The organism is Bacillus sp. L75, assembly GCF_003676355.1.
GTDB lineage: Bacteria > Bacillota > Bacilli > Bacillales > Bacillaceae > Bacillus > Bacillus velezensis.
In genome coordinates, this window is record NZ_ML064901.1 from 171614 (window position 1) to 229284 (window position 57671).

Here is a 57671-nt window from a genome sequence, read left to right on the forward strand (position 1 = left end):
CTGTTAAACAAACGTTTGAACAAGGAAGGCATTCCGCTGACTGTTCTGCCCGGCCAGGAAATCAGAACAGACGGAGATCTGCTGGCAGGTCTTCAAAGCGGCTCGCTTGTCCCGCTCCATAATACAAAGTATGTGCTGGCGGAATTTCCGGCGGATCATGTCCCGGCCTACGCTGAAAGGCTGTTTTATGAACTGCAGCTGAACGGATATGTCCCCGTCATCGCCCATCCGGAGCGGAACAGGGAAATTCGCGAAAACCCTTCCGTCCTATACAGTCTTGTGAAGAAAGGGGCGGTCGCCCAAGTGACGGCCGGCTGCATTGCCGGAGCATTCGGGCGGAAAGCGAAATCCTTTTCGCTGCAGCTGATTGAAGCGAATTTGATCCACTTTCTCGCATCTGACGCCCATAATCTCGGACCGAGAAATTTTTATTATCAGGAGGCGCTCGGCGTTCTGAAAAAAGAAGCAGGGGCTGAGCTGATTTACATGCTCGCGGAAAATGCGGCGCTTCTCGCTGAAAACAAAGCCGTTTATAAGGAACCTCCGCTGCCTGTGGCCCGCCGTAAGCGCTGGGGTCTTTTTTAATCGTCGTCTCCATCCCGTTTAAATGAAGCGTAAGCGGCTGTTTTGCAAGATGATTCTTTTATGCTTATGCTATTATCTAGCGGCCGGCGCCGTTTTTTCCTATCATGACCTCAGGCTTCCGGCATTCAGCCGGCGCCGGAATCATATGATAATAACGGTAAGCTGCCCAGCAGCAATTTCTAAACGGTTGGGGGAACACGATGAAAATAACAGTGATCGGAACAGGCTACGTCGGTCTTGTGACAGGAGTGTCTCTTTCAGAAATCGGCCATGACGTAACATGCATAGATATTGATGAACGTAAGGTTGAGCAGATGAGAAAGGGATTGTCCCCTATCTTTGAACCGGGACTTGAAGATATGATGAAACGAAATATCGGCCGGCATCGGCTGGCATTTGAAACGAGCTACGAAAAAGGGCTTGCGGAAGCGGACGTTATTTTTATAGCGGTCGGGACACCGCAAAAAGAAGACGGGCACGCAAACCTTACTTATATTGAAAATGTCGCCGAACGGATTGCCGAACATATTTCTAAAGATGCGATCGTCGTGACAAAAAGCACGGTTCCCGTGGGAACGAATGACAGGATCAGCGAAGTTATTCATTCACGGCTGAAAGCGGACGTGAACATTTCAATCGCCTCGAATCCGGAATTTCTCCGTGAAGGTTCGGCAATTCACGATACCTTTCACGGCGACCGCATCGTGATCGGGGCTGAAGACCGGCAGACGCGGGAAACGCTTGACCGGGTTTTCGCGCCGCTTGCGATTCCGGTATATCATACGGACATCAGAAGCGCTGAGATGATCAAATATGCGTCAAACGCATTTTTAGCGGCGAAAATCAGTTTTATTAATGAAATTTCTCATATATGTGAAAAAGTCGGTGCGGATGTGGAATCAGTCGCACACGGAATGGGATTGGATAAACGGATCGGCAATCAATTCTTAAGAGCCGGCATCGGTTACGGCGGTTCCTGTTTTCCGAAGGATACAAACGCCCTCGTGCAGATCGCGGGACATGTGGAGCATGATTTTGAATTGCTGAAGTCCGTCATTAAAGTCAACAATAACCAGCAGTCCATGCTGGTTGATAAAGTGCTGAACAGGCTCGGCGGTGTGACGGGGAAGACCATCGCGTTATTAGGGCTGTCTTTTAAGCCGAATACAGATGATATGCGGGATGCGCCGTCCATTGTCATTGCAGATCGTCTGGCGGCTCTTGACGCCCGGATGACAGCGTACGATCCGATCGCTTCATTCCGGGCTTCCGGACTGCTTCCGGCTGCGGTTTCCTATCGGGAGTCCATAGAAGAAGCCGTCAGGGGAGCGGATGCCGTCCTGATTCTGACAGATTGGGAACAAATTAAACACTTCCCGCTTGAAGCGTACAAAGAGCTGATGGAAACCCCGGTTATTTTCGACGGGAGAAACTGCCACTCGCTTGAGGAAGCGGAACAGGCGGGCGTGGAATATATCTCAATCGGAAGAAGAGCCGTCGTGCCTCAGACTGATTCTGTCACTTGAAAGGCCGGCGGACCGCGCCGGCCTTTTATCATACAATCTTTAGAGACGAAGGAGATATTTATCGTGGAAAAAACATGGAAATTGCCGAAGCAAATGGAATCATCCCGCGGTCTGCTGGAAACGTCAGCACGGCCTTTTATCAAACTGCACGTCAAAAAAGCTGAAACGGGACGGTATGACAGTAAAATTGCAGGAGACCCCTATTTTCCGAAACATGAACCATATCCTAAAGATGAAAGCGGCAGGCCGATGAAGCTTCTCGCTCAAATCAATTTTGCGGATATGCCCAGACTTCCTGATTTTCCGGACACCGGCATTCTTCAGTTTTACATATCGGTCAGTGATGACGTATACGGTCTGAATTTTGACGACGGGTGCGCGCAAACTGGTTTCTGCGTCAAATATTTTGAACATGTGACAGCAGAAGAAGCGGAGCTCATGGATGATTTTTCTTTCGTTCAGGTTGAAGAGGAGTACGATTTACCGATTCAATCCGAAGCGCTGATCACCCCTGAGCTGTCTGCTGAATGGGTGCTCCCGTCTGATTTTCAATTCAGGCAGTATGCCGGGATGGATGCCTTTGACTATTTCGAGCAGTTTGACGATGAGGTGTATGACGAATATACGGCGAACGCATTCGGCCATAAAATCGGCGGCTATGCGTCCTTCACCCAGGAAGATCCGCGGTCTTATTCTCATCAAAACCATACGATTCTGCTTTTGCAAATTGATTCAGATGATGACATTGATTCGATGTGGGGAGATGTGGGAATCGCCAATTTCTTTATCAGACCGGAAGATTTGAAGAGAAAAGATTTCTCAAACGTTTTGTACAACTGGGACTGCAGTTAACGACAGTATGATGATCATGATACAAGGCAAAGGAGACGGTTAATCACTGTCTCCTTTTTTTTAGGGAATTTATCATGGATACATAGAGGAGATCGATGAATGGATATGCCGTTTATGTGAGTCTTTTGGCGTTAATGATGAGCATCTCGGCTGTTGAAAATAAGCCATTTAACCTATTTAAGCTGCTTTCTGTCTATTTTAAAATATAATATATGGAAATATAGTATGGAAAAGTCTGTGCTTTTTGTACGACTTTTTGCGTAAGACGAGGTGAAAACAGATGAGCCATTCAAGCACATTAAGCCATATTAACAGCACGATCAGCCATAAACTGGGCGAGGTTGAACACCAAATTGATAAATTAAAAGAAGCGAAAAGAGAGATAGAATCTCTGCAGGAAGAGGGCGTATCTGAAATCAGGGACATCCTCAGGCCGCACCTGGACCATCATTGGACCGGCACTTTTGCTGAAGAATTTGATGACCGGCGCGATCAGGCCCATACAGAAGCATACAGAATCGTCACAGACAAATACGACGGTTATATTTACCGAATCGGCTTAAAGATGACACAGCTTGAAATTGAAAAAGGAGGGCTCCTTGCCGCCAGAAGCATTGCGAGAGAGGCAGAGCACCTGCTGACGCTGGGAGAAGAAGCCCTTGACACGGTCGGAGAAAAAATACAATCAATCAAAAGAAGCTGGAGTTGGTTTTAATGGCAGAAATAAAACTCAAATACGGAACCGTCATGAAGCAGCTTGAATCCGTCAGCAGCGCTTTGGAGGCTGTTTCGATCGGGAACGCCGGTTCAAACGGAAAAAACAAGCTCGACTATACCTCCAAGTACCAATCCCGCGAGGCAAAGCTTGTATCGATGATCAGCGAATACAAGCAGGCCGTTCATAAGAATATCGCGGACGTTAAAGACAACGTAGATTCTTTGAAAGAACAGGACGAGGCGATCGCCGTAAAATAACGAAAGAAAGGACTTGCCGATGAGCAAAGTGTTTGAATCACAATCGTTAACGGACGAAGCAGATAAGAGAAAGAAACAATACGAAGCCCTTGAAGAGCAGCTGCGTGCGCTCAAACAAGCCTTTCAAGGCGTGGCCGATCTGGGTGATGCTTTGAAAGGGAAAGGCGCAGACAATATAAAAGATTTTTTTCAGGGACAAGCGGAAATCGCCGACAGCTGGCTGACGCTTGTCTCTGCTCAAATTGCGTTTTTAAATGGCATTTCAGGTGACATTAAAGATCAAGAACTCAGCGATACATATGTGGAGACTTCATTTTTGGAGCATGAGCTGCCCAACGCGGATTTGAAAGCTTCAGAGATTGTCTCCGCTCATAAAGCAGAAATCGATTCAATTTTGTCAGGCATCAGCGATATTATTCATCTCGACACATATACGCTGGATGATTACGCTGATAAAATGGGCGATGCCCAGAAAACCAGACGTGACACAATCACGGCAGTCGATACGCTTGATGAATCCCTGACTGCTGAATATCAAAACTTAGAATCTCTGGACAACGCAGTGCTCAGCAAATATTCTGTTCTCATGCAGGCCACCAGCAACGGGAAAAGCGCATCCCCTATGTACTATGACAAAAAAGCCTTCCACAGCAATGAAATCTACAAAAGCGTCACGGCGACAGAAAAACAGGGAACGGACTATATTGACGCAAAAGCCCAGCAGGCCGAAGCAAGACGGCTTCAGGAAAAGGCTGAAGAAGAAGCCAATAAACCATGGTACGAAAAAACATGGGACGGCATCTGCAACTTTACCGGCGAAGTCACCGGCTATTATGATTATAAAAGAGCAGCCGAAGGTGTTGATCCGGTGACCGGAGAAAAGCTCTCCACCGCAGAACGCGTCACAGCAGGAGCGATGGCCGCCGCCGGATTCATACCGGTCGTCGGCTGGGCGGGCCGCGCTTTCAAAGGCGGAAAAGCCATTTACAAAACCGGAAAAACCGTCATTGCCGCAGAACATGCTTTAGATGCCTATAAAACCGGAAAATCCTTAGACATTCTCAAAATGACTGAAATGGGCGCATACGGCCTTGTCGCCTCAAACGGATTCACAGAAGCCGTCACAGGCCGGGATATGTTCGGAAACAAAGTGTCCGAGGAGAAGCGGAAGCAAGGGGCACTGGAAGCTGCGCTGAGTTTGGTTGGAGCCGGTGCATTGGCGAAGCATGTAAACAAAGGCATACCGCTTGCAAAATCGCCACAAGCAACAAAAGTTGAAAAAGGGAAAAAGATTCTAGACCAAGTAAAAGAATTCAAAGTACCGACGAATGTAAAAATTCGTGTCCACAAGACTGTCACACCGGATGGCGCTACTTTCCCAATCATTCATGCTGATATGAAAACGACTGCTGTGAAAGATCTTGGGGTTGTGAAGATGGTGGGTAGTGGTAGCGGGAATAGTAAGAAACTTTTCGGTCAAAATGGAACTCAAATTGCAAGTAAGACAACATGGCAAAATGGGAAGACAGAAAGAATAGACATTGAAAACCCAAATCCAGGGCAAAGAGAAGGTCAAATTCACTATCACGAGCCAAATAATAAAAAATGGTATTTTGATGTAGAAACAAAAAAGTTTTATGACCAAAAAACAGGTGAAGATGCACCTAGCAAAATTCAAAAAGTACTTAAAGACAAGAGTGTTCAGAAAGCTATAAATAAGGGATTGAAATTTTTAGGTGAGGATCCTGTATTTTAGTATAGGAGTGAAGATTATATATGGAATATACAAATAAAAATATGAAAAGACTAAAAGAACGACTTGAAGATCGGAGTAATGCAAATAAAGTTGACCTATCTAAATTAAAGGATATTATTTCACCTAATATAGTTAAAGTAGACGATTGCTATATTCTAGATCTAGAGTATGAGTTAACTGATAATACAACGATAAATTGGAATAGAATTTTGAAAATGTACGGGGATAAAACGGGGTATGAAGCATCGTGTAATGAGCTCCGCATAAACGATTATTTAGACTGCAGTGATTTGTCTGATGAAGAGATTTCACTTTATGCGTTTCAGGTAGTAGACGGTTGGGAACAACATTTAAAAGAAAAATTTCCTGAGCATAAATTTGTTGTAATTATAAGTATTGATGAAGGTTTTGCGACACTTAGATTTCATAAATATAGAGAAGAGGAAAGCGGTTGGCTAAAGGCCGACATTGAAGAGTACGGAAACGAAGCTATCCTTGTAAAAGAAATTAACTTTAGTAATAAAATTTAACTAAAAAAGCAGGCAGTTATACTGTACCTGCTTTTTTAGTTTTTACCTTGTGAAAGCAAGAAACATTACAAATGATCAAGCTTTTAATGGTAAAACTAATTCAAAACTGTTGATTTATAGAGAAAAAAATTAAAGTTTAAGTTTTGTGAAAAGTGAAATAAAATAATTCAAAAATGTAAAGGAGAGAATGTAATGTCGCAAGAACAGAAGTTAATTATATTGAACGAAATGTTTAAAAAAGAAGGCGATCCACCCGGCAGTTATGGCATTGAACTGATAAAAAACGAAGATTGGGAAAATCCTTTAGAAGATATTATGTGTACTGAACTTAAAGAATTACTTAAACAATTGAACCTTATTTTTATGAAAGAAATGAAAAATGAATTTTAATAAAAGATATAATTTGTTGAAGGAGTCTTCGCTAGATCGACACACAGGACGATTGAGAGCAAAGACTATTTTAAGAGAGGAAAACCAATGAAATGAAAATACATCAAATTCACGATTTTGATCTAAATGATGAATCGGACTTTATTCAAACACAACAATCCCTAATACATAAAATCAACCTATCCCCCGTCATCCATCCAGACTCCGTCAACACATGCGCAGGCGTCGACCTCGCTTATTGGGAGCAGGACGGGGAACCGTATGGCGTATGCAGTATCATCGTGATTGACGCTGATACAAAAGAAGTGATTGAAAAAGTGCACAGCATGGGGAAAATCAGCGTGCCGTATGTTTCCGGTTTTCTTGCGTTTCGCGAGCTGCCGCTGATCATTGAAGCGGCCAAAAAGCTGGAGGCAGAGCCGGATGTATTTTTGTTTGATGGCAATGGGTATCTGCATTACAATCATATGGGCGTTGCCACCCATGCGGCTTTTTTTCTGGGTAAGCCTACAATTGGGATTGCGAAAACCTATCTCAAAATCAAAGGCTGCGATTTCGAGATGCCTGAAAATGAAGTCGGCGCCTACACCGATATTCTCATTGACGGCGAGGTATATGGCCGGGCGCTGCGAACACGGCGGGACGTGAAGCCTATCTTCTTGTCTTGCGGACATAACATTGATTTAGAAAGCAGCTATCAGATCACAATGAAAATGATCAATCGAGAAAGCAGGCTGCCGATCCCTGTCCGTCTGGCTGACCTTGAAACGCATGTTTTGCGAACGTTTTATCGGAAAAATCACGTGTAACACTTGCAGTCCGGGAGGCTGCAAATGTTTTTTATTGATCAGGCCATCTGGGAGGATGACAGGAACCACATGTAAGAAGCATAGACGAAGAAACAGTTATCTATATCGAACAACATATCGGGACTGAAACAAAAAGCACCTGTCCAGGTGCTTTTCTTTATAAATGAGGAACCACAAGCCCTCCATACAAAAACGCCGCGATAATCAGGAAGGCCGGATGCATCTTGAATTTTGTCAAGGCAAGGAGGGAAATCCCCGCAATCACTATCGCTTGAACCCAGCCGATCGCTTTGATGCCGTCTGCGCCGATTTGCCAGGTAAGAATGAGCATCATGACGGCGATGACAGGCTGGACGGACAGCGTCATACCTTTGATGACGGGAGATTGGCGGAAGCGCTGAATGATGCGCAAGAGGACGATCAATGCGAGCGCCGACGGTACGACGGTGGCAATCAGCGCAATCAGGAACCCGGGCCACCCGCCTGCGCTGTAGCCGACATACGCCGCGATTTTGGTGGCGATCGGGCCCGGCAATGCGTTCGCAAGTGCGAGCATATTTGAGAATTGATCGTTTGAGAGCCAGCTGTATCTGTTGACGACTTCTTCAAACATCAGAGGGATCGACGCCGGTCCGCCTCCATATCCGAGTACGTTTGCGACAAAAAACGCCATAAATACATAAATCATGATCATGAGGCCGACATTCCTTTATCTTTTGAACGTTTATTTGTGATTTTGTCCTTTAATTTAAAATGAAACGCGCCGTACGCTAAGAAAATGATAATGACAAAGCCGGGATTAATCTGTAACGTTTGCAGGCCGATAAAAGCGATGATAAAAAATAGGATGCCCGTGACCCAGCCGAAACCTTTAAGCGCTTTTTGGCCAAACTCGTACGCCATGATGCCGAGCATGACGGCGATCACCGGGGTGACGGCGCCAATCATGCCGGCAACAATTGCTGAGTGGCTTAAGACATTGACAGCGGCAAACAAGCCCGCCATAGCAAGGCATGTAGGCAGAATGTGGGCGAGGGTTGCCAAGATTGCGCCTAACGTGCCTTTCAGCTTGAAGCCCAGATACGCAGCCATTTTTGTGGCAATCGGTCCGGGAAGCGCATTAGCGATCGCTAATATTTCTCCGAATTCATCATCATCTATCCATTTGTATTTATTGACGGCTTCATGGCGGATGAGCGGGATCACCGACGGGCCGCCCCCGAATCCGAGAATGCCCGTTCGGACCATCGCCGCCGTAATGTCCCAATAGGGATGTTTCATGGCTATGTCCTCCTTACAGCTTCATGCCCGTTCTGCTTTTATACCGTTTAATCAGCATTTGGCAGTCGACGCTGACGACGCCTTTTTGCGTATAGAGCCGTTTTGTCAAAAACTCTTCCATCTCCTGATCATTTGCGAAAATGCCGTGCATATGCAGCTTGCTCGGTCCGGTCATATGATAAAGGCTTGTCACGGCCGGTTCCTTTTCAAGCTTTAATGCGGTTTCCTCCAAATACTGCGGCTCCACCTCCACATTAAAAAACACGGACACATGGCGGCCGATTTTCGCCGGGTTGATGACAGCGGTGAATTTTTCAATCACACCGGCATCCAGTAAATGCTGAATGCGGTGCTGAACCGCCACTCGCGACAGGTTAACCCGCTTTCCTACGTCTGTATAGGAAATCCTCCCTTCCTCGTGCAAAATCGAAAGAATCTGTTTATCCGTTTCATCAAGGACAAGATTCGGTATGCTGTATTCATGTTCCAATCCGCTTCACCTTCCTTCATTTGGTAGACATTATTGTATCATGAAACGTTACGGTATGAAGGGAGAAATTTTTTATTGTTTTCGATACGTAATAACTTAGAATTATTTCTTATCGAAAAGTAAATAGTGTGTGAGATTTTCTTTCAGGAATGTGGATGGCCGCGAAGCCGCTTTTTATACTTGAGAAAATTTGTAAAGGGGCTTGCCATGAATACTTCAACCATCGGAACGAAACAAATGGTCGTCAGTCCGCATTATCTCGCTTCTCAGGCGGGGGCCGGCATTCTGGAAAAGGGCGGAAACGCATTTGACGCGGCAGTGGCGGTCAGCGCCTGTCTGGCAGTCGTGTATCCGCATATGACGGGTCTTGGCGGGGATTCATTTTGGCTCACTTACCATAAAGAAACGGGACGAATCAAAGCTTATAACGGGAGCGGCCGTTCAGGGAAGCATGTGACGAGAGACTTGTATCGGGGCAGAGAAGCGATCCCTCTGCGCGGGACAGAAAGCGCCATTACCGTTCCGGGAATGGCGGACAGCTGGGATGCCGTGCTTTCGGCGTACGGGCGTCTTTCGCTCGCTGAGGTGCTGAAGCCAGCTCTTGATTATGCGGCAAACGGATTTCCAGTGTCCGCCGACCAGTGCGCCCACACAGAACGCAATCTCGCTCTTTTAGCCTCGATGCCTTACACCTCGGCCATTTTTACGAGAAACAAAAAAGCGCCCATGCCCGGTGAACGGTTTGTCCAAAAGGATCTGGCGGCCAGCTTGGAGCAGCTTGCCCAGAAAGGCAGAAGCGCTTTTTATGAAGGAGACCTCGCTCAACGCATCACATCCTTTCTGCAAAACAACGGCAGCCGTCTGACACTTGATGACTTTAAAGCCCACCGCGGCGAGTGGACGAACCCGGTATCCTCCGATTACCGCGGGTGCAAAATCTATCAGGCTCCGCCGAATTCACAGGGTTTTACAGGCTTAATGACGCTCAATATATTGGAAAACTATGATTTTTCTCAGATTGAACACGGTTCCTTTGACTATTATCATCTGCTGATCGAGGCGCTGAAGAAGAGTTTTCAGCACCGGAATGAAGTGCTGACTGATCCGGCATTTTCTCATATTCCGCTGGATCGGCTGCTTGATAAACGGTATGCAAAGCAGCTCGCGGAAGAAATCGGTAACGTGGCTGCGCCGGCGGTAAGCCGGCCGGTCGGAAGCGACACAGCTTATGCCGCCGTCGCCGATGCGGAAGGAAATGCCGTTTCCTTTATTCAGAGCCTCTATTTCGAGTTCGGATCTGCCGTTACAGCGGGGGAGACGGGCATTCTGCTGCAAAACCGCGGGTCATTTTTTTCGCTGGACGGATCCCATGTCAATACACTTGAACCCTGCAAGCGGACGTTCCACACCCTCATGCCGGCGATGACCTGTAAAGAAGGAAAGCCTCACATCCTGTACGGAACCCAGGGAGGAGAAGGCCAGCCGCAAACTCAGACAGCGATGATTACGCGCATCATTGATTACAAAATGGACCCCCAGCAGGCGATCAATGAGCCGCGCTGGGTCTGGGGACGGACATGGGGAGAGGAGTATGAAGGGCTGAGGGTTGAAAGCAGAATCAGCCCTGAAACGAGAGAAGCCCTAAGGCAGAGCGGCCACCGCGTCGAGACCGTTGGTGATTTTGACGGGCTTATGGGCCATGCGGCAGCGATCGTCATTGATGAAGAAGGCTTTCTCCAAGGCGGGGCCGACCCGCGCGGCGACGGAGCGGCCGCAGGAGTATAGAGCTACGCTAACTGATGAAAAAAATAAGCACGCCAAGCGCGGCAGAAAGACCCGCGTAAAACGAATCGTACACATATTGCTTTTCCTCCCGCCGGTGCCGCCATTCCATTATGCCGCTGCAGCAAAATAGTTTCATTGAAAAAAGTCACCGCTGCGATGCCCGTAATAAGCAGTGTGATTTCGATTAATCGATGTGTGCCGTTTATCGGCTTCTGCTTTTTAACAGGCTTTGGCAAATTGAGAACTTTGACGGCAAATACTTGAAACATAAGGCTGAGCAAAATAAATACGGCTGAAAAAATCAGTAACTGAATGAAATCCATCATCTGCCTCCTAAAAATGTGTCTCTCGTTTCATACGAGTGATGGCCTTGTAAGTTTCGGCATTCTATAAGACATTAGGCTGAGTTACATGGTAAAAGACTCAAAAAGACCCCTTACGAAAGGGGTCTTTTTGACTAGTTTCTTCTATTATAATGGTTCCTGCTTCAGGTCGGGCGGACAAGCGTATATGTCTTCCCGAGTCTGGCGTATTCATTCCCCGCGAGCCTTGCCGCAGGCTTCAGCTCATCTGTCCGTATGTAGCCTTTATCGGCGTCATATACTTGGTCATTCAAATGAAAACAAACGACTCTGCCGATGATGAGGTCTGTCGTCGTTTCTCCGCTGTCATTTTGGAACGGAAGATGGCGTTCGAGTATACATTCAAACCTCACTTTTGCTTCTTTTATACCGGGAACGCTGATGCAAGCGCTGTCTGTCACAGAAAGGTCTGTCATGCCAAGTTCACTGACATCAGGATCAAGCCTTGCCGCCGTTTTGTTAATGTCTTCAATAATGGACTCATCACTGACGTGCACTACGAATTCCCGATGAGCGAGTGCGTTTCTCGCGGTGTCTTTCTGGCGACCGTCCGCGCGGCTGACTGAGATGGCCAGAAGCGGCGGTTCTGCGGAGACAACGTTATAGAAACTGAAGGGCGCCGCGTTTACGGCGCCGTTGATGGATGACCGCGTAGTGACAAATGCGATCGGCCGGGGAACAACTGTGCCCGAAAGCAATTTGTAAGTGTCTTTTGCGTTCAGTTCGTCTGCTCGTAAGATATGCATGATTTCGGCCGCCTTTCTTTATCGTATGACCTGATTATACAGAAAGAAAATTCGGAAACACAACAAAAGAAAACCGGCTGCATATCTTATCACGTGGCATATATCTGATTGAGGAAAAAGGCTTCCGTTTAGCCGGCAGCCTATTTACGAATGGTGTTACTTGTAGTTTTTCTTTACAACCCAGATGTTCCCGTCTTTCCAGTACTCTGTTTTGCTGCAGTAATCGTCTTTTTTGCAAGGGTCTTTTTTCTGAGGACGATAAGGTTTTTTCTGCGTGCGTTTTTTCTTGCGGCGGCATGATTTCTTGTGGCTGCGAGATTTTTTGTGAGACCGGCATGATTTTTTACGGCTGCGAGATTTTTTGTGAGAGCGGGATTTTTTATGGCTGCGAGATTTTTTGTGAGAACGGGATTTTTTATGGCTGCGAGATTTTTTGTGAGAACGGGATTTTTTATGACTGCGAGATTTTTTGTGAGAACGGGATTTTTTATGGCTGCGAGATTTTTTGTGAGAACGGGATTTTTTATGGCTGCGAGATTTTTTGTGAGAACGGGATTTTTTATGGCTGCGAGATTTTTTGTGAGAACGGGATTTTTTATGGCTGCGAGATTTTTTGTGAGAACGGGATTTTTTATGGCTGCGAGATTTTTTGTGAGAACGGGATTTTTTATGGCTGCGAGATTTTTTGTGAGAACGGGATTTTTTATGGCTGCGAGATTTTTTGTGAGAACGGGATTTTTTATGGCTGCGAGATTTTTTGTGAGAACGGGATTTTTTATGGCTGCGAGATTTTTTGTGAGAACGGGATTTTTTATGGCTGCGAGATTTTTTGTGAGAACGGGATTTTTTATGGCTGCGAGATTTTTTGTGAGAACGGGATTTTTTATGGCTGCGAGATTTTTTGTGAGAACGGGATTTTTTATGGCTGCGAGATTTTTTGTGAGAACGGGATTTTTTATGGCTGCGAGATTTTTTGTGAGAACGGGATTTTTTATGGCTGCGAGATTTTTTGTGAGAACGGGATTTTTTATGCTTGCGAGATTTTCTCTTCTTACTGCTTTTTGGTTCTTGGTACAAATAATCTTCCAATCCCTCGGTGCTTGCGGACTTTACTGCTTCTTCGATATCAGAATGGGAATAGTGGCCCATTTTGAAACCTCCTCATGATATATGTTTTAAGGATGCGATCCTTACTACCACATAGTACGCATGAATGAAAAAAGTGTATGTGTGATTCGCTGAGTTTTATATAAAAAGCACAGCCTAAATTAATACAGGGAGGTTTACCGATGAAAGACCAATCAACATTGCCTCTATACCAGCTGTTTATTCACCCGAAAGACTTAATGGAGCTGAAAAAAGACATTTGGGATGATGATCCGGTGCCCGCGGTGCTGAGAGTGAATCAAAAACGGCTTGACATTGATCTGGCGTACCGCGGCTCTCATATAAGAGATTTTAAGAAAAAATCGTATCATATCGCTTTTTATTCGCCGAAAACATTTCGCAGGGCGAAAGAGATACATTTAAACGCTGAATACAAAGATCCGTCGATGATGCGGAATAAGCTGTCTCTCGATTTCTTCGCGGAGCTTGGGACGCTGTCACCAAAGGCGAATTTCGTAACCCTGCAAATCAATGGCAGACATGAGGGGGTGTATCTTGAGCTGGAGTCAGTGGATGAATATTTTCTGGCGAAACGGAATTTGGCGGACGGGGCTGTTTTTTACGCGGTTGATGACGACGCCAATTTCTCCCTTGTCAGTGATCTGGAGCGGGATACGAAAACATCGCTCGAACTTGGTTATGAAAAGAAAACGGGAACGAAAGAAGACGATTTATACTTGCAGGATATGATCTATAAAATTAATACCGTGCCGAAGTCAGAGTTCAAGGGGGAGATCGTCAAACACTTGGACGCCGATAAGTATTTGAGGTGGCTTGCGGGCATCGTGTTTACCTCAAACTACGATGGATTTGTCCATAATTACGCTTTGTACCGGAATCATGAAACGGGACTTTTTGAAGTCATTCCGTGGGATTACGATGCGACGTGGGGAAGAGACATTCATGGTGATCGGATGGAGGCCGATTATGTCAGAATACAAGGGTTTAATACCTTGACTGCAAGGCTTCTGGATGAACCGTATTTCCGCAAAGCGTACAAACGGCTTTTGGAAGAGACGCTTCAGACCCGGTTTACCATTGAACATATGAAGCCGAAGGTCATGTCACTGTATGAGCAGATCAGGCCGCATGTCGCGAAGGATCCATATAAGAAAGAAGAGATTGATTGCTTTGACCGGGAGCCTGAAGTGATTTGCGAATACATTAAGGAGCGGTCAGCCTTCATCAGCAGTGAGTTAGAGCGGTGGAATATCTGATTTGGAAATGAAGAAAGATTTTTTACAAATAGGCTGGTGAATCAGTTCCCGAAAATAATCGTGATACGTATATATGCATTATGCTTTTTACATTATGAGAAAAATGACTAGGAGGACAATAGATGAAACGCAATACGAAGCGGCAGCGGTCTGATGACAACTTTTTGCATGCAATGGAAGGAAAAGTGATTACTGTCTACCGGGGAGGCCCGGAGTCCAAGACAGGGAGATTAGCAGACATTCAATCGGATTATATCGCTCTTCAGGTTGATAATAAAATCGTTTATTATCAATGGAAACACGTGAAAAGTGTGACGGAAAATACGAGTGAAACCGTATCGCCGGCCGAAGCGGCAGAATGTGAAAAAGCTGATGATTTTCAAGACCTGATCAGCCGGATGACCAATCGCACGGTGCAATTGAATCAGGGAGGTCCGGAATCGAAAAGAGGAAAGCTTCACGAAACAGGGGATGATTTTCTCGTGCTGGAAACAGAAGATGACGGAATTGTATATTTTAACGCCGACCATGTCAAAAGCATCAGCGCGGAACAAGAAGAGTACGGCCAAGAGGAGGAGCGCCCGGAATTTGAAATGGCTGATGATTTTCACGGCATATTTAAACGCCTGATCCACAAATGGGTATCCATCAACCGCGGAGGTCCTGAAGCCGTTGAAGGTATACTTGTGGATAATTCCGACGGCCACTACACTCTTGTGAAGGATAAAGAAGTGCTGCGGATCTATCCTTTTCATATCAAGAGCATCAGCGAAGGGGCAAAAGGAGCAGCTAAAAAAGAGGAGAATAAAGACGACGAGAATAAAGGTGAGAAAGAGAGCGCCGAAGAAGAAAAGCCGCATGAAGAAGAATCACGCGAAGAGCAGCGTACTTCCTCTAAAAAGTCGAAAAGATCATCAAGATCCGTTCGATCCTCAAAACGGGAGGAAGAGAACTCTTATAGCTACGCCACTGTATTAAGGACAATAGATTATCGGTGGAAACACGGCCGTAAATGATTGGAAAGATTGTCCGTAAACGCGGGAGAGGGGGGAATGAAATGGCTGGATTAAGCAGATTTCTGGATAAACAAGTCGATATTGAGATATCGGGGAATACGACATTTTCAGGAACTCTTTTGGATATCGGTCAGGATATCATTGTGATTCATGACGGCCGGACGTTTCTTTATATTCCGCTGCTGCATCTTCAGAGGATGACATTGACGCTCCCGGACGAAGAGAATAAAGAACCGTACGCAAGAAAAAAAAGTCCGCATCCCGAAAAACAGGAACATTCCTTTTCTTACCGGAATACCCTCCAGCATATAAAAGGCAGATTCACAGAAATATTTGTTACGGGAGACCGTTCCATTCATGGGTATGTGACAAGTGTTTTAAATGATTATTTTGTTTTCTTCTCTCCGGTTTATAAGACTCTTTTCATCTCGATGCATCATTTGAAATGGCTGACACCCTATTCCGATGAGCAGACGCCGTATACATTAAACAGTTCAGAGCTGCCGGTTGTTCCCGCTAATGTGCCCCTTGTCCGGAATTTTGAGGAACAATTAAAAAGATATATCGGGAAGCTGATTATTCTGGATTTAGGAGATATACCGAATAAAGTGGGGCTGTTGCAGGATGTCTCAGATAATATTCTTGAATTGACCAATGCAGACGGCGATACTGTTTTTTGGAAATTGAATCATTTAAAAACCATGCACCTGCCATAAATGATAAAACTGCCTCTCTTATACAGCAGGCAGTTTTTTTTCATGGGAGCTAAAGGTAAATCCAACTGATCCAAACATATAAAACGGTAATGGTAAACACGACAGTGAGAGGGACAACGATAATGGTCGTTTTGATATATTCTGACCAAGAAACTTTTTCGCCGTGCTGTCTGATGATATGCATCCAGATCAGCGTGGCTAATGTCCCGATCGGCAGAAGCAATGATCCGATATCACTGCCGATAATATTAGCCAGATAAATGATTTTTACGGTTAATGGGTCGATGGACATTTCAGTTAAGGTCAAAGTGCTGATCATTAAGGCGGGATGGTTATTGAACAAATTAGAGAGGACGGATGTAGCAATGCCCATAATAGATGCAGCGTGGGCAATGCTTTGTGAGACATAAGGCTCAATAGACTGAACAAGCAGCGCCGTCAGTCCGATATTATGCAGTCCGTAGATGATAATGTACATCGTGAAGGCAAAAATAAAGATATGCCAAGGCGCTTTCCTTAATAAATCTGCCGGTCCGATTTTTAAATAAAACCATCTCCAGCCAAGCAGGATGACTGAACTGATGACAGCCACGAGCGAAACGGATATGCCGTTGTAAGAAGCTGCAAACAGACTGATCCGGACGAACAATACAAATGCCAAAACACAAAACATGATGTTCGTACGGCTGTTTTGGGTCGGGTCTGGCGGAGGCTGAAGCGGATGATATCGTTTGTGTTCCAGCGAGTCAAAATGAACCGGAATATCGGGGAGCTGTTTCGGCAAACGGCGGTAAAAAACGGCAAACAGCAGAAAGGCCATAAACACCAGTCCCAGCGTGCCGGGGATAAACATCATATTGGTGTACAAATAAAGGTCCATGCCTATCATTTTGAGAGAAATTAAATTGACGATATTACTGACGCCGATCGGGGTGCTTGCGGCTGTCGCAATTAATACGCCGCTTATTAAATACGGTGTTTTCTGATGTCTTTTAAGTCCGAGATATTGTAAGACCAATAGTAAAATAGGAGTGGTGATTAAGACGCTGCCGTCATTATTCAGAAAAAGCGTCATTGAAAAACAGAGCAGGTTGGTCAGCCAAAAAAGCCGAATGCCCGATCCCTTGGCGCGGTGAAGCAGTTTGGCCGCCGCCCAGTTAAAAAAACCGAAGCTTTCCAGCGCGATTGCCATAATCATTGTGGAGATAATGGTTATTGATGCTCCGGTGACTTTTGACCCTATATCCCCCAAATCATGAAAGGAAACGGTTCCGCATAACAAAACGAGAATGGCGCCCAGCGACGCCGGAACGGCTTCATTTAATCCCCCGGGTCTCCAAAATATAAAAATAATGGTCACAAAGAAAGAAATCAGGGTCAAAATGACGGTAATATGTGTAATGTGTTCTGCCTCCTTTTAGATGGGTCATTGCCGCCCCGTTATTTTTATCCCTCCTGATCAGTTGTACTGTATGTATACGGGTACAGGTCGTAAGGTGTACTGAGCGTTTCTACCAATTTAGTAAAAATCCATAAAAGCACAAAAAAAAGAGGCTGCTTTCGGCGGCCCTCTTTTTTATGCATTTTCCTTATCCGCCTGCAATAAAGCCTGGCGTTTATTCATAATATCCAGAAAGTGTTTCAGAATCGGATTTTGATTATCCTTGCGGTAGGCAATGACCCATTCGGCCGTGAGCTGCACCTGATTAATGCCGCGGTAGGCGACTTCGAGATTAAACAGCTTTTTAGCAGAAGAAGGCACGAAGGTTACACCGATGCCGGCACTAACCAATCCGATCACCATTTGATACTCCGTCGCTTCCTGAACGATTTTCGGTTTGAAGCCCGCCTGCTCGCAGTAGTTTACAAACTCTAGGTATAAAGTCGGCCATGTTTCTTTCGACAGTGTGATAATCGGTTCATTTTTTAAATCCTGAATGTCGATTGTCTGTTTAGCGGTAAGCGGGTGCTGCTTCGGCAAGGCCAGAATGCACGGACTGCTCTGCACCTTTTCCATATGTAACGCGGAATGCTGTAAAGGCGGATGAAGGATGCCGATATCAATGTTCCCCTTCAGAAGTTCTTCCTGCTGTCTGAAAGAAGAAATTTCACGCAGATCAAGCTTGACGGAGGGGAATTTTTCGCGGAATTCCCGAATGATCGGCGGCAGAAATTCATATGTGGCCGAGCCGACAAAACCGACGACAAGGCGGCCGAGCTCTCCCCGCGCCGTTCTCTGCGCCATTTCAATCGCTTTGTCTATTTCTTCGATCGCGTTTCTGCTGTGTTTTAAAAAACTTTCTCCGGCAGCTGAAAGCTCTACAACCCGTTTCGTGCGCTTTAATAAGGTCACGCCGACTTCCTTCTCAAGCTGTTTGATCTGCTGGCTGAGAGGCGGCTGTGTCATATTTAACCGAAGCGCAGCTTTGCCGAAATGAAGTTCTTCGGCAACGGCAATAAAGTATTGAAGATGGCGAAGCTCCATCCTTATCCATTCCTTTCTCTTTGTTAATTATTCGTGAAACATATTAATCATACGGCGAATTGATATTGGAGGTCAATTTCCAAAGAGTGTATAGTGAATAATATCACAAATTACTTAAAATTTTATATTTAATATGCATAATAAGGAGTGAGGGTGTTGGCAAAAGCAACAAATGAACTAAAAACCTCTGGAAAAAATCGGGGGGCGGAGCTTGTTGTTGATTGCTTAGTGGAGCAAGGTGTCACACATGTTTTTGGCATTCCGGGTGCAAAAATTGATGCAGTATTTGATGCGTTAAAAGATAAAGGACCTGAACTGGTTTTATGCCGTCACGAACAGAACGCTGCATTTATGGCTGCGGCTGTCGGAAGACTGACTGGAAAACCAGGCGTTTGTCTCGTTACTTCAGGCCCGGGGGCATCCAACTTGGCGACCGGCTTGTTAACGGCTAATACAGAAGGTGATCCGGTAGTGGCGCTGGCGGGTAACGTAATTCGCGCAGACCGGTTAAAACGGACACACCAATCATTGGACAATGCGGCGCTATTTCAGCCGATTACAAAATACAGTGTAGAAGTACAGGAAACAGGGAATATACCAGAAGCGGTAACAAACGCCTTCAGGGCAGCGTCAGCAGGTCAGGCAGGCGCGGCTTTCGTGAGCTTTCCGCAGGATGTTGTGAATGAAATCACAAATGTGAAAAACGTACGCAGCGTGCCGGCGCCGAAACAAGGCCCTGCACCGGAAGAAGCGGTCAGCGCGGCTATCGCGAAAATCCAGACGGCGAAACTTCCCGTTCTGTTAGTCGGCATGAAAGGCGGAAGACCGGAGGCGGTAAAACAAATCCGCAAACTGCTTGCCAAAACAAAACTGCCTTTCGTAGAAACGTACCAAGGGGCCGGCACATTGTCCAGAGAGCTGGAAGACCAATATTTCGGCCGGATCGGACTGTTCCGCAACCAGCCGGGCGATCTTCTGCTTGAACAGGCGGATGTCGTATTAACGATCGGTTATGATCCGATTGAATACGATCCGAAGTTCTGGAACGTAAACGGTGACCGTGCTATTATCCATCTTGACGAAATCCAGGCCGATATCGATCATGCCTATCAGCCGGAATTAGAATTATTAGGCGATATCGCCGCTACGGTTAAACAAATTGAACACGACGCTGTGACATTTGATATGGGCAGCCGTGAACAAGAAGTGCTGAGCGAATTAAAACAGATGCTCACAGACAGCGAGAAGGCGCCAAGCGACCATAAATCCGACAGAGTGCATCCTCTGCAAATCGTCCAAGAACTGCGCAATGCAATTGATGACGACGTAACCGTCACTTGCGATATCGGTTCTCACGCGATCTGGATGTCCCGCTACTTCCGCGCTTATGAGCCGCTGAAACTGTTGATCAGCAACGGCATGCAGACATTGGGCGTAGCGCTTCCTTGGGCGATTGCTGCCACATTGGTGAATCCGGGTGAAAAAGTCGTATCCGTTTCAGGAGACGGAGGATTCCTGTTCTCTGCAATGGAATTGGAAACGGCAGTCCGCTTAAAAGCGCCGATCGTTCACCTTGTATGGAATGACAGCACATATGATATGGTCGCATTCCAGCAAATGAAAAAATATAACCGTACATCATGCGTAGATTTCGGAAACATTGACATCGTAAAATATGCAGAAAGCTTCGGCGCCACCGGCTTGCGCGTTGAGTCACCGGAACAGCTGGCAGACGTGCTGCAAAAAGGCTTGAACACAGAAGGTCCTGTCATCATTGACATTCCTGTCGATTACAGTGACAATGTCCATTTATCAAGCGACATGCTTCCGAAGCAATTCAAAGAAAAAATGAAAGCAAAAGCTCTCTAGCACTCTGCGCACCATGACCTGTTTTCTAAAACAGCCCAATTTAAAAGGAGTGAAGGGAATATGAAAAACGCAAGCGACATCCATATGATGAGCCGCGGAGAAAAAGGCTCACCTGAGGATCAGATCTATCAAGTATCAACAATGACATCTCTGCTGGACGGAGTATATGACGGAGATTTTGATATGGCTGACATTCCGAAGTTCGGTGATTTCGGAATCGGCACGTTCAACAAATTGGACGGCGAATTAATCGGATTTGACGGAGAATTTTACCGTCTGCGCGGCGACGGAACGGCTACGCCTGTTAAAGGCGGAGACCTGTCACCATTCTGCTCATTCACATTTTTCACGCCTGATATGACGCATACGATCGACGGCGAAATGACCCGTGAAGAATTCGAGCAGGAAATCGCCAGCCTTCTGCCTAGTAAAAACTTATTTTATGCGATCCGTTTAGACGGCGTATTTAAAAAGGTGCAGACAAGAACGGTAGAACGCCAGGAGAAACCGTACGTTCCGATGATCGAAGCGGTGAAAACACAGCCTGTGTTCAACTTTGACGACATTCAGGGTACAATCGCCGGCTTCTGGACGCCGGGGTACGCAAACGGCATCGCTGTTTCCGGATATCACCTGCACTTCATTGATGAAGGACGCAATTCCGGCGGACACGTATTTGACTATGTCATTAAAGATTGTAAAGTGACCATTTCTCAAAAAATGAATATGAACCTCAAGCTTCCGAATACGGCGGACTTTTTCAACGCAAATTTAGATAATCCGAATTTTGCGAAGGATATCGAAACAACCGAAGGAAGCCCGGAATAAATTAAAAAAGAAAGCCCCATTTTTCTCGGGGGCTTTCTTTTTATTTGGCTGAACCGGCAAAGATTAGGTAAAATACAGTCAAAAGGGAAAGGTGTGGTAGCTGTGAAAGTATTGGTATTAGCGGTTCATCCTGACATGAACAACTCAGCGGTCAATAAGGCGTGGACAGAAGAATTAAAAAATCATGATGAAATCACGGTCCGTGAGCTTTATAAAGAATATCCGGACGGGAAAATAGATGCGGAAAAGGAACGGCAGCTGTGTGAACAGTATGACCGGATCGTATTTCAATTCCCGCTGTACTGGTACAGTGCGCCTCCGCTTTTAAAAACATGGATGGATCATGTGCTGGCGTATGGCTGGGCTTACGGCTCCAAAGGAAAGGCGCTGCACGGCAAAGAATTGCTGCTGGCTGTTTCCGTAGGTGCCGGAGAGGATGCATATCAGGCAGGCGGGTCTAACCATTTTTCACTGAGCGAGCTCTTAAGGCCGTTTCAGGCAATGGCTAATTTTACGGGTATGACCTATTTGCCGGCTTTCGCGATGTACGGGGTTAGCAGCGCCGATGCTGCGGCTATCCGTGACAATGCCAAACGCCTGGCGGATTACATAAAGAAGCCATTTTAGAGTCGTATGCATTCATCTTCATCCGACAATATTTCCTGAGAAATATTTCGAACCTTAGACGTTTCTGACTGCTCAAGAAAGAAAAAACGGATTTCGCGCTGAATTTGCGAAATCCGTTTTGATATTATGTCAGTTTTTGCAGATCTTTTGTGCTGATATATCCCGTTGCGCCCCCGTAATCGACAAGCGCCCAGCCGAAGTCAATGCCGCCGCCGGCTGTCTTTTTCCATCCGAGGAAAGAAACGCTCGTGTTTTTAGCAAGGGAAGCTTTGACCGCTTGTTTGTCTGTATATACTTTTGTTTTTGCCGTTGTTTTTACGGTTGTTGCTTCTTTAACAATATAATGAGTAGATACAAATCCTGTTTTTCCGTTTTTATAATGTACTTTTGCCCAGTCAGCGTTCTGGAATGAAACGATCTTTAAGCTGTCGCCTAAATGAAGGGTATCAGCTCTCGGACTGGCTGCTGATGCTTTTGTTCTGACGTTCAATGCTTCCGCGGAAACGAGATAAGAGTCAAGCGGGTAGCTGTACAGATCGTCAATTTTGACCGCTTCTTGCGCGTGTGTCTCGGGAAGAGGCGTTATTCCGGCAGCTGAAGCCGCTGTTATTCCCGCTGCAAGGGTCAGAATGGATGCCGCTTTGGCTGTTTTCTTCATCTGTATCTCTCCTTTTACTTCATCCTTTCACGTTTTACCGGAAGTCTAAACATCGGCCGGTTATTTTTGTGTTTGAAGTTTCAATGGAGCGGAAATGGTTTTTTTGACTTTTTCTCCTTTGAGCACCTGCTCCGCCGCTTCGGCCGCCAGTTTTCCGATCAGCTCCGGCTGCTGGGCGACCGTGGCTGTCAGCTTTCCGTTTTTAATGGAAGAAATCGCATCTTTATTTCCGTCGAAACCGACGACCAGAATGTGTTTGCCTGAGCTGTTAATCGCTTCGAGCGCGCCGAGTGCCATTTCATCATTATGGGCGAACACGGCTTTAATATCCGGATGTCCCTGCAGCAGGTTTTCCATGACGGTCAATCCTTTTGTACGGTCAAAATCCGCCGCTTGCTTTGTTACGACATCCAGCTTTTTGTCGGCAATATGATGAAAGCCCGTTCCGCGTTCCCGTGTCGCGGATGCGCCCGGCACCCCTTGCAATTCCGCCACTTTGGCGCCTTTTCCGAGCTGATCGGCGAGGTAGTCAGCCGCCATTTCTCCTCCTTTGACATTGTCAGAGGCGACAAGCGTTTCGACTTTGCCGTGTTCGGCTGAACGATCAAGCGCAATGACGGGAATGCCGAGGGAATTTGCCGATTCGACGGCTGTTGAAATCGCTGATGAATCGGTCGGGTTGATCAGCAGCGCATCGACTCCCTGCTGGATCAAATCTTCTACGTCATTTGACTGTTTAGATGAATCATTTTGAGCATCGACAATAATGACCTGCATGCCCCGTTTTTTGGCTTCCTTTACAACGCCTTCTTTTAATGAAACGAAGAACGGATTGTTCAATGTGGAGACGGAGAGCCCGATAGTGAATTCTTTTTTATGTTTTGTGTTTGACGGTTTTGCCCATTGTGGCGGTTCAAGTGAACAGGCGGACAGCAAAAACAGTGATAATGCCGCGATCGTGATGATGGCTTTCTTCATAATGGTCCTCCTACTATGCCGATTTTTTGCGGTCCAGCAGCACCGCGATTAAAATGACGATTCCTTTGACGACGAGCTGATAAAAAGATGATACGCCGAGAAGGTTCAAGCCGTTGTTCAGCGTACCGATAATCAAAACCCCGATCAGTGTACCGATGATGCGCCCTCGACCGCCGGACAGGCTCGTTCCGCCGAGAACGACCGCTGCGATGGCGTCCAGCTCGTATGATTCCCCGGCCGTCGGCTGTGCGGAATTTAAGCGTGATGTCAGAATCGCTCCCGCCAGCGCCGATAATAAACCTGTCAGAGAATAGATCATGATCTTGATGCGGGGCACTTTGATTCCCGATATCAGCGCCGCTTTCTCATTGCCGCCGATGGCGTATGTCCGGCGGCCGAACGGTGTTTTGTGCAGAAGAACCCACAGGGTTGCAAATGCAATCAGCATCGTAATGGCAGGTACGGGAATGCCGAGAAAATAACCGCGCCCGAATAATTGAAATGCGTAACTTGAACCGAGTCCCGTAATCGGATTTCCGTCCGTATAGACGAGGGTCAGTCCGCGAAAGACGGTCATTGTCGCCAAAGTGGCGATGAACGGCGCCATTTTTCCTTTTGTGATTAATAATCCGTTTATCATGCCGAGTACGGCGCCGATTACGCAGCCGATGATGACGGCTAAGATCGGGTCGATGCCTGAGACCATCATACCTGCGACCAATGCGCTCGATAAGGCGAGGATGGCTCCGACAGAGAGATCAATGCCTCCCGTTAAAATGACAAACGTCATTCCGAATGCAATCAGAGCGTTAATCGCAACCTGCCGAAGAAGGTTGAGAATATTGAGGGGTTCAAGAAAACTCGGGTTTAAAACGGAAACGATCAGCACAAGAATCAGTAAGCCGAGAAACGGACCGAGTTTTTGTGTGAAGGTGTGAATGGAAAATCGCTTTTGTTCAGTTGATGTCATTGGTTCAGTTTTCATACTGCTGCCCTCCCGTGGCAAGTGTCATGATGTGTTCTTGTGTTGCGCCGGCCGCATTGATTTCTCCGCTGATGCGCCCTTCGTGGACGACGATGATTCTGTCACTCATGCCGAGAACTTCCGGCAGCTCGGAAGACACCATGATGATGGCGACTCCGCGATCGGTCAGTTCATTCATTAATGAATAGATTTCCCTTTTCGCGCCTACGTCGACGCCTCTTGTCGGTTCATCAAGGATGAGAACTTTCGGGCCGATTCCGATCCATTTGGCGATGACGACTTTTTGCTGATTTCCTCCTGATAAATGCCGGGCGGCGGTTTCCGGAGATGCGGTCTTAATGGTCAGACGCTTGATGAGCAGCTCAACGAACTCCGCCTCGCGTTTTCGGTCAATGATGCCTTTCGGAGAGAAGCTGGTCAGGTTCGGCAATGAGATATTTTCACGAATGGACGTATCCAGCAGCAGCCCTTCATCTTTGCGGTTCTCCGTAATCAGGCCGAGTCCCTTACGGATGGCATCGTACGGACCCCGAATGCCTGTTTTTCGGCCGGAAATCCAGATCTCTCCGGAATCGAGCCTGTCAATTCCGAACAGCGCTCTCATGATTTCTGTCCGTCCGGCACCCATTAAGCCGGAAACGCCGAGGATTTCTCCGGCGCTCACATGGAAACTGATCTGTGAAAAGCTTCCTTTTTTTGAGGCGTTTTTCACTTCGAGCACCTTATCGCCGAGTGACGGCGTGCGAGTCGGATACCGATCGGTCAGCTCCCGCCCGACCATTTTTTTGACCACTTCATCAAAATTAGTGTCGATAATATGCGCCGTATCCACAGTGAGGCCGTCCCGCATAATGGTGATCCGGTCGCAAATCGAAAATATCTCTTCCATTCGGTGCGAAATATAGACGATTGATACGCCGTCCCGCTTTAACGCCGTCATCACGTCAAACAGTTTGCTGATTTCCCGTTCGGTCAGCGCCGCGGTCGGTTCGTCCATAATAATGACTTCGGCGTTTGTCATCAGCGCTTTGGCAATCTCAATCATCTGCTGCTGTCCGACGGAACATTGCCCGGCTTCCCGGTCAAGAGGAAGAGAGACTCCCAGTTTTTCAAGCTGTAATTTTGCTAACGCTTTCATTTTCTTCGTTTCCAAAACGCCGAACGCCGTCGTCAGCTCTTTGCCGATAAAAAGGTTTTCAAGCACCGTCATGTCCGGCCATATATTCAGTTCCTGATGGATAAAGGCGATTCCGTGCTTTTCGGCTTCCTTTGGATTGGAGAAGCTCATATTTGTCCCGTTTATTGTAATGTTTCCCTTGTCGAGCCGGTAGAGCCCGGTGAGCAGATTCATTAACGTCGATTTGCCCGCTCCGTTTTCTCCCATTAAAGCGTGGATTTCTCCCGGCAGAAGCTCAAATGAGACGCCGGAGAGCACTTGGTTTTTGCCGAATGCTTTATGAATGTCTGTCATGCCGATGTGCATGCTGGATCCCTTCTTTCTAGAAAATCACACCCGCCTGCAGGATGCAGTTGGCGTATGGTGTCATTTCACCCGTTCGGATGACGGCTTTTGCTTTCTGTGTGAGCCGTTTGAATTCCTCATGGGACATGTACTCGATCGTCTGCGCTGAGAAATGGCTTTCTATGAAACTTGCATTCTCAGGATTTGCGTCTTTGATCTCGGAAGCGGCGATCACCTTTTCGACTGCCATCTCCCCGGCTACCAGGCTGGTCACGTCCCGAAAGGTGGGAACGCCCGCCGTTAAGGACAAATCAATTTTAGGGACGCCGTCAGGGACGGGGAGACCCGCATCGGCGATTGCGATGAGGTCTGTATGCCCGAGATCGGCTAATACTTTGGCAATGTGGCTGTTTAACATTCCGTGTTTTTTCATGACAGCAGCTCCTCAACTTCTTTTCTGGCCGGCATGCCGCCTTGGGCGCCGAAGTGCTGCACGGACAGGGAGGCGGCGCGGTTGGCAAACAGGAGCGCTTGCTCAATGTCCCGTCCTTCCGCGAGTGCGACGGCAAGTGCCGCATTAAAGGTATCGCCGGCTCCCGTCGTGTCGACCGCTTCTGCAGGGAAGGCGGGAACAAGCCGTTCCGCGGTGCCGTCTGAGTAGCGCACGCCTTGTTTTCCTTCGGTAATGAACAGTTTGCCGGGATAGCCGGCGAGCGCTTCTTCTTTCGTCCGGTCAGGAAATAAAATGGACGCTTCATGTTCGTTCGGCGTAAGATATGCGGCATCCTCAATCGTCGATTGTTTCAGCGGCCGGGCCGGCGCGGGATTCAGGATAACCGGAATTTGCTGCGCGCGGCAGTAGCTGCACACTTCTTCAACGGTTTCTTCAGGAATCTCCTGCTGGATCAGCACGATATCAATGCCGGGAAGTTTTGCCAGCGCACTTTTGGCATAATCGGGGGAGATGTCATCGTTTGCGCCTTTTACGACGACGATGCTGTTGTCTCCTTCTGCGAGCACAATATGAGCCGTTCCGCTTTTTTTATGTGTAACCGTTTCCATGTAGTCCGTATTGACACCGTTTGCCTTCAGGTTTTCAATAATCGCTTTTCCGTAGCTGTCACTTCCAGCTTTTCCTACCATATATACGTTTGCGCCAAGGCGGGAAGCGGCTACGGCCTGATTTGCGCCTTTTCCTCCGGGCACGGTTTGAAAGTCTGTGCCCAGTACGGTTTCTCCGGCTTTCGGACGCCGTTCGGATGTGACGACCAGATCCATAGAACAGCTTCCGATAACACAAATTTCACTCATGGTGATCATCCTTTCTCGTCGTTTGTCTTCTTATGTAAGTCACGGGCATTTGAATGGCCGTCTCTTTCGGCGGCTCTTTCTTTATCAATTGCAGCAGCAGGTTTGCCGCTTGTTTTCCCATCTCATATGCAGGCTGGCGGATGGTTGAAAGCGGCGGAAACAAAAGCCTGCTCTGCGGAATATCGTCGTATCCGATGATCTGAATCTCCTCCGGAACTTTTTTGCCGAGCCGCAGCGCCTCATGGAGGACGGCAGCCGCCGCAATGTCGTTGCTGGCAATGACTCCGTCGGTTTCAGGGTATGCTGCAAACAATTCTTCTGCTAAAATGGCGGCATCCTTGATGGAAAATGAAGCGGCGGAGATGACATTGAACTGCGCGTTCGCTTTTTGCAGCACGTTAAGTGCGCCGTTAAAACGTTCCTGAGCGGTCGAAAGGTGGGCTGGGCCTTTGACAAGCGTGATGCTTGTGCTTTTGCCGCGAAGCATTTCCTCAGCCGCCCGTTTTCCGCCTGCCCGCCCGTCACTGAATACGGATGGGGCGCCTTCTTTTGTCCGGTCCAGAAATACGACCGGGTAAAGGCTGCCGCTGTATTCGGGAAGGTCGGGGTAATGGGTGGCCGCCAAAATACCGGCAACTTGATTTTGTTTAAATGTTTGCAGGTAGTCGAGTTCTTTTTCCAATTCTTCATCGCTGTTGCCGATGATCAGCCGGTATCCTTCCCGCTGCAACTCGTCTTCAGCGCCGCGGGCAAGCTGAGGGAAAAAGGGATTCGTAATATCCGGAAGCAAGAGCCCGACCAGTCTGGATTCTCTTTTATAAAGAGAGCGGGCAACTTCATTCGGATAATAATTCAGCTTCTCCATGGCAAGCATGACCTTCGTTCGTGTATCTTCATGCACGTAGCCGTTGTCATTGAGGACACGCGAGACCGTGGCAACAGAGACGCCGGCAGCGCCTGCGACATCTTTAATCGTTGCCAACAAACACTCCTCCTTCACTTATGTAACCGTTTACATAAAAAGAGTAACACGAATCATTTCGGTTGGCAACAAAAAAAGAGACCGGGGTCTCTTTTAGTTCACGATGCCGATTTGTGAGATATTCACTTTGATATCAGGGATGATCTCGATGGAAGGATAGACCTTACGCCAATTAAGCCGCTTGCCCCGCTCATAATAATGGGTTTGATATTTCCGGCCGATGCCGAGGATATCCGAGTTGTGCTCCTGAATATGGCTGATCACCGATCTGGCCTGGCTGTTCAAATTTGCTGAGGCTTGTTTGTTTATTTGGTCGATTGCCGTATAAGAATTCAGCTTGTCCTTTGGATATTCCAAGACGCGTGCATTCAGTTTTAAACGGATTTTCACTTTTATATGCTGCGGATCTGTATCTATAAATACAATCTTTCGCGTGGCATCCGTGATGCCGAGAGAAAGATAATTTTCAATATCCATTTTGTATTTGTCCCACAGCTTCAGATTAATATTAGCCGATTTATTAAATTGCCCGCTTAAAAGGGTCAGGAGGGTTGAATCCTGACCGAGCACCTCAGTCACTTTCCGCTGGCCGCTGAACAGGGCAGAACCCTCTATCTTTATCGTCTGTCCGTTAATCGATAAATAAGGTAGGGCGAAATCCTTATCAGCCGTCAGCATGCTTGAACGGATGGATTGCAAATTCTCCATGCTGATATTTGATTCCGCATTAGCGCTTGTTAATAAATTCGTTAAATACTTGCTGACGATCAATTTCTGCCGGACGATCAGCTTCAGCACTTCAATCGCCTCGCCGTCTTTTACAACCGCCGGATGAGCGAGAAGCGGGCTTTTCGGATCTCTGTAAAAGACATCGAGATAAGGAAAAAGCGGTTTTTCCGCCATTTTCTCACCGATTAATAAGACTCTTTGCTTGGACGTGTCAATGCGCTGGTCGACAAGCTTATCCAATTGAAACCGCGCTTCACGGATGGTGTGCCCGGAAGCGCTGAGCACCGTCGTAATGAATGAGCCGCCCGTTTCCTGTTCCGCCTGGGAGGACTGAACCTTCCGATAGGTGATGCCGATTTTATTTTTACCGTCATGATCAACATCAAGGCTTGCGGTCAGCACGAGAGAAATATCTTTCAGCAAATTTTGATCCCAGCAGCCCGCAAGTGTCAGGCTTGCGCACATGAGACTGATAAGAACCGCTTTTTTAATGCGCATGGCGGACACCCTTTTTGCGTACAAGGATAATCAATACCATAAACAAAGGAAACAAATACACAAACACAATATCGGAAATGCGGAAAAACTGATCCAGCTGCTGTATCGTTTTATCTGTGCTTGTGGCCCAAATAGACAGAAGGAAGACGAGCAGGGCCAGCGGATAAACAAACCGGCTGTGATCTTTTTGATTGAACAGCTTGGCAATGCCGGTGCTTGCCAAGTAAAACACGTTGGCCAGCGTTGAAAAGACGGTCACGAACCAAAACGTCAAAAAGAGCAGATCCGTCCGTTCGATAATTCTGAATGAAACGGTTTTTAACAGGTACAGCACAGGCTCCGGGATCATTTTTATTTCTTCGGGGCTGATTGTGACAAAGCAAGTAAGGGTGATATACAGGTAATAAAGGATAATCAAGATGTTTGAAATCGTCAGTATTTTGTAGCGCTGGCTGACGGTGCAGTTGATTAGGGGCCCGATCACGAGCGCCGCCTGAAAGCCGGTAATGCTGACAAGTGTTTGCTGCACCCCGGTAAGCATGTCTTTTGCGGTTCCGTGAAAAATCGGCATAATGTATGTGATATCGGCTTTTCCCAGCGTGTATAAAAGCGGCAGAGAGATCAGCAGCAAAAACGGCGTTAAAATAAAGCTGAACCTGGCGATCGCATTCAGCGGAGCCTGGGCGATATAGACAGAACCGAGGATCAGCATTAAGCTGATCACCCAATTCGGAGTCTGAGGGAGCACCCAGATATCCAATATCCGTGTAAATACAGAAAGAATGAGCGTGCAGAGAAACGCGAAATATAAAATATACAGCACCTGCACCCCTTTGCCGGCAAGTGTTCCGAACACCTCCTCCAGCATTTCGTACAGGTTCAGCTTCGGAAACCGGTGAAATAATATCATATACAGGCTGAATGTAAGCTGGACGAGCAATCCGGTAAGCAGAATGGAAATCCATCCGCTGCTTCCCGATTTCATCATCAGTAAATGGGGCAGCGCCAAAATGCCGATGCTGATCTGCGTCTGATTAATGAAAAACACGCCTTGAAGCCGGCTTATTTTTTTAGGCTTCATCTTTTCTCCACCCCCGAACATGTTTCATCTGCTTTGAGTCTTGCGGTCTCAAATAAAAAGGCCTTCTTTTAATAAACCAAGCCGGCAGCCGGATAAATGCATCCTTCAAGTCGCTGAAATGAAACGGCGTCAGAGATGATAAATAAGGGACGCCGAGTGATTCAAGCTTGCACAGGTTCATCAGAATAAGCCCGAAGCCGAGTGCAATGCCGATAAAACCGAACGAGGATGCCAGAAACATAAGCGGAAATCTGAGCGTTCGGATGGACGTGCTCATTTCATATGAAGGAAGCACAAAAGAAGAAACAGCCGTAACGGCTACGACGATAATCATCATATTAGAAATGAGTCCCGCCTGAACGACTGCGTCACCGATCACGAGACCGCCGACAATGCCGATCGTCTGACTGATCGGTCTCGGCAGCCTGATACCGGCTTCGCGGATCAGTTCAATCGTAATTTCCATAATCATGGCTTCTATCAGCGGGGGAAAGGGAATATCAACAATCGAATTTTTCATGGTGATAATCAGATCGTTGGGAATGACTTCAAAATGAAACGCAATCAGCGCGATATAAAAAGCGGGCAGCGTAATCGCGATCATAAAGGCGAAAAATCTCAGCACTCTTAAAAAACTGGCGGAAATCCATCTCGTGCTGTAGTCGTCCGGAGATTGAAAAAAGGAAAAGAATGTGATCGGCGCAATCAAAGCCGACGGACTCCCGTCCATCATGATCAGTACACAGCCTTCCATCACGCATGCTTTTGCTTTATCCGGCCGTTCCGTATGAATGATCTGCGGAAAAATGGAAAACGAATTATCTTCTATTGATTCCTCGATAATCCCGGGCGCAAGCACGCTGTCTATACGCAAGTATGACAGGCGCCGCTTCACTTCCTCCACAATCTCCGGATTGGCGATATTCTCAACAAAGATAACCGCAACTTTTGATTTGGCTCTTTCCCCGATATCCATATAATGAACGGAGAGATGGCGGTCCTGTATGTGAAACCGCAGCTGATGAATGTTCGTTTCCAAACTTTCCACAAACCCGTCATGGGCGCCGCGGACGATACTTTCAGATTCGGGTTCCATAATGGAACGCAGCGGATTCTGGCCGACGGAAAACAGCTTCGCTTTCCTCGATGCATCGCTGAGAAAAACAACCTGTCCTGCCAAAATCCCGTCAATGAGTTTTCTGATTTCATCCGTTTCCGCACTGCTGACGGCATTCATCGTTTCCTCAAGCGGGCCGTTCTGCAGGGTGTCGCTTAACAGAAACTCATTCAGCTTCTGTTCTTCTATCATCTGTTCAATATAAAAGAAAGCGGTATGACGGTCCTGCAGTTTGATCCTTCGTATTTTAAAATCACCGCAAACACACATCAGCTCCTGCATTTCCCGTACAGCCGATTCAAAATCGCCGGGAATCCGTTTGTTTTGTTTATCCGCAGACATCAGACCGCCTCCTTTCCTGGTTATCTGTAGTTTTCAGCGGGTATTCCTTTTTTATGCATTTTATAAAATAGAGGAGTTCCTCGATGTTTTACCAAGAACTTCACAATTATGGATGAATATTTCTTGAACGAATATAAAGATTTATTAAAATTATTTCAAAAGAGTGATAAACGTCCTGTAAATGGTTTAAAAGGAGAAAGGCTTTCCGCATATAAAATGTGTATTTCTTGTAAACACTCCGGACCCGTCTTTTTCTGTCATGTATCAGTCATTCCGCTAGTTATTTTGGAATGGGACTGAAAGCAGGATACGGGGGAAAAATGAATGACTTTAAGACCTTATCCTTAACAAAACAGGCAGTCTGCACACAGCGGACAGAGAGTCCCAAAACGTATGCGCAGTGCGAAAACCGCTGATACAAACGGGCTGGAAAAGATGGATTATCATTACATCTTTTTCTTCCGGAACGCGAATAGTTCCATTGGTCCAAATGAATTTCTGCGCGAAAATGTAAACGCATTCATTTTTCTTTTGAAAAATTGAAGTAAGGTTGAAGTCCTGCCTATTCCCAAAAAAAGCAATTCGATAATAGGAAGAATAGCGTCACTAATAGAGAAGTTTGGCTCAGTGAAAGCGGGAAGATTATGTTACATAATGCCGATTGAGAATTCATAGTGAAGCTATATACTGATGAATGAATTTATCAATACAGAAGGAGATGTCAAAAATCAATGTGGTTACTCATTATAGCCTGTGCTGCCGTACTAATCATCGGAATCATTGAAAAAAGGCGGCATCAGAAGAATATCGATGCTCTGCCAGTACGCGTCAATATTAATGGTATCCGCGGAAAGTCAACCGTAACGAGGCTGACGACCGGAATACTGATGGAGGCGGGCTACAAAACAGTCGGAAAAACGACGGGAACAGATGCAAGGATGATCTATTGGGATACACCTGAGGAGAAACCGATCAAACGGAAACCGCAGGGCCCGAATATCGGCGAGCAAAAAGAAGTAATGAAGGAAACCGTAGAACGGGGCGCCAATGCCATTGTCAGTGAATGTATGGCGGTAAACCCGGATTATCAGATTATCTTTCAGGAAGAACTCCTTCAAGCCAACATCGGCGTCATCGTGAATGTGCTTGAAGACCATATGGACGTCATGGGGCCGACGCTTGATGAAATCGCTGAAGCATTTACCGCGACGATACCGTATAACGGTCACCTTGTCATTACAGACAGTGAATACACAGACTTCTTTAAAGAAAAAGCCGCAGAGCGGAATACCGAGGTCATTATTGCGGATAACTCTAAAATTACAGATGAATACCTTCGAAAATTTGAATATATGGTCTTTCCTGATAACGCTTCCCTTGCGCTCGGCGTTGCCCAGGCTCTTGGGATAGATGAAGAAACGGCGTTTAAAGGAATGCTGAATGCGCCGCCTGATCCTGGCGCCATGAGAATCCTGCCGCTGCTCAGCACGAAGGAGCCCGGTCATTTCGTAAACGGCTTTGCCGCAAATGATGCATCTTCTACTTTAAATATATGGAAACGTGTAAAGGAAATCGGCTACCCGACAGATGAACCGATCGTTATCATGAACTGCCGCGCCGACCGTGTGGACAGAACGATTCAGTTCGCAAACGACGTGCTTCCGTACATTAAAACGAAGGAACTCATACTCATCGGCGAGACGACAGAACCGATCGTCAGAGCTTATGAAGAAGGCAAGATTCCTGCCGATACATTGCACGACCTGGAATATAAATCAACAGACGAAATCATGGACGTGCTGAAAACAAGAATGCAAAACCGTGTCATATATGGCGTCGGCAATATCCACGGTTCAGCGGAACCATTAATTGAAAAAATTCAAGAGTATAAGGTGAAACAGCTCGTTAGCTAGGAGGAAAAGGATAAATGTTCGGATCAGATTTATATATCTCACTTATTTTAGGCGTGTTAATCAGTTTAATTTTCGCGGAAAAAACAGGTATCGTACCTGCCGGTTTAGTCGTGCCGGGTTATTTAGGGCTCGTTTTTAACCAGCCGGTCTTTATTTTACTCGTATTGTTAGTGAGTCTTCTTACATACGTGATCGTCAAATACGGTTTATCCAGATTTATGATTTTGTACGGACGCAGAAAATTCGCAGCTATGCTGATAACGGGAATCTGCTTAAAAATCGCTCTTGATTTCCTTTACCCGATCGTACCGTTTGAGATATCAGAATTCCGAGGAATCGGTATCATCGTACCGGGTCTGATCGCCAATACCATTCAGAAACAGGGATTAACGATTACATTTGCCAGCACGCTGTTCTTAAGCGGCGCAACTTTTGCCATTATGTTTGCTTACTACTTAATCTAATGTAAGGTGTGTCAAACGATGAAAAAACAATTAAGCTTTCAAGAAAAACTGCTGAAGCTGACCAAACAGCAGAAAAAGAAGACCAATCTTCACGTTTTTATCGCGCTGCCGATCGTCTTTTGCCTGATGTTCGTCTGCATCCTGACAGGGAAGGCGGAAACGCCGAGTGTGAAAAGAAATGCCGATGACCTTGTATCAGCCTCATTCGTCGGAGATATTATGATGGGCCGGAATGTCGAGAAAGTGACAAAGCATAAAGGCACGGAGAGTGTCTTCCGTTACGCAAAGCCATTCTTCGAAGCATCCGACTATGTGTCGGGGAACTTTGAAAACCCGGTTACATATAAAAAGAACTACAAAGAAGCAGAAAAAAATATCCACCTTCAGTCAAACAAAGATGCCGTAAAAGTATTGAAGGACATGAATTTCACCGTTCTCACGGCAGCCAACAACCATGCGATGGATTACGGCCCTCAAGGAATGCGGGATACGGTTGAAGAGTTTTCAAAGCAAAATCTTGAACTTGTCGGCGCGGGCCTCACGCTGAAGGAAGCCGAGCAGAACATTTCTTATCAAGATGTAAACGGAATCAAAATCGCAACACTGGGTTTCACTGATGTTTCCGGAAAAGGCTTTGCAGCTAAACGAAATGCGCCGGGTGTGCTTCCGGCCGATCCAGAGCTGTTTATTCCGATGATTTCTAAAGCCAAAAAGAAAGCCGATCTTGTCATTGTTCAAACACACTGGGGACAGGAATACGATAATGATCCGAATGACAGACAGCGCCAATTGGCAAGAGCAATGTCAGATGCCGGAGCGGATATTATCGTCGGACACCATCCGCACGTGCTAGAACCGATCGAAATGTACCACGGCACTGTTATTTTCTACAGCCTGGGCAACTTCGTATTCGACCAGGGGTGGACAAGAACGAGAGACACGGCGCTTGTTCAATATCATCTGCAGAAAAACGGCACGGGACGCTTTGAAGTCACGCCGATGAATATTCATGAAGCAACACCTGCACCGGTTAAAAAAGGCAGCATCAATCATAAAACGATCGTACGTGAACTGACGAAAGAATCGAATTTCGATTGGAGCGTCAAGGATGGAAAATTAACGTTTGATGTGGATCACAGCGATATCTTAAAAAAGAAAGCGGAGTGAAAAACAAATGAAAATCATTAAAGCGGGATGGCCGTTTGCCGCGATCATTATGGTATTTATGTTTATGTCAGCGTTTAAATACAATGATCAGCTCACAGATCAGGAAAAACAAAAAATTGACACGGAAATGCAAAAGATTCAGCAAGAGGACACAGCGGGCGCAAAATAAGCGCATGATTCCGCTTGCCGGCATATTGTTTGTTCCGATTCCAGTAAAGAATGCCCATATCGGGCATTCTTTTTTTGTGTGCTCTCCTAAACATTTGTTAAAAGTTACCGATGTAAAAACTACTAAAAATGAGGAGAGTGAATAGAAAACATGCTCACAAGCTGGAGGAAGTACATCCTTGCCGGCCTTATGATTTGTCTTGTGGCACCCGCAGTAACGAGAACGGAAATTGCTGAAGCGGATTCTCAAGTTTCTGTCCTGATGGTTTCAGACGCGCAAAAACTTGTCGGAAATAAATATGTTTACGGAGGCGAAGAGCCTGAGGACGGTTTTGATCCGTCCGGATTGATTCATTATCTTTTCAGCAGACAGAACATCCATCTGCCGAGAACGGTCAGTGATCAATGGAAGGTTGGAACCGCCGTCAAAGAAAATGACCTTTTACCGGGAGATCTTGTGTTTTTCAAAAAGTCAGATTCAACACAAAACGCACCCGTCCATGACGGTCTTTATATCGGAAACGGAGAGATGATACACAGTTCTCCGTCAGAAGGCGTAACCGTCACACGGTTTCAAAAAAGCAGTTATTGGATGAATTTATATCTTGGCGCAAAGCGGATTACAAAAGATCCGGAACTGGCTGATGACCCGATCGTTCAGGAGGCAGCCCGTTACCTCGACATTCCGTATGTATTCGGCGGAAGCACGCCTGAGGAGGGATTCGACTGTTCGGGGCTGGTCCAATATGTTTTTGAAAACAAGCTTCACATTTACCTGCCTAGATCAGCGGAACAGCAGTGGCTGGTCGGTGAGAAAATTAAACTGAGCGGCATAAAGCCCGGGGACGTGATTTATTTCAGCGACACGTATAAAAAAGGAATTTCCCATGCGGGCATTTATGCGGGAGAGGGAAGGTTCATCCAAGCAAGCCGCTCCGAAAAAGTCACCATTTCTTACTTGTCGGAAGATTACTGGAAAAAACATTTTACAGGTGTGCGCCGATTCAGCAATTTAGCCATTTCTAAAGAAAATCCCGTTGTGTCCACAGCGGCCGATCATATCGGAATTTCTTATCTGAAAGGCGGCGTTTCACCGGAAACCGGCTTTGATACGGCGGGATTTGTTCAATACATCTATCAAAAAGCGAAAGGAATCAGCCTGCCGCGTTATGCGGACAAGCAGATGCAGGCGGGCGTTCCGGTCGATAAACAAGATCTGAAGCCCGGCGATCTGGTCTTCTTTAAAGCGGAAAGCCTGAATCCGGCCATTTATATCGGGAGCGGACAAGTGATTCATGTCACCGTGTCCGCAGGCGTTACCATAACAAATATGAACACAAGCGCTTATTGGAAGGACAAATATGCGGGCGGCATCCGGCTTCCGTAAAAATAGACGTCAGAGAGTGTCTCTGACGTCTTTTTCTTTTACCGTTTCGGCGCTCTGTATCCGGCTGCTACCGCATCCTCTACGGAACAGAACATTTCCGCGGGATCTGTCGTCCGGTCGTAGTATGTACTTCCCGGCGTGTGATAAATGCCGTTCCGGCTGCCTTTAATGTCGCATCCCTGTGAGGTGTCGGCTGCTTTCGTTTCGGCATGTCCGCCGGAGGAAGGGGCGTTGTTTTGCGCCGTTTCCGCGTTTTCGGATGTTTTTGTTTCTGCTTTCTGCCGCTTTAAAGTTTTATTTTCTGACTGAAGCGTTTCCGCGGTCTTTTCGAGCTTCTTTTGTGAATTTTTTAATTTCTCATTGTCTTGTTTGAGTGATTTGTTTGTTTTTTTCAGCTCACTTATCTCTTGGCTGAGTTTGCTGAGTTTTTCTTCATTGCCGGCTTCGGCTTCGGATTTCTCCTTTTCGGCCGCGGCACTGATGCTTTCATATTTTTTCTCAAGCGCCTGGTGTTCCTTCGTCAATTTTTGATAAGCGGTATCAAGGGTGCTGTATTTCTCCTCTGCCTTCACGGCCGAGGCGTCCGGCTCTGCGAGGGAGGCGCCGGTCAGAAGCAGGATAAATCCGCCGATGAGAAGGGGCCAAAACAGCTTTTTTGAAAAACGTTTTTCTTTTTTGGCAGCTTTGCATATGAGGTGGAATATTCCGTATCCGACTGCGCAGAGAAAAGCTAAACATCCTATAATAGCGATTGCATTCGACATCATGAAACTCCTTTTTTCTTTATCTTACAATTTATTTTCATTTTTGGGAATTTCTTTTTTGGAAAACGTGAAAAGCCAGGCCGTGAAAGACCTGGCTTTTTCCTTTTATTGATCGTTGTCGAGAAGCCGGTTGATGAAATATGCGACGCCGTTTTCATCGTTGCTTTTTGTAATATACGTGCTTTTTTCCTTCAGTTCATCAATCGCATTGCCCATGGCGATGCGGTTTCCCGCCGCTTCAAACATGGAGAAATCATTCGGGCTGTCGCCGATGGCGTAAATATCCTGTTTTTCAATTCCGTACAGTGAGGCAAGCTCCGTCAGAGCACGTCCCTTTCCGGAACCGGCAGGGAGGATTTCGATAATGTGTTTTCCGGAAGATGTCTGGGATAATTTCGGATGATGTGTAATTTCTTCTTTGGCGTTTCTCAGTTTTTCCATATCAAAAGAGAAACAAAGAAGCTTGTAAACATGTTCGTCTCCGTTAAAAATCGCCTGTATATCCTGTACGGGTTTAATGCCGAATTGTTTGAACTGCGTCTTTGCGCCCTCCCATAATGTCTGAATATCTTCCTTGGGATTGGCGCTTTTCAGAATATCCAGTTCTGCCTGCAGTTTGGACTCGCCGTCAAATGGGGACAGCAGATGATCATCTGTATAGACCTCAAAGTAAATGTCTTTGTCCGTTAAATAAGCGGCGATATCCTTCCCGGCCTGCTGATCCATTAAGAGCCGGCTGACGGAGCGGTATCCTTTGTCATGGACTGTCCCGCCGTTTGCCGCAATGATCGGAATATCTAAATCCTTCAAGAGCGCTTTTACATCAAACGTGGCTCTGCCCGTGCAGATGGCCACGAGAATGCCCGCTTCATCCGCTCTTTGTAAAGCCGCTCTGTTTTCCGGAGAAATCACACTGTCCGAGTTCAGTAATGTGCCGTCTAAGTCAATGGCTATCAATTTCATATGTATGGATGCCCTCCTTAAAAATAAAGCTGCTTCATGTAGTATGTTCAGCTTTGTGCGAAATCAGCAGAAAGCCTTCAGTTAAAAGGCTATACCTTCATGTCCTTTTTTTCAACAGAAAAACGGCGGGGTTTCTAAAACCCCGCCGTGACGTCTTACGCGTCTAAATCATTTTTTAATTTTGTTTTTACTTCTTGAAGGTTTTCCTCATTCAGCTTGAAGTAATAAATATTTTTGCCGTACTGAGGAGTGTAAATATAGCTGTCTGAACCTGTCAGCTGCAAAGAATCCACCGATTTCAGCGATGTGATAAACGGAAACAGACCGATGGCGTCATTAAGAGATAAGTTCATTTTTAAGTTTTTCCCTAAGCTATCGACGATATCGTCATAAGATGGGATCGAGCTTAACGATTTAGATTTTTTAATAATGGCGCTCAGCACTTCCATCTGTCTTTGTCCGCGCATCAGATCGGTGTCCGCTTTGCGTGTTCTTACATAAGCCAGTGCCTGCTCACCGTCAAGCGTCTGGACGCCCGGCTTCAGCACGACTTTTCCTTTTGTATCGACTTTAATACGATCGGCAATTTTCTGGCTTTTCACATTTACCGTAACGCCGTTCAACTCATTGACGACATCGCGGAACGCGTCGAAGTTGCTCTCAACCACATAATCTACCGGAATATCAAGCATGTTTTCTACTGTTTTATAAGTTAAATTATAACCGCCGTAAGCATGTGCGTGCGCGAATTTATCATAGCCGTGTCCCGGGATGTTGACATAGGAATCCCGCGGAATGCTGAGCATCGTCGCTGTTTTCTTTTTCCGGTTGAAGGTGACGAGCACGTTGGCGTCACTTCTTGCGTCATCTACTGATTCGCCCTTATTGTCACGGGCGTCTATTCCTAAAAGCAATACGGTGAAAGAATCCTTCTTCGGGTCAAATTCTTTGATCCGTTTTACGGACTGGTCGCCGCGGTCAAGGCTGACGTGCGCTTCTTTGGTCGCATTATTCAATTTCACAAATGCGTAGGTGCCGACGGAACCGGCGATCACCAATAAGAAAGCGGCGAATACCAGTACAAATTTCACCCATTTTCTGAGGCGTCTTTTCTTTTTTCTGCGTTGAGATCGTTCTTCCATATCATTACCTCTCGTTTCTATTCTTTGTGAAGCGTACCATAATTGTTGACTTGGAGCAACTCTGCAAATGAGAAAATTCCAAATCTTTCTCTCTATTTCGACAACATCTACTGTTATTTTTGCATCAGGTTCACATTATATTGGACGGCAGGAAGCGGGAAATGTTTCGTCGCTTTGTAAAAAATAATTAGTAAAATAATGGATATTAACGGTGCGGAAGGTTTGAAACGGACGGAAACAGGTAAAAGAAGCAGTAGAACAATTCCGCGCGGATACAGCGTTGGATGAAGGGAGTCTACATAACATGAAAAGCATACACTCGAATAAATGGCTCTATTTTTTCGGCGCACTCGGCGGCGCGTTATACGGATATGATACCGGAGTCATTTCCGGAGCTATTTTATTTATGAAAAAAGAACTGGGACTGAACGCCTTTACAGAAGGCCTCGTCGTCAGTTCGTTATTGGCGGGGGCGATTCTCGGATCGGGATTTGCCGGCAAACTGACCGACCGGTTCGGCAGGCGGAAGGCCATCATGGGAGCGGCGCTGCTGTTTTGTATAGGCGGTTTAGGAGTCGCTTTTGCCCCGAATACAGAGGTGATGGTTCTTTTCCGGATCATTCTCGGACTGGCTGTCGGAACATCTACAACGATCGTTCCGCTCTATTTATCGGAGCTGGCTCCGAAACATAAACGGGGGGCGCTTTCTTCGCTGAATCAGCTGATGATTACGGTCGGAATCCTCGTTTCTTATATCGTGAACTATATATTTGCCGATGCAGGCGCTTGGCGCTGGATGCTTGGACTTGCGGTTGTGCCGTCAGTCATTCTGCTGATCGGAATCTTATTTATGCCGGAAAGCCCGCGCTGGCTGTTTACGATCGGCAAAGAAAAGAAAGCAAGAGAAATCCTTTCATCATTGCGGGGAACGAAGAATATTGATGATGAGATTGATCAGATGAAAGAAGCGGAAAAGGAAAACGAAGGCGGCTTGAAAGAATTGTTTGAGCCGTGGGTGAGACCCGCGCTGATTGCCGGCCTCGGACTTGCCTTTTTGCAGCAATTCATCGGGACAAATACAATTATTTATTACGCCCCTAAAACATTTACCAGTGTGGGGTTCGGCAATTCCGCGTCTATATTGGGAACGGTCGGAATCGGCGCCGTCAATGTCATCATGACGCTTGCGGCTATTAAAGTCATTGATAAAATTGGCCGGAAGCCGCTGCTGCTGGCCGGAAATGCGGGCATGGTCATCAGTCTGCTCGTATTGGCCGCGGTCAATCTTTTCTTTGAACATTCAGCAGCCGCATCATGGACAACGGTGATTTGTTTAGGCCTGTTTATCATTGTATTTGCGGTCAGCTGGGGGCCTGCTGTGTGGGTCATGCTTCCTGAATTATTCCCGCTGCATGTCCGGGGTATCGGGACGGGTGTCTCCACTTTAATGCTGCATGCCGGAACATTGATTGTCTCATTAACCTATCCGATGTTAATGGAAGCAGTCGGCATCAGCTATTTATTTCTCATTTATGCCGCGATCGGGATACTGGCATTCCTGTTCGTCCGGTTTAAAGTGACCGAGACGAAGGGGAAAAGCCTTGAAGAAATTGAGCAGGATCTGAAAAGCCGTAACGGAGGCTCGGGATCAGAATCAAATCGGCGGACAGTTCATCCGTAATATTCAGTTTTAGGGGGCGGTTATTCACCGGCCCCTAAAAACGGATGCCGTGCGGGCGCCCGGTCACATAAATGACGGGGATATGTCATACGTTGTATAAAGTCACGATAAAGGCGGGGATGCCGGTGAAAACGAGTATTATTATCCTTACATATAATGAACTTGAGCTGACGAAAAAATGTCTGGCCAGCATTGAACGATACACCGACAAAGATAAGATTGAACTGATTATAGTTGACAACGGTTCCTCAGACGGAACGAGAGAATACATATCAAATCTGCCTGACGTCAAAGTCATCCTAAATGAAAAAAACCTCGGGTTCGCCAAGGGGTGCAACCAGGGAATCGAAGCGGCAGGGGGAGAAAATCTGCTGTTTCTGAACAACGATACGATGGTCACGAAAAATTGGCTCACCTCCATGCTGAGGGTGCTGTATCAATCTGAAAAAACCGGTATGGTCGGGCCCGTCAGCAACTATGTCAGCGGCGCGCAAATGATCCACGACGCGTATCAATCGCTTGATGAGCTGGAGCCATTCGCGGAGGCATATTGCGCACGGGAAAAGCATCATACAAAGCGGGTGCTGCGCCTTGTCGGTTTCTGTCTTCTGGTGAAAAGAAGCGTCATTGAAGACATCGGCCCGTTCGATGAACAATTCGGATACGGTTCTTTTGAAGATGATGACCTATGTCTGCGCGCCCTGCAAAAAGGCTACAGCCTGCACATCGCCCTCGATGCCTTTGTGCATCACCACGGGCACGCGACGTTTACGGCTAATCAGGATATCAATATCAATCAGTTATATTCGGAGAACCGCCAGCGTTTTACGGAAAAATGGGGCACTGATTTTACGTACTTTACTCATCCGAGACCGGAAATTGCGGAGCTCGTTCCCCGGGAGGCGAAACGGATACTTGATGTCGGCTGCGGCGCGGGGGCTACGGGGCTGGAACTTCAAAACAGACAGCCTTGCGAACTGTACGGAATAGAACTGCACCCGCTGGCGGCGCAAGCGGCAAAAGGACACTATGAAGCGGTTCTGCAGGAAGATGTCGAAGAAGTGAAGCTGCCTTATCCGGAGGGTTTTTTTGATTGCATCATTTTCGCCGACATCCTTGAGCACTTAAAAGACCCGTGGCGCGTCATTGAAACGTACTCATCCTATTTGTCGCCTGCCGGATCAATCGTTTGCAGCATTCCGAATATTTCCCACGCCGAAGCGCTGTTTCCGCTTCTGCTCGGTGACTGGACATACAGAGACGCCGGCATTCTCGACCGCACCCACTTACGGTTTTTTACGCCGCAGACGGTGCGCACGCTCTTTCCGGAAGAGACATTTGCTGTGAAAAAGCAGTCCTATACGTATGTTCACGTGGATGAGCGGGTGCAGCTGTTTTTACAGGAAATCACACGAATGGCGCAATCGATGCAATTTCCGGTGATACAGCTGCCCGAACAAAGCCGGATTTATCAGATTCTCCTCCGTGTCGAAAAAACAGGCTGAAGGCTACCGTCCCATCGTTCCGAAGTTGGTAATCTGAATGGAAACATCATAGTCAAAGGCCGCTTCGGAGAAGGTCTCATCCCAATGATGCTTTACTTTCTTCCAATAGTCGGGATATTGAATGCGGACTCTGTCAGAAAAGAATACAGGGTCCGTTTCATATTGATTCTGCAGCTTATCGATGACTTCTTTCACATCGCTTTTCAGTTTTTTTTCGAAAATCTTTTCCAGCCCGTTTAAATAGTGCTGATCGAATGAATCTTCTCCGGCATATTGGTCCTCTGACAAAAGTCCTTTTGTTTTTACCGCTACATGAAATGACAGCTTCCCGTTTTTCAGCCTGGGAGTGATGGCGGATGTTGATTTTTTGATCTCGAAGGTAATCGGGTGCCCCCCTTTATCCAAAGCGGGCAGCACGCCGCCCCGTATCGTCCCCATCAGCCAATTCAGGCTCTGTATTTCGTATGATGACAGAAAGCCCGCCAATCTGTTTTGTTTTGCGTTTTTGATAATGGCCGCTCCGTCATACACCGTTTTTCCTTTTTGATTGCTGACGGCCTGAATGAGAAAACTGAGTTTATTATGGCAGTAAATCGAAGCTCTCCCGATTCGGAGCGGTTTTAAAATCTTCCCGTTGTAGCCGCCGTTGTTCGTAAGGTCGATCAGCTTTTCCGCGGCCATGGGCTGCTGCTGATTCGGCGTCGGCTCCGTCAGAATATCGGACGCTTTTCCTCTTGCCGCGAAGAGATAGCTGCTCCGCCGTAATTCATCATCGCGGATAAAATGATTCATCATCTGCAGTATATTTTGGTCGGCCAGCAATTTGTCGCTGAATATCAGCACTTTTAAGTGATCGCTGTAAACAGGCGGATCTTTTAAAGCGACTTCACTGACGGCTTCAAGAATGGTATCCCCCCGCGTCGTCACATTGACAAACACGGGCCGGCCGGAAGCCTGGCTGTTTTCGCTTTGGGGCAGCAGGTTTTGATAGGTTAATTTATATCGGCGGTCACTCGTCTCGTCTATCGCCAGCCCCCGGGCGAAAGACAGCTTTTCGACTTCCTTCGCGTCCCAGCATCCTGAAAGCGTCATCAGTATGAAAAGCGCCGCCGCCCATTTTATGAAAAGTGTCATGACGTCTTTTTCCTCCCGGCTATTTTTTTCATCCAGCTGACAAACCAGATGAGAAAAGGAATCATAATGACGGCAAAAAACGCATATCCGAGAATATTCGCGAATGCAAACACACTGTTGATATCATCGGGGTACATTGAAAGGCCGAATGTCACTGCCAATAAGCCTCCCAGCAGCCAGGCATTGTTTTTATTTTTCAGTTTGAAAATGGTGTTTAATCCGAGATGCGCTCCTTTAAAAGAACCGAGCATACAGGTGAACTGCTGGCATGTCCACGTAATTAAAAGAAAGATATCAAACCGCTCTATGAAAATGCCCCGGATTTCCAAGGCATGAATCAGGGAAATGGTCGGATACGTCACCGTTTTGGCTTCAGCGACCGACATACAGCCGATGACGACAAGCAGCGTAAAGCTGTAAAAAATGCTCGCGCCTGCGATGCCGAAGACAGCCGCCTTTTTCGCCTGCTTCGGGTTTTTCATAAACGGCACCAGATAAAGAATCACCTCAAGTCCCGAAAAATACAGAAGGGTCCGCGGAAACAGCTCAAAAAAGCTTTTGTAGCCTCCTTCCATGACCGGGCGGACGAAATCCAGCTTAAAAAGTCTCAAACTGAATATGAGCAGCGTAATCAGAATGACGATCGCAATCGGAAACAGATAGGCATAAAGCTTTGAAATGGGATAGACCCCGCCGGTCACATGGTAAATGCCGACCGCCAGAAAGATGAATATGACGACACCCATCGGCGTATTTTTCAGTAAAAAGTAATTGATGACTTCACCGAGAAAACGGGCTTGAAAACAGACGGTGACGACAAAATAACAGCTGATGAATAAATTCAGAAGAGAACCGATAGCGCGGCCCATGATGCTTTGATTCAGCTCATAAATGGTTTCCCCGCTGTTTTTCTGCAAAAACGGCATAAAGAGCAGGACGATGCCGATAAACACGACACTCTGCACAAGAATAATGATCCATCCGCTCGGACTGTCCGCTGTTGCGGCGGAGCGCGGCAGTGTTAACACGCCCGCTCCGATCATTGTTCCGCTTACCATGAGAAGTGTCTGCATAAACGACAGCTTGTCTTCCGGTTTTTTCATGGGGATCACCTTTGCTTGATTTTATCTTTCGTCTCTTTTCTGGTCGGCCGTTTTTTCAAAAGAGGCGTCGGCAGTCTGACGATCGTATCTTTTAAGTCTTGGCCAGGCTGCGCCATGATCGGAATAAGATAGTCCTGACCGAAGCTTTTCAGGCGCATCAGATGGCCGATGACAAGCAGATAGCACATGATCAGTCCGTATAAACCTAATATCGCCGACAGAATCATTGAAAAAATACGGATGAGCCTCAGCGGAAAATTGAACGCATAGGAGGGCGCCGTAAAAGAAGCCAACGCCGTAACGGATACGACAATGACCATCATCGCGCTGACAATATTCGCCTGAACGGCGGCCTGTCCGATCACCACGCCCCCGATCAGGCCGATCGTCTGTCCGATCGGCTTCGGCAGCCTGAGTCCGGCTTCTCTGATCATCTCGATCGTAAAAATCATGATGAACGCTTCAACAAAAGGAGGGAACGGGACATTCAATCTGCTTCCGGCAATCGTAACCGCCATTCTCGTCGGTAAGAGCCCCGTGTGAAACGTAACGAGCGATATGTAAAGGCCGGGTAAATAAATCGTGATTAAAATGCATGTATACCGAAGCAGCCTGAGAAAGGTAACCGGAACCCACCGCTGATTATAATCGTCAGGGGAGTGGATAAATTCATCAACGGTAGCCGGCACCAAAAGGGTAAAAGGCGTTCCATCTACAAGAATGGAAACCCTTCCTTCCAAAAGAGCGCCCATAACCCGGTCGGGCCGTTCGGTCGTCAAGACGGTCGGGAAAATAGAATACGTGTTATCTTCAATAAGCTGCTCGATCGCTCCTGATTCGGGAATGTCGTCAATGGTGATGGACTCCAGTCTTTTCATCACTTCTTTTACAACATCATCAGGGGCAATATCCCGAATGTAGGCAACGGCGATCCGCTTTTTTGTCCGTTCGCCGAGTGTGATCTCTTTGATCTGGAGGTTGGGATCACCGGACTGCTCGCGCAAAAGCGCCGTGTTCGTCCGAAGCTTTTCGACAAAACCTATCCTCGGCCCCCGTTCAAGCACTTCTGAAGACGGTTCTTCAATATCACGCATTTTAAATGTTTCCGTCTCAAACGAAAGAGCTTCCTCCCACCCCTCCGCCAGCAAAACCGATTTGCCGGAGAAAATGTCTGCCTCCGCGTCCTTAAGTGAAGAAAGCCGGGTATGACGATAGCCGAAAGAGATGGATGACGGCGGTGTTTCAGCCGGTTCCTCTTGATGCCGGGCGGCCGCCTGCACGGGTGAAATAATATATTCCGCAAGCAATTGATTGTCGGTCAGTCCGTCTATATAGATAAGACAGGCGTCACATTTGCCGTTTCCGTACGTAAACGAATAAAACATCATGTCATCGCTTTGGCCGAACCGTTTTTTCAGCACTTCAAGGTTTTTGCCGAGCTCCGCATGTATCGTCACAATGTTCCCCCCCTTTTTCCATCAGTTATTTTAATTTGCGACAAACAAGGCATTTTATTCTGGAATAGGAAATGACTGAGCATTCCGCCCCATCCGAATGGTATAATGAGCAGGTCAGCCATTTTATACATATTGTTTTTAACCGCGGCTCCCTCCGTGTTTTAAAAAAGACACAGGGGGAATGGGATATGAGCCGCTTTTTAAGGGGAGGGGAACGAACATGACGCAAGAGCCGATTTTTTTACAGCCTGTATGTAAAGAAAAACTATGGGGCGGCACGTTATTACGCGAACGATTCGGATATGACATACCTTCAGAAACAACCGGCGAATGCTGGGCGATATCAGCCCATCCGCACGGAATGAGCACGGTCAAAAGCGGTCCGTATCAAGGGAAAACCTTGATGGAACTGTGGGATCAGCATAGAGAATTATTCGGCGGAACGGAAGGGGACCGGTTTCCGCTGCTGACGAAAATACTGGACGTCAAACATCATCAGTCCGTTAAAGTCCATCCTGACGATTATGACGCCGAGGAGCATGGACAGGGTGAAACGGGGAAGTCTGAGTGCTGGTACATTATTGACTGTAAAGAAAATGCGGAAATCATATACGGTCACACGGCCCGTTCGAAAGCGGAACTTGTCACCATGATTAACAGCGGTGACTGGGAAGGCCTGCTGCGCCGTGTGAAAATCAAACCCGGCGATTTTTATTATGTGCCGAGCGGAACCATCCATGCCATTTGCGCGGGGGCGCTCGTGCTTGAAACACAGCAGAATTCAGAGGCCGCCTACCGGATATATGATTACGGGCGTACAGATCAAAACGGCCAGGCGCGTGAGCTGCATATCCGCGATGCCGTCAACGCCGCCACCGTTCCTCATGTGGACGGATTTTTAGATGAATCAACTGAAACGAGAAAAGGCGTCACCATCAAAACCTTTGTGCAGGGAGAATATTTTTCTGTATACAAATGGGATATCAGCGGGACGGCGGAAATGACCCAGGACGCTCCGTTTATGCTGTGCAGCGTCACAGAAGGAAGCGGCTCCATCATCTGTGAAGGCAAGTCCGCCAAGCTTGAAAAAGGCGCGCATTTCATACTGCCGGATCAGATGCCTGACTTTACGATAAACGGAGATTGCACGCTCATCGTTTCTCATATATAAAACCAAACTTAATCCCAGCTCTGGGATTAAGTTTTTTTTATTTGGAAAATTGGGTGATTTCTCTCTGTAAAAATGAAGAAGGCCGGCCGATAAATAAACTAGTTTGATAGAAACCAATTGAATCAGAAAGAGGAGAAGGAATGAAAAAGAGATTCGTTGCACCTATGTTATTGTCCGCCGTTTTCCTTGTCTTTTGCACCATTGCACAGCCCGCTGAGGCCGCATACAGCGACTACTCCGTTTACGAGCTGGAAACGAAGCAGCAATTTGCTTCTGAGAACGAGGCGCTTCAAGCGGCAGCGAAATTGAAAAAGGATACGGGGTGGCAGGCTGACGCAAAGAAAGCCGGAAATACGCCGCTCACTTATCAAATCTCAGCTTCAGGATTACAAGATGAAACGGATGCGAAAACCGTGCTGAAAGATTTTACGAAGCAGACGGGCGTGTCCGGCACTTACAGCGCAAGCGGAAGCAAACAGCCGTACGTGACCGTCACATCAGGCGTTCTATCAGACGAGCGGCAGACGAAAAATCTTCTTGCCGAACTGACGAAAAAAACGGGCGTGACCGGCGCCGTCAAGCCGGCGGGGACAAAACAGCCGTACATGCAGGTCGTGACTGCTGAGATGGCGGCCGAAGCGGACGCAAAAGCGCTCTCGCAAGCGTTGACGAAGCAGACGGGCGTGAAAGCGTCATACCGTCAGATCAAACGGGAAACAGCCCGGTTTCAGATCCAATCAGGAACAATCTCCGGCGATCAAAAAGCCGCTCAAATCCAAACTGATTTTCAAAAGGAAACAGGATTGCAGGCGTCGCTGAAAGTCACGGCAAAGGCCAGTCCGAATATCACCGTGACAGCCTCTGACATTTCAAATGCAAATGATGCGGCAGGTTTAGCGAAACAGCTGCAGCAGAAAACGGGCGTCAAAGGGAATGTTCAAAAGTATGCCCATAGCAAAACAGCAACCGTGTACAACGTGCAGTCAGGATATTTTAACGGAGTAAGCGCCGTACAAAATGCTATCACCCAAATCAAGAAGAATACGGGTGTGAGCGGAAGCTATCAAAAAGCCGGCAAGAAAAATAATTACACGGTCGCGATGAGCGGACTGACGGCTAAGCAGCTGCAAAGTGTTCAAGCTTTCTTTAAAAAGAAAAAATGGCATTGCGACGCATCGCCTGTCAAAAAGACAGCATCAGTGTCCGTTTATCGGATCACGGCAGGGCAGCTTACCGCTGCAAAGGCAGATCAAACGGAGGCGTTTTTCCGCCAGCAGCGTGTAAAGACGGCAAGAACCGCGGCGGGAAAAACAGCAGAAAACGAATATCAGCTGCTTTCTCAGCAGACGGCAGACCAGTCGAGGATAAAAAAAGGATTGAATCTGCTGGCGGGATATAAACTGACTGCCATTTCAAAAACGATATCCAAGCAGACGGACACAACGTACCAAGTCACAACCGAATCACTGCTTGATACGGCAAAGATCAATCGTTCGCTGGACTTTTTCAAAGGGAAAAAAGTATCCGCCTCCGCACAGAAAACAGGTGAAGCAGCGTATACACAATTCAGAATTGAAACGGCACCGCTGCTTAAAAGGGAAGACATTGACCGCGTGACTGCTTTTTTCAAGCAAAACAAAGCGGCCGGCACTGTGAAGGAGACGGGGAAAACCGGCTCTGCACAGTACGTCATCAAAACCGATACATTCAGCAGTAAAACCGTTTTAAATAAAAGCATGAGCTTTTTCAGCGCCAAACAATTACAGGCCGGCTATACGAGTGAAAGCCATCCGGTTTATGAACTCCGCATTCGCGATCAATTCACGGGAGCGCAGTCAGCGGACGCCGCCTCCCAAAAGCTGAAAAAGCTGTACGGATGGACGATGGCTATTTTGAAAATAAAAAACGGACCGCAAATCATGAATACCAATTACAACATCTCGCTGGCAGATATGGTCAAAAAACAAATGACAGTCAGCCCGCAGACTGATGCCGCGGCTTATGCATCACTTACGTACATCAATACGGCCTCCGGAACGGTCACAGCCGACGTCCTGAACGTCCGGTCAACCCCGGAAGTCAGCTCCGGCAATATTATCGGGCAGTTGAAAAAAGGCGATAAAGTCAGCATCACAGGCCAGACAAACGGCTGGGCCAAACTCAGCATGGGCTGGAGAAACGCCAGCAGTGACGAAGTCGGGCAGTATGTCAATCCGGCTCACTTCGCACAAGACAGCAAGTATTACTTTCAATTTCTGAAGCTCTCTCAGACAGCCGGACTGAACGCATCGGAACTGAATCAAAAAGTGCTGGTCAATAAAGGAATACTGACAGGGAAAGGCCAGGCCTTTATTACAGCCGCCGGCAAATACAGCATCAATGAAGTGTATTTGATTTCGCATGCTTTGCTTGAAACGGGCAATGGCACGTCAGAGCTTGCGAACGGCATTATGTATAATGGTAAAAAGGTTTACAACATGTACGGCATCGGGGCTTATGACAGCAACCCGAATTACTACGGCGCACAATACGCGTATAATCAAGGCTGGTTTACACCGGAAGCCGCGATTATCGGCGGAGCCCAATTTATCGGTGCGTCTTATATTCACAATCCTTCATACGAGCAGGATACGCTGTATAAAATGAGATGGTCTCCAGCCGCGGCCCATCAATATGCGACAGACATCGGCTGGGCGTATAAGCAGGTAAACCGCATGTACAGCTTATACTCACTGCTGGATGACTATACGCTTTACTATGATGTTCCCGTGTATATGAAAGTATAAAAAAAGGGCTGAAGTGTATGCTTCAGCCCTTTCTTCATGCAAAAAACACCCGCCGTCGGATTCAGGCAGGTGCTTCAGCACAATTCTTCATTTTTGTTTCCGCAAATTTCAATAACGCTTCACTCGAATTCCCATCTGAATACATATTCCATTTGTCTGAGAACCGCTTCATTTCTTCTGCACGAAATGGCTTTTTCGTCATTTCCTCCAGAAGGGCTTCGCTGTCATGACAAGCCTTTCCGGGAATGACGGAAGTATAATTGTCGATTAAACCGCGTTTTCGATCATATTCCTCCAGATCATATGTGAAAAAGAAAATCGGTTTATTTAAGAGCGCGAATTCAAAAGGCACGGAAGAGTAATCCGTAATTAAAATATCAGCCGCTTTCAAGAGATCATGAAGACGCATGTCAGACACGTTCTTGATCAGTTCGCTTTCAAACGAAGCCGAAATCTGATGCAAAACGGCAGGGTGAAGCTTTACAAGCAGCATATACTCTCCGTTTAACGCGTTTGTGAGCTGTTCTTCGGTGAATGGCAGCCGAAAGGATTGCATATCATAATCCCTGAATGTCGGTGCGTACAGGATGATTTTTTTCGGCCATTTGTGCTTCAGTTCCGGCTTGTGTTCTTCATAATAGACGTCAGTAAGGGGGACACCCGTTTTTAACAGCTGGCCGTCCCGTATGCCGAACGACTTTTTAAAAACGTCAGCCATCGCGTCTGAACCGACGGTGACAAAGTCAAACGAGCGGTACACTTTTTTAAACCGGCTGATATCTGATGCCGGACGGTTTTGATTCGTCACATCCTCAAGGCCGAACTTTTTCAAAGAGCCGTTCGCATGCCACACCTGAATGCATGTCGTTTGCGGCCGGCGGTTTAAGACGCTTGTCATGAGGAAATAGTTATCCGTTATCACCGCTTTGCTCTTAAAAAGGATCAAAACAGCCTTCAAAAGATGCAGCGGATGTTTTTCGTTCAGATAAAAAGAGCCGATACCTTCCAGCTCTTTTTTCAGACTGACGGCATGTCTCGTATACAAAACCGTCATTTCATAAGAAAGCGATTCAGCGTGCGCTTTGTAAGAACGGATGAGAGCCTGCGCATTCTCTTCAAAAGATACCAGCAGGGTCAGGTGGTTCTTGGGCTTTACAGGCTTGAACAAAACGCCGAGAACAGACAGATATATAGAATAAAAAGCGGCGAATAAAGATCGCAAGTTCATAGATTACCAATCTCTTTTGCTGTTTTATTTGTTTAAAGCTGTTTCGTTTGATCTTCTGCCTGCTTGGAATACAGGCTTTTATTTGATTTATTATTTCTCAAAACGGTAAAAGCATACTTCGGAATGTTCAGCATCCTTTTCCATCTCCACGGATTCGTCAACAGTCTGTACAGCCATTCCAGATTCGTTTTGATCATCCATTCAGGGGCGCGTTTCACCGTTCCGCTGAACACATCAAAGCTTCCGCCCAAACCGATCGATACAGCCTGAGGGAAAAGATGTTTGTATTCATAAATAAATTGTTCCTGATGGGGATATCCTAAGGCGACAAACACGAGATCGGGTTTCGCCCGGGAAATCTGTTTGGCGACGAAGCGTTTATCCGCTTCATAACCGTTGCTGGCTCCGACAACCTCAATATTCGGATACTCTTTGCTGATCCGGTTCAAAACGGCGTCAAGCACGTCTTGCTTAGCTCCGTATAAAAATATTTTTTTAGACTGCCGGTTTGCGAGGCCGAGCAGCGCAAGAAACACATCGAATCCCGCAATTCTTGATTTCAGCGGGTGCTGCGTCAAACGTGACATTAACACGACGCCGATACCATCCGGCAGGACGAAATCCGCGGAAGAAATGACTTGATGATAACCTTTGTCTTTCGCCGCAGCGTATCCGATCTCAGGATTGACCGTCGCAATGACGGCTCCTTGCTTTTGTGCGATATAATAAGTGTCTAAATATGAAATAAACTCCTGTAAATTTCCATTAACGTAAGAAAGGTTGTGCACCATTTCAGTCTGCATCTGCCGTCCTCCTTTTTGTACGGGATTTTCTTTCACTTTTTCGTGAATTAGGCTAAGCTTTATTTTAACATAATACCTTCAGATAAACTTAACAATAGTTTTACAAAAATATAAATAAGATAACAATTTCTTTAATCATACGCGCAAAAACCCTGCTAAACTCCTATTGTAATAACATTTGTTAATAAGTGGAATGTAACTTCGTTTTACATTGGCTTAACCTTTTCAGGGCTATGTGATATAATGAGGTTCCATGAGTACGAAATTGGCACTTTAGTGATTAAGGATACAGCTGCGCAGCATTTCAGAGCAGTTGCTTGTTATACGTATGATGATAGAAAGGAGCTTTTGTTTCATGAAGAAGGTCATTACTTACGGAACGTTTGATTTACTGCATTGGGGTCATATTAAACTGCTTGAGCGCGCAAAGCAGCTTGGAGATTACCTTGTTGTTGCCATCTCAACAGACGAGTTCAACCTGCAAAAACAAAAAAAGGCCTACCACAGCTATGAACACAGAAAGCTGATTCTGGAAACGATCCGTTATGTCGACGAAGTCATTCCGGAAAACAGCTGGGATCAAAAAGTACGTGACGTAGCGGATCACAACATCGACGTGTTCGTAATGGGAGACGATTGGGAAGGCAAATTCGATTTCCTTAAAGATCAATGCGAAGTCATCTACCTCCCTAGAACCGAAGGCATTTCCACCACACAGATTAAAAAAGAAATTGCCGGGGTGTAATTGAAACATTCGGATATACAGATGATAAAGAAGTACTCCCTCCGGATAGGGAGTACTTCTTGTAATATAAGGTTATTTTCGCTATATTTGTTATGCGCTTTTGAAAAAAAGCTAGACAATAAGAGGAGAATTTAAAGATGAATCTTAGTAACTTTTTTAAGTTGAATAAAAAAGAGTCCAAGCCGTCCGTAGAAGAACGCGAATATACCATTTTAAACAAAGAAGCATTGGCGGAAGAGAAGAAGGTAGCGGTAGTCGTTCCTGTTTATAATGCAGAAGAATATGTAAGGAAAACAGTTGATTCAGTGATCCTTCAAAACATCGGCTTTCAGCATATTTCTTTAATTCTTGTCGATGATTGCTCTACTGATGATTCCAGAAACATCCTGACTGAGTACGCCGAGTTGTATGAAAATATTACAGTCGTCTTTTTGAAAGACAACACGGGAACCCCGGCTTATCCGAGAAACTTGGGGATTGAGCTGGCAAATGCAAAGTACATTACATTTTTGGATGCGGATGATTGGTTTGCGCCGAACGGAGTTAAAATCTTATTCGACATGCTTGAAAGAGATCAGGTAAATTATGCGGTCGGAAAAACGATCGAAATGCAGGTGAACGGTCAAAAAACGATCGGGAAACATGAGTCTTCTCTGAACAGAGCGAAGGTATCGCCTTTTTCAATCCGGCATATTTTCTATCATCTCGGCCCGCGGGCAAGAATGATGAACTTACAATTTCTAAAAGATAATGATATCAGATATCCGGAAATGAAATTTGCTGAAGATAAGCAATTTTTTATGGATGTTCTTTTGGCGTGCGGAGATATTTCAACGTCAACCGAGCCGGTCTATTATCTGAACAGAATGGACAATAATGAGTCGCTGACAAAGCAGACTAATATAATGGAAAAAACCGACACGAACATAGCCGTAATGAAGTATATTCTGAACAAAAAATTAGATACTGAAAAAGAGAAGATGGCAATGAACCGCCTGATCGAATTCGATTCCATTACGCGTCTTTTCGATCGGATGCACTTCCTGAAAAGCGAAAACAAAGAAGCCTATTACAATAAATTCAATGAAATTCTGAATGTGTTAAAGAAGACGAAATACGATATTTCCGAGACATTTTTTCATCCGATTCATAAAACAGCCTACCGTCTGCTGACTCAAAAACGGTATGATGAGGTCGAAAAGCTGTTCCGCTGGTCCAAAAAAGAGCCCGATAAAAACATCGTGACGCAAGGCGGACTGGCTTATTTAGAAAGCCCGCTGACGGATGAAGAAAATAAACTGGTCGAACTTCGCATGCACGGAGAAACGGAAAGCGCGGTGTTCGCCGATCATAAATTCACCGTTACGTTCCGCTTGTTCGGACAGGACAGAAATAATGCCCAATATATTCAGTTTCAGCACAGAGATAACATGAAAGTATTCCACCAGTTTCCGGTTCAGTCACTGGGAGACGGGCGGTACGTCCTTGAAATCCCGTTACGTGACATTGAAAAAGTCGGACTTGGCGGTTATATTATGTATGTCATTTATAACGATTATGAACGTGTCATGTTAAACAGAGACGACGGTGAAAAGGTGACGGCAGAAGCGAACGGACTGCAATATCAATTCTACCGGACGGTGAAGGAGAACCTTTCGCTGAAAGTAACAAAATGATGATTGTGATTGGATATGTTTAATTGAAACAGAGGAGTAGACTTATTTTATGGGTATAGAAAATCCTGTCAGATACAAGTTAAAACATCTTAACATAAAGGAAGAGACATTCAGCATTACGATATCCTGTGAAAATGTCACTGCAGGGGAAGAGCCTTCTCTTCAGATTATAAATCGTAAGACAAAAGCGGAACTTTCCGTCCCTCTGAAACGGTTGGCCGGAGAAGGCGGGGAGTACCATGCTGTCATGAGCACGGATCTGCTTTCTGACCATACGGACGGCAAAGGATGTCTGGATTTCTATGTCTCCTTTATCAATGATGACAGTGATATCAGTAAAAAACGGTTAAAATCCAGCCTTGAACCTATTGAACTGTCTTCTTATAAAGATGAGGCTCATCATATGTTCTTTTTCCCTTACACGACGAAGAAAGGGAATTTCTCCTTAAAGCTGCTGCAGAAAAAGTTTGTCACGCGGATTGATGAAATGGAGCTCGAATCTGACGGCAGCTTACATCTGAAAGGTTTTGCATTCCGGCTGAATGCGGCAGAAACCTTAAAGATAAAAGAAAAAAACCTGATTCTGAAAATGAAAAAAGGAAAAGAAGAGGAGCCTCTCATTCTGAAGTATCCGCTTCACGATGTGCCGAGACACGACCTTGATGAATATGTTCAGGACACAACGATGCTTGACACGATAGGCTTTGATACAAAAATTGATTTGAATGCCGTTTATAAAGAATTGAATCAGCAGCTAATCTTTCAATTCCATATTCAATTCATTTTTGAAGATGCCGGGACGGGTGAAGAGATTATCACCAACAGCAAACCGTTAAAGGTTCTGAAATCTGAACAAGTAAACCCTAACCAATTCACGATCCTGAAAACGGAGAAAGGGCCTGCCAGATTTCACGTTTTCACGAAAAAGAAAACGAAAAATCTCCACCTGAGAATGAACGATTACAGCTTCAGCACCCGCGTGGAGTATTTTGTGAAAGGAAAGCTGAAACGGGGCGCTTCCTTTGTACGCAAGAGAAAGAATAAGCTGAAAAAGTTCATTGAGAAAAGAATACAAAACACTTATAAAGCGGGATTCAGGGTTGCGGGGAAACTGCCTGTCAAACAGAAATTTGTCATGTTTGAAAGTTTTGCCGGAAAACAGTACAGCTGCAACCCGCGGGCGATTTATGAATACATGAGCAAAGAGATGCCGGAATACCGTCTCTGCTGGAGTGTAAACCCCGCTTACTCACAGACATTTAAAGATAAAGGAATTCCTTATATCGAACGCTTTACGTTCAAATGGCTGTTCGCCATGGCAAGAGCCGAGTACTGGGTTGTCAACAGCCGTATGCCGCTGTGGATTCCGAAACCTGAGCATACGACATATGTCCAGACATGGCATGGCACGCCTTTAAAGCGCCTTGCCGTAGATATGGATGAAGTGCATATGCCGGGAACAAACACTGAAAAATACAAGCGCAACTTTACGACAGAGGCTTCAAAGTGGGATTACCTGATTTCACCGAACGCATATTCAACCGAAATATTCGCCCGGGCGTTTCAGTTTAATAAAACCATGATTGAATCGGGATATCCGCGGAATGACTTCCTTCAAACGGATAACAGCCCTTCTGTCATCAAAGCGCTGAAAGAAAAAATGAATCTTCCGCAAGATAAAAAAGTGATTATCTACGCACCGACATGGCGGGATGACCAATTTTATAAGAAGGGAAAATACAAGTTTGACCTTGATTTAGACCTTCATCAATTGAGAGAAGCGATCGGCGATCGTTATGTCATTATTTTACGAATGCATTATCTCGTGGCGGAAAACTTTGATCTCGGACCGTATGAAGGATTTGCGTATGATTTCTCCAGCTACGAAGATATCCGTGAGCTGTATATGGTCTCTGATTTACTCATAACGGACTATTCCTCTGTCTTTTTTGACTATGCAAATCTGAAAAGACCGATGCTGTTTTATGTGCCTGATATCGAAACGTACCGGGATAAACTCAGAGGGTTTTACTTTGACTTTGAAAAAGAAGCGCCCGGTCCGCTTGTCAAAGAAACAGGTGACGTTATCAAATGGGTCAATGAAACGGAATCAGATGATTATAAGCTTCCGGATTCATTCGGGCCTTTTTACGAGAAGTTCTGTTATTTAGAAACCGGGGAATCGTCTGAAAAAGCAGTAAAAGTGATTTTCGGGGACAAGTAAATAAGTGCAAAAAAGCATAATTTAACCACGTTAAT

52 protein-coding genes and 3 pseudogenes (1 of these 55 cut by a window edge) are annotated in these 57671 nt (G+C 46.4%); 28 read left to right on the top strand and 27 right to left on the bottom strand.

From position 1 onward, the window contains the following. The 9 genes from D5S11_RS00955 to D5S11_RS00995 form a co-directional block, all read left to right on the top strand. A protein-coding gene (locus D5S11_RS00955; RefSeq protein ID WP_085341570.1) for a tyrosine-protein phosphatase crosses the window boundary here: on the top strand, positions 1-585 show its 3' portion. It extends 180 nt beyond the left edge of the window; 585 of the gene's 765 nt are visible here — the last part of the coding sequence; the start codon falls outside the window, past its left edge; it ends in the stop codon at positions 583-585. 200 nt (positions 586-785) lie between these two features. After that, a complete protein-coding gene (locus tag D5S11_RS00960) occupies positions 786-2111 on the top strand; it encodes a UDP-glucose dehydrogenase family protein (RefSeq protein WP_061860939.1) in 1326 nt (441 codons plus the stop codon). A gap of 63 nt (positions 2112-2174) precedes the next feature. Further along, on the top strand, positions 2175-2963 hold the full coding sequence (locus tag D5S11_RS00965) for a YwqG family protein (protein WP_015240735.1): 789 nt from the start codon (positions 2175-2177) through the stop codon (positions 2961-2963). 280 nt (positions 2964-3243) lie between these two features. Then, complete coding sequence (locus D5S11_RS00970; protein WP_007407544.1) at positions 3244-3678, top strand: coiled-coil domain-containing protein; 435 nt, start codon at positions 3244-3246, stop codon at positions 3676-3678. After that, positions 3678-3938, top strand: a complete 261-nt coding sequence (locus D5S11_RS00975; RefSeq protein ID WP_007407543.1) for a YwqI/YxiC family protein — start codon at positions 3678-3680, stop codon at positions 3936-3938. The genes D5S11_RS00970 and D5S11_RS00975 overlap by 1 nt, the downstream gene beginning before the upstream one ends. 19 nt (positions 3939-3957) lie before the next feature. After that, entirely contained in the window at positions 3958-5694 is a 1737-nt protein-coding gene (locus D5S11_RS00980) for a ribonuclease YeeF family protein (RefSeq protein ID WP_108725265.1), read from the top strand. A 20-nt stretch (positions 5695-5714) separates the two neighbouring features. Then, entirely contained in the window at positions 5715-6224 is a 510-nt protein-coding gene (locus tag D5S11_RS00985; RefSeq protein WP_015418379.1) for a hypothetical protein, read from the top strand. Between the two features lie 192 nt (positions 6225-6416). Beyond that, complete coding sequence (locus D5S11_RS00990) at positions 6417-6614, top strand: hypothetical protein (protein ID WP_410553326.1); 198 nt, start codon at positions 6417-6419, stop codon at positions 6612-6614. 92 nt (positions 6615-6706) lie between these two features. Continuing rightward, complete coding sequence (locus D5S11_RS00995; RefSeq protein ID WP_108725266.1) at positions 6707-7423, top strand: endonuclease V; 717 nt, start codon at positions 6707-6709, stop codon at positions 7421-7423. A 157-nt stretch (positions 7424-7580) separates the two neighbouring features. On the opposite strand, the gene chrA is transcribed toward D5S11_RS00995, so the two are convergent. The 3 genes from chrA to chrS are packed head-to-tail and all read right to left on the bottom strand — an operon-like array spanning position 7581 to position 9194. Continuing rightward, positions 7581-8117, bottom strand: a complete 537-nt coding sequence (gene chrA, locus D5S11_RS01000; protein ID WP_015418373.1) for a chromate resistance efflux protein ChrA — start codon at positions 8115-8117, stop codon at positions 7581-7583. Continuing rightward, positions 8114-8704 (bottom strand): chromate efflux transporter subunit ChrB, encoded by a 591-nt coding sequence (gene chrB, locus D5S11_RS01005; protein WP_007407538.1) that lies wholly within the window; start codon positions 8702-8704, stop codon positions 8114-8116. The genes chrA and chrB overlap by 4 nt, the downstream gene beginning before the upstream one ends. Positions 8705-8717: 13 nt before the next feature. Continuing rightward, entirely contained in the window at positions 8718-9194 is a 477-nt protein-coding gene (chrS, locus tag D5S11_RS01010; protein WP_007407537.1) for a chromate efflux transcriptional regulator ChrS, read from the bottom strand. Positions 9195-9401: 207 nt separating this feature from the next. Here chrS and ggt point away from each other — a divergent pair, with 207 nt between their 5' ends. Further along, positions 9402-10979: a gamma-glutamyltransferase gene (gene ggt, locus D5S11_RS01015; RefSeq protein ID WP_039063761.1), complete on the top strand. Its 1578-nt coding sequence runs from the start codon at positions 9402-9404 to the stop codon at positions 10977-10979. A gap of 7 nt (positions 10980-10986) precedes the next feature. Here ggt and D5S11_RS01020 read toward each other — a convergent pair. From D5S11_RS01020 to D5S11_RS20435, 4 genes and pseudogenes are all read right to left on the bottom strand, one after another. Then, positions 10987-11302 (bottom strand): annotated as a pseudogene (locus D5S11_RS01020) (hypothetical protein). A 164-nt stretch (positions 11303-11466) separates the two neighbouring features. After that, positions 11467-12087 carry a flavin reductase family protein gene (locus D5S11_RS01025; protein WP_012118614.1) on the bottom strand — a complete coding sequence of 207 codons (621 nt, stop codon included), beginning with the start codon at positions 12085-12087 and terminating at the stop codon, positions 11467-11469. 156 nt (positions 12088-12243) lie between these two features. Continuing rightward, positions 12244-12708 (bottom strand): annotated as a pseudogene (locus D5S11_RS20150) (spore coat protein CotG); the annotation flags it as partial. A gap of 60 nt (positions 12709-12768) precedes the next feature. Further along, positions 12769-13236 (bottom strand): annotated as a pseudogene (locus D5S11_RS20435) (CotG/ExsB N-terminal domain-containing protein); the annotation flags it as partial. Between the two features lie 140 nt (positions 13237-13376). Here D5S11_RS20435 and D5S11_RS01035 point away from each other — a divergent pair. From D5S11_RS01035 to D5S11_RS01045, 3 genes are all read left to right on the top strand, one after another. Further along, positions 13377-14471 (top strand): CotH kinase family protein, encoded by a 1095-nt coding sequence (locus D5S11_RS01035; RefSeq protein ID WP_015240725.1) that lies wholly within the window; start codon positions 13377-13379, stop codon positions 14469-14471. Between the two features lie 122 nt (positions 14472-14593). Next, a complete protein-coding gene (locus tag D5S11_RS01040; protein ID WP_108725267.1) occupies positions 14594-15487 on the top strand; it encodes a spore coat protein in 894 nt (297 codons plus the stop codon). 41 nt (positions 15488-15528) lie between these two features. Next, on the top strand, positions 15529-16203 hold the full coding sequence (locus D5S11_RS01045; RefSeq protein WP_007407530.1) for a hypothetical protein: 675 nt from the start codon (positions 15529-15531) through the stop codon (positions 16201-16203). A 49-nt stretch (positions 16204-16252) separates the two neighbouring features. Here D5S11_RS01045 and D5S11_RS01050 read toward each other — a convergent pair whose 3' ends face one another. Together D5S11_RS01050 and alsR are read right to left on the bottom strand one after the other, a co-directional pair. Next, complete coding sequence (locus tag D5S11_RS01050; RefSeq protein WP_012118610.1) at positions 16253-17584, bottom strand: arsenic transporter; 1332 nt, start codon at positions 17582-17584, stop codon at positions 16253-16255. Between the two features lie 195 nt (positions 17585-17779). Further along, positions 17780-18688: an acetoin biosynthesis transcriptional regulator AlsR gene (gene alsR / locus D5S11_RS01055; protein ID WP_007407528.1), complete on the bottom strand. Its 909-nt coding sequence runs from the start codon at positions 18686-18688 to the stop codon at positions 17780-17782. Between the two features lie 156 nt (positions 18689-18844). Between alsR and alsS the strand changes: the two genes are divergently transcribed. The 3 genes from alsS to D5S11_RS01070 all read left to right on the top strand — a co-directional run bounded on the left by alsS (position 18845) and on the right by D5S11_RS01070 (position 22012). Continuing rightward, a complete protein-coding gene (alsS, locus tag D5S11_RS01060; protein WP_007407527.1) occupies positions 18845-20557 on the top strand; it encodes an acetolactate synthase AlsS in 1713 nt (570 codons plus the stop codon). 60 nt (positions 20558-20617) lie between these two features. Then, positions 20618-21385, top strand: a complete 768-nt coding sequence (gene budA / locus D5S11_RS01065) for an acetolactate decarboxylase (protein ID WP_003151318.1) — start codon at positions 20618-20620, stop codon at positions 21383-21385. 102 nt (positions 21386-21487) lie between these two features. Then, entirely contained in the window at positions 21488-22012 is a 525-nt protein-coding gene (locus D5S11_RS01070; RefSeq protein ID WP_020956445.1) for an NAD(P)H-dependent oxidoreductase, read from the top strand. 124 nt (positions 22013-22136) lie between these two features. Here D5S11_RS01070 and D5S11_RS01075 read toward each other — a convergent pair whose 3' ends face one another. From D5S11_RS01075 to D5S11_RS01120, 10 genes are all read right to left on the bottom strand, one after another. Continuing rightward, on the bottom strand, positions 22137-22670 hold the full coding sequence (locus tag D5S11_RS01075) for an SH3 domain-containing protein (RefSeq protein WP_007407525.1): 534 nt from the start codon (positions 22668-22670) through the stop codon (positions 22137-22139). Positions 22671-22730: 60 nt separating this feature from the next. After that, entirely contained in the window at positions 22731-23648 is a 918-nt protein-coding gene (gene rbsB, locus D5S11_RS01080; RefSeq protein WP_032869513.1) for a ribose ABC transporter substrate-binding protein RbsB, read from the bottom strand. A 13-nt stretch (positions 23649-23661) separates the two neighbouring features. Further along, the gene (gene rbsC, locus D5S11_RS01085) at positions 23662-24633 is read right to left on the bottom strand and encodes a ribose ABC transporter permease RbsC (RefSeq protein ID WP_007407523.1); all 972 of its coding nucleotides are present in this window, start codon (positions 24631-24633) and stop codon (positions 23662-23664) included. Then, positions 24623-26116: a sugar ABC transporter ATP-binding protein gene (locus tag D5S11_RS01090; protein ID WP_020956443.1), complete on the bottom strand. Its 1494-nt coding sequence runs from the start codon at positions 26114-26116 to the stop codon at positions 24623-24625. The genes rbsC and D5S11_RS01090 overlap by 11 nt, the downstream gene beginning before the upstream one ends. A gap of 16 nt (positions 26117-26132) precedes the next feature. Continuing rightward, entirely contained in the window at positions 26133-26528 is a 396-nt protein-coding gene (rbsD, locus tag D5S11_RS01095) for a D-ribose pyranase (protein ID WP_032869517.1), read from the bottom strand. After that, positions 26525-27406 (bottom strand): ribokinase, encoded by an 882-nt coding sequence (rbsK, locus tag D5S11_RS01100; RefSeq protein WP_032869519.1) that lies wholly within the window; start codon positions 27404-27406, stop codon positions 26525-26527. Before rbsK ends, rbsD begins: the two co-directional genes overlap by 4 nt. Beyond that, a complete protein-coding gene (locus D5S11_RS01105) occupies positions 27399-28388 on the bottom strand; it encodes a LacI family DNA-binding transcriptional regulator (protein WP_007407519.1) in 990 nt (329 codons plus the stop codon). The genes rbsK and D5S11_RS01105 overlap by 8 nt, the downstream gene beginning before the upstream one ends. A gap of 93 nt (positions 28389-28481) precedes the next feature. Then, positions 28482-29615, bottom strand: a complete 1134-nt coding sequence (locus D5S11_RS01110; protein WP_007407518.1) for a Ger(x)C family spore germination protein — start codon at positions 29613-29615, stop codon at positions 28482-28484. After that, on the bottom strand, positions 29605-30696 hold the full coding sequence (locus tag D5S11_RS01115) for a GerAB/ArcD/ProY family transporter (protein ID WP_007407517.1): 1092 nt from the start codon (positions 30694-30696) through the stop codon (positions 29605-29607). Before D5S11_RS01115 ends, D5S11_RS01110 begins: the two co-directional genes overlap by 11 nt. Beyond that, the gene (locus D5S11_RS01120) at positions 30686-32155 is read right to left on the bottom strand and encodes a spore germination protein (protein ID WP_015240716.1); all 1470 of its coding nucleotides are present in this window, start codon (positions 32153-32155) and stop codon (positions 30686-30688) included. The genes D5S11_RS01115 and D5S11_RS01120 overlap by 11 nt, the downstream gene beginning before the upstream one ends. A gap of 731 nt (positions 32156-32886) precedes the next feature. Between D5S11_RS01120 and pgsB the strand changes: the two genes are divergently transcribed. The 5 genes from pgsB to D5S11_RS01150 all read left to right on the top strand — a co-directional run bounded on the left by pgsB (position 32887) and on the right by D5S11_RS01150 (position 37254). Further along, the gene (pgsB, locus tag D5S11_RS01130) at positions 32887-34068 is read left to right on the top strand and encodes a poly-gamma-glutamate synthase PgsB (RefSeq protein ID WP_003151337.1); all 1182 of its coding nucleotides are present in this window, start codon (positions 32887-32889) and stop codon (positions 34066-34068) included. Positions 34069-34082: 14 nt separating this feature from the next. Next, positions 34083-34532 (top strand): poly-gamma-glutamate biosynthesis protein PgsC, encoded by a 450-nt coding sequence (gene pgsC, locus D5S11_RS01135; RefSeq protein ID WP_003151340.1) that lies wholly within the window; start codon positions 34083-34085, stop codon positions 34530-34532. Between the two features lie 18 nt (positions 34533-34550). Next, positions 34551-35699: a CapA family protein gene (locus tag D5S11_RS01140; RefSeq protein ID WP_007614174.1), complete on the top strand. Its 1149-nt coding sequence runs from the start codon at positions 34551-34553 to the stop codon at positions 35697-35699. 7 nt (positions 35700-35706) lie between these two features. Then, a complete protein-coding gene (gene edmS / locus D5S11_RS01145; RefSeq protein ID WP_003151344.1) occupies positions 35707-35868 on the top strand; it encodes an extrachromosomal elements maintenance protein EdmS in 162 nt (53 codons plus the stop codon). 150 nt (positions 35869-36018) lie between these two features. Next, entirely contained in the window at positions 36019-37254 is a 1236-nt protein-coding gene (locus D5S11_RS01150) for a C40 family peptidase (RefSeq protein ID WP_108725268.1), read from the top strand. A gap of 38 nt (positions 37255-37292) precedes the next feature. Here D5S11_RS01150 and D5S11_RS01155 read toward each other — a convergent pair whose 3' ends face one another. From D5S11_RS01155 to D5S11_RS01165, 3 genes are all read right to left on the bottom strand, one after another. Continuing rightward, on the bottom strand, positions 37293-38018 hold the full coding sequence (locus tag D5S11_RS01155; RefSeq protein ID WP_108725269.1) for a sunset domain-containing protein: 726 nt from the start codon (positions 38016-38018) through the stop codon (positions 37293-37295). A gap of 105 nt (positions 38019-38123) precedes the next feature. Then, complete coding sequence (locus D5S11_RS01160; protein WP_025285373.1) at positions 38124-38981, bottom strand: Cof-type HAD-IIB family hydrolase; 858 nt, start codon at positions 38979-38981, stop codon at positions 38124-38126. Between the two features lie 155 nt (positions 38982-39136). Further along, positions 39137-40123 carry an LCP family protein gene (locus tag D5S11_RS01165; RefSeq protein WP_012118595.1) on the bottom strand — a complete coding sequence of 329 codons (987 nt, stop codon included), beginning with the start codon at positions 40121-40123 and terminating at the stop codon, positions 39137-39139. 304 nt (positions 40124-40427) lie between these two features. On the opposite strand from D5S11_RS01165, the gene D5S11_RS01170 reads away from it, so the two are divergent. After that, a complete protein-coding gene (locus tag D5S11_RS01170) occupies positions 40428-41804 on the top strand; it encodes a sugar porter family MFS transporter (protein ID WP_032867483.1) in 1377 nt (458 codons plus the stop codon). 92 nt (positions 41805-41896) lie between these two features. Next, the gene (locus tag D5S11_RS01175; protein ID WP_007407508.1) at positions 41897-43309 is read left to right on the top strand and encodes a bifunctional glycosyltransferase family 2 protein/class I SAM-dependent methyltransferase; all 1413 of its coding nucleotides are present in this window, start codon (positions 41897-41899) and stop codon (positions 43307-43309) included. Positions 43310-43312: 3 nt separating this feature from the next. Here D5S11_RS01175 and D5S11_RS01180 read toward each other — a convergent pair whose 3' ends face one another. From D5S11_RS01180 to gerBA, 3 genes are read right to left on the bottom strand one after another with little or no spacing between them, the layout of a single operon-like run. After that, positions 43313-44443 (bottom strand): Ger(x)C family spore germination protein, encoded by a 1131-nt coding sequence (locus tag D5S11_RS01180; RefSeq protein ID WP_032867485.1) that lies wholly within the window; start codon positions 44441-44443, stop codon positions 43313-43315. Then, positions 44440-45546, bottom strand: coding sequence for a GerAB/ArcD/ProY family transporter (locus D5S11_RS01185; RefSeq protein ID WP_015240707.1), 1107 nt, complete (start codon positions 45544-45546; stop codon positions 44440-44442). Before D5S11_RS01185 ends, D5S11_RS01180 begins: the two co-directional genes overlap by 4 nt. A 5-nt stretch (positions 45547-45551) precedes the next feature. After that, on the bottom strand, positions 45552-47003 hold the full coding sequence (gerBA, locus tag D5S11_RS01190) for a spore germination protein GerBA (RefSeq protein ID WP_007407505.1): 1452 nt from the start codon (positions 47001-47003) through the stop codon (positions 45552-45554). A gap of 220 nt (positions 47004-47223) precedes the next feature. Between gerBA and manA the strand changes: the two genes are divergently transcribed. Further along, entirely contained in the window at positions 47224-48174 is a 951-nt protein-coding gene (gene manA, locus D5S11_RS01195; RefSeq protein WP_108725270.1) for a mannose-6-phosphate isomerase, class I, read from the top strand. 140 nt (positions 48175-48314) lie between these two features. Continuing rightward, the gene (locus D5S11_RS01200) at positions 48315-50960 is read left to right on the top strand and encodes an N-acetylglucosaminidase (protein WP_108725271.1); all 2646 of its coding nucleotides are present in this window, start codon (positions 48315-48317) and stop codon (positions 50958-50960) included. 61 nt (positions 50961-51021) lie between these two features. On the opposite strand, the gene D5S11_RS01205 is transcribed toward D5S11_RS01200, so the two are convergent. Together D5S11_RS01205 and D5S11_RS01210 are read right to left on the bottom strand one after the other, a co-directional pair. Beyond that, a complete protein-coding gene (locus D5S11_RS01205) occupies positions 51022-52188 on the bottom strand; it encodes a CDP-glycerol--glycerophosphate glycerophosphotransferase (RefSeq protein WP_007407502.1) in 1167 nt (388 codons plus the stop codon). A 32-nt stretch (positions 52189-52220) separates the two neighbouring features. Beyond that, positions 52221-52991, bottom strand: a complete 771-nt coding sequence (locus tag D5S11_RS01210; protein ID WP_012118587.1) for a WecB/TagA/CpsF family glycosyltransferase — start codon at positions 52989-52991, stop codon at positions 52221-52223. 355 nt (positions 52992-53346) lie between these two features. Here D5S11_RS01210 and tagD point away from each other — a divergent pair, with 355 nt between their 5' ends. The 3 genes from tagD (at position 53347) to D5S11_RS01225 (ending at position 57636) form a co-directional block, all read left to right on the top strand. Continuing rightward, positions 53347-53736 carry a glycerol-3-phosphate cytidylyltransferase gene (gene tagD / locus D5S11_RS01215; protein WP_003151361.1) on the top strand — a complete coding sequence of 130 codons (390 nt, stop codon included), beginning with the start codon at positions 53347-53349 and terminating at the stop codon, positions 53734-53736. 137 nt (positions 53737-53873) lie between these two features. Then, positions 53874-55412 (top strand): glycosyltransferase family 2 protein, encoded by a 1539-nt coding sequence (locus D5S11_RS01220; RefSeq protein WP_007407500.1) that lies wholly within the window; start codon positions 53874-53876, stop codon positions 55410-55412. 49 nt (positions 55413-55461) lie between these two features. After that, positions 55462-57636, top strand: a complete 2175-nt coding sequence (locus D5S11_RS01225; RefSeq protein ID WP_043021850.1) for a CDP-glycerol glycerophosphotransferase family protein — start codon at positions 55462-55464, stop codon at positions 57634-57636. Positions 57637-57671 lie beyond the last annotated feature (35 nt).

What these genes read in the sequence shown, in the direction of transcription:
- D5S11_RS00960 (WP_061860939.1), top strand. Translation starts at nt 786, where the DNA reads ATGAAAATAACAGTGATCGGAACAGGCTACGTCGGTCTTGTGACAGGA.
- D5S11_RS00970 (WP_007407544.1), top strand. Translation starts at nt 3,244, where the DNA reads ATGAGCCATTCAAGCACATTAAGCCATATTAACAGCACGATCAGCCAT.
- D5S11_RS00975 (WP_007407543.1), top strand. Translation starts at nt 3,678, where the DNA reads ATGGCAGAAATAAAACTCAAATACGGAACCGTCATGAAGCAGCTTGAA.
- D5S11_RS00980 (WP_108725265.1), top strand. Translation starts at nt 3,958, where the DNA reads ATGAGCAAAGTGTTTGAATCACAATCGTTAACGGACGAAGCAGATAAG.
- D5S11_RS00985 (WP_015418379.1), top strand. Translation starts at nt 5,715, where the DNA reads ATGGAATATACAAATAAAAATATGAAAAGACTAAAAGAACGACTTGAA.
- D5S11_RS00990 (WP_410553326.1), top strand. Translation starts at nt 6,417, where the DNA reads ATGTCGCAAGAACAGAAGTTAATTATATTGAACGAAATGTTTAAAAAA.
- D5S11_RS00995 (WP_108725266.1), top strand. Translation starts at nt 6,707, where the DNA reads ATGAAAATACATCAAATTCACGATTTTGATCTAAATGATGAATCGGAC.
- chrA (WP_015418373.1), bottom strand. Translation starts at nt 8,117, where the DNA reads ATGATCATGATTTATGTATTTATGGCGTTTTTTGTCGCAAACGTACTC.
- chrB (WP_007407538.1), bottom strand. Translation starts at nt 8,704, where the DNA reads ATGAAACATCCCTATTGGGACATTACGGCGGCGATGGTCCGAACGGGC.
- ggt (WP_039063761.1), top strand. Translation starts at nt 9,402, where the DNA reads ATGAATACTTCAACCATCGGAACGAAACAAATGGTCGTCAGTCCGCAT.
- D5S11_RS01025 (WP_012118614.1), bottom strand. Translation starts at nt 12,087, where the DNA reads ATGCATATCTTACGAGCAGACGAACTGAACGCAAAAGACACTTACAAA.
- D5S11_RS01035 (WP_015240725.1), top strand. Translation starts at nt 13,377, where the DNA reads ATGAAAGACCAATCAACATTGCCTCTATACCAGCTGTTTATTCACCCG.
- D5S11_RS01040 (WP_108725267.1), top strand. Translation starts at nt 14,594, where the DNA reads ATGAAACGCAATACGAAGCGGCAGCGGTCTGATGACAACTTTTTGCAT.
- D5S11_RS01045 (WP_007407530.1), top strand. Translation starts at nt 15,529, where the DNA reads ATGGCTGGATTAAGCAGATTTCTGGATAAACAAGTCGATATTGAGATA.
- alsR (WP_007407528.1), bottom strand. Translation starts at nt 18,688, where the DNA reads ATGGAGCTTCGCCATCTTCAATACTTTATTGCCGTTGCCGAAGAACTT.
- budA (WP_003151318.1), top strand. Translation starts at nt 20,618, where the DNA reads ATGAAAAACGCAAGCGACATCCATATGATGAGCCGCGGAGAAAAAGGC.
- D5S11_RS01075 (WP_007407525.1), bottom strand. Translation starts at nt 22,670, where the DNA reads ATGAAGAAAACAGCCAAAGCGGCATCCATTCTGACCCTTGCAGCGGGA.
- rbsB (WP_032869513.1), bottom strand. Translation starts at nt 23,648, where the DNA reads ATGAAGAAAGCCATCATCACGATCGCGGCATTATCACTGTTTTTGCTG.
- rbsC (WP_007407523.1), bottom strand. Translation starts at nt 24,633, where the DNA reads ATGAAAACTGAACCAATGACATCAACTGAACAAAAGCGATTTTCCATT.
- D5S11_RS01090 (WP_020956443.1), bottom strand. Translation starts at nt 26,116, where the DNA reads ATGCACATCGGCATGACAGACATTCATAAAGCATTCGGCAAAAACCAA.
- rbsD (WP_032869517.1), bottom strand. Translation starts at nt 26,528, where the DNA reads ATGAAAAAACACGGAATGTTAAACAGCCACATTGCCAAAGTATTAGCC.
- rbsK (WP_032869519.1), bottom strand. Translation starts at nt 27,406, where the DNA reads ATGAGTGAAATTTGTGTTATCGGAAGCTGTTCTATGGATCTGGTCGTC.
- D5S11_RS01110 (WP_007407518.1), bottom strand. Translation starts at nt 29,615, where the DNA reads ATGCGCATTAAAAAAGCGGTTCTTATCAGTCTCATGTGCGCAAGCCTG.
- D5S11_RS01115 (WP_007407517.1), bottom strand. Translation starts at nt 30,696, where the DNA reads ATGAAGCCTAAAAAAATAAGCCGGCTTCAAGGCGTGTTTTTCATTAAT.
- D5S11_RS01120 (WP_015240716.1), bottom strand. Translation starts at nt 32,155, where the DNA reads ATGTCTGCGGATAAACAAAACAAACGGATTCCCGGCGATTTTGAATCG.
- pgsB (WP_003151337.1), top strand. Translation starts at nt 32,887, where the DNA reads ATGTGGTTACTCATTATAGCCTGTGCTGCCGTACTAATCATCGGAATC.
- pgsC (WP_003151340.1), top strand. Translation starts at nt 34,083, where the DNA reads ATGTTCGGATCAGATTTATATATCTCACTTATTTTAGGCGTGTTAATC.
- D5S11_RS01140 (WP_007614174.1), top strand. Translation starts at nt 34,551, where the DNA reads ATGAAAAAACAATTAAGCTTTCAAGAAAAACTGCTGAAGCTGACCAAA.
- edmS (WP_003151344.1), top strand. Translation starts at nt 35,707, where the DNA reads ATGAAAATCATTAAAGCGGGATGGCCGTTTGCCGCGATCATTATGGTA.
- D5S11_RS01150 (WP_108725268.1), top strand. Translation starts at nt 36,019, where the DNA reads ATGCTCACAAGCTGGAGGAAGTACATCCTTGCCGGCCTTATGATTTGT.
- D5S11_RS01155 (WP_108725269.1), bottom strand. Translation starts at nt 38,018, where the DNA reads ATGTCGAATGCAATCGCTATTATAGGATGTTTAGCTTTTCTCTGCGCA.
- D5S11_RS01160 (WP_025285373.1), bottom strand. Translation starts at nt 38,981, where the DNA reads ATGAAATTGATAGCCATTGACTTAGACGGCACATTACTGAACTCGGAC.
- D5S11_RS01165 (WP_012118595.1), bottom strand. Translation starts at nt 40,123, where the DNA reads ATGGAAGAACGATCTCAACGCAGAAAAAAGAAAAGACGCCTCAGAAAA.
- D5S11_RS01170 (WP_032867483.1), top strand. Translation starts at nt 40,428, where the DNA reads ATGAAAAGCATACACTCGAATAAATGGCTCTATTTTTTCGGCGCACTC.
- D5S11_RS01180 (WP_032867485.1), bottom strand. Translation starts at nt 44,443, where the DNA reads ATGACACTTTTCATAAAATGGGCGGCGGCGCTTTTCATACTGATGACG.
- D5S11_RS01185 (WP_015240707.1), bottom strand. Translation starts at nt 45,546, where the DNA reads ATGAAAAAACCGGAAGACAAGCTGTCGTTTATGCAGACACTTCTCATG.
- manA (WP_108725270.1), top strand. Translation starts at nt 47,224, where the DNA reads ATGACGCAAGAGCCGATTTTTTTACAGCCTGTATGTAAAGAAAAACTA.
- D5S11_RS01200 (WP_108725271.1), top strand. Translation starts at nt 48,315, where the DNA reads ATGAAAAAGAGATTCGTTGCACCTATGTTATTGTCCGCCGTTTTCCTT.
- D5S11_RS01205 (WP_007407502.1), bottom strand. Translation starts at nt 52,188, where the DNA reads ATGAACTTGCGATCTTTATTCGCCGCTTTTTATTCTATATATCTGTCT.
- D5S11_RS01210 (WP_012118587.1), bottom strand. Translation starts at nt 52,991, where the DNA reads ATGCAGACTGAAATGGTGCACAACCTTTCTTACGTTAATGGAAATTTA.
- tagD (WP_003151361.1), top strand. Translation starts at nt 53,347, where the DNA reads ATGAAGAAGGTCATTACTTACGGAACGTTTGATTTACTGCATTGGGGT.
- D5S11_RS01220 (WP_007407500.1), top strand. Translation starts at nt 53,874, where the DNA reads ATGAATCTTAGTAACTTTTTTAAGTTGAATAAAAAAGAGTCCAAGCCG.
- D5S11_RS01225 (WP_043021850.1), top strand. Translation starts at nt 55,462, where the DNA reads ATGGGTATAGAAAATCCTGTCAGATACAAGTTAAAACATCTTAACATA.